General features: G+C 71.6%; 53 protein-coding genes (2 of these 53 only partly in view). 17 read left to right on the top strand and 36 right to left on the bottom strand.

The window, feature by feature from the left end; all coding sequences use genetic code 11:
- Together HHX30_RS42900 and HHX30_RS30800 are read right to left on the bottom strand one after the other, a co-directional pair.
- Positions 1 to 265 carry the 5' end (the start) of a DUF5941 domain-containing protein gene (locus tag HHX30_RS42900; protein ID WP_169986224.1) on the bottom strand. Its footprint begins 401 nt before the window's first position, so only the first 265 of its 666 coding nucleotides appear in the window; the start codon lies at positions 263 to 265; the stop codon falls past the left edge of the window.
- Between the two features lie 37 nt (positions 266 to 302).
- The gene (locus tag HHX30_RS30800; protein ID WP_311922937.1) at positions 303 to 1811 is read right to left on the bottom strand and encodes a CDP-alcohol phosphatidyltransferase family protein; all 1509 of its coding nucleotides are present in this window, start codon (positions 1809 to 1811) and stop codon (positions 303 to 305) included.
- A 169-nt stretch (positions 1812 to 1980) separates the two neighbouring features.
- Between HHX30_RS30800 and HHX30_RS30795 the strand changes: the two genes are divergently transcribed.
- Genes HHX30_RS30795 through HHX30_RS30785 form a run of 3 tightly spaced genes read left to right on the top strand, consistent with a single transcriptional unit; the run spans position 1981 to position 5942 of the window.
- Positions 1981 to 3387, top strand: coding sequence for a bifunctional cytidylyltransferase/SDR family oxidoreductase (locus HHX30_RS30795; RefSeq protein ID WP_169986220.1), 1407 nt, complete (start codon positions 1981 to 1983; stop codon positions 3385 to 3387).
- A 34-nt stretch (positions 3388 to 3421) separates the two neighbouring features.
- Positions 3422 to 5272 (top strand): CDP-glycerol glycerophosphotransferase family protein, encoded by a 1851-nt coding sequence (locus tag HHX30_RS42895; RefSeq protein ID WP_283246930.1) that lies wholly within the window; start codon positions 3422 to 3424, stop codon positions 5270 to 5272.
- A 55-nt stretch (positions 5273 to 5327) separates the two neighbouring features.
- Positions 5328 to 5942, top strand: a complete 615-nt coding sequence (locus HHX30_RS30785; protein WP_169986209.1) for a Uma2 family endonuclease — start codon at positions 5328 to 5330, stop codon at positions 5940 to 5942.
- Here the strand turns inward: HHX30_RS30785 and HHX30_RS30780 are convergent.
- Positions 5919 to 6977 (bottom strand): glycosyltransferase family 2 protein, encoded by a 1059-nt coding sequence (locus HHX30_RS30780; protein ID WP_169986313.1) that lies wholly within the window; start codon positions 6975 to 6977, stop codon positions 5919 to 5921. The genes HHX30_RS30785 and HHX30_RS30780 overlap by 24 nt on opposite strands.
- Before the next feature lie 195 nt (positions 6978 to 7172).
- Here HHX30_RS30780 and HHX30_RS30775 point away from each other — a divergent pair, with 195 nt between their 5' ends.
- Positions 7173 to 8534, top strand: a complete 1362-nt coding sequence (locus HHX30_RS30775) for an LCP family protein (RefSeq protein ID WP_311922936.1) — start codon at positions 7173 to 7175, stop codon at positions 8532 to 8534.
- A 100-nt stretch (positions 8535 to 8634) separates the two neighbouring features.
- Here HHX30_RS30775 and HHX30_RS30770 read toward each other — a convergent pair whose 3' ends face one another.
- From HHX30_RS30770 to HHX30_RS30760, 3 genes are all read right to left on the bottom strand, one after another.
- The gene (locus HHX30_RS30770; RefSeq protein ID WP_311922935.1) at positions 8635 to 10101 is read right to left on the bottom strand and encodes an ATP-binding protein; all 1467 of its coding nucleotides are present in this window, start codon (positions 10099 to 10101) and stop codon (positions 8635 to 8637) included.
- An 88-nt stretch (positions 10102 to 10189) separates the two neighbouring features.
- Positions 10190 to 10567, bottom strand: coding sequence for a hypothetical protein (locus HHX30_RS30765; RefSeq protein WP_169986205.1), 378 nt, complete (start codon positions 10565 to 10567; stop codon positions 10190 to 10192).
- A 91-nt stretch (positions 10568 to 10658) separates the two neighbouring features.
- A complete protein-coding gene (locus HHX30_RS30760; RefSeq protein ID WP_169986203.1) occupies positions 10659 to 11312 on the bottom strand; it encodes a TetR/AcrR family transcriptional regulator in 654 nt (217 codons plus the stop codon).
- 251 nt (positions 11313 to 11563) lie between these two features.
- Between HHX30_RS30760 and HHX30_RS30755 the strand changes: the two genes are divergently transcribed.
- Positions 11564 to 13381, top strand: coding sequence for a BTAD domain-containing putative transcriptional regulator (locus HHX30_RS30755; RefSeq protein WP_169986201.1), 1818 nt, complete (start codon positions 11564 to 11566; stop codon positions 13379 to 13381).
- Positions 13382 to 13467: 86 nt separating this feature from the next.
- Here HHX30_RS30755 and HHX30_RS30750 read toward each other — a convergent pair whose 3' ends face one another.
- The 9 genes from HHX30_RS30750 to HHX30_RS30710 all read right to left on the bottom strand — a co-directional run bounded on the left by HHX30_RS30750 (position 13468) and on the right by HHX30_RS30710 (position 21966).
- Entirely contained in the window at positions 13468 to 13644 is a 177-nt protein-coding gene (locus HHX30_RS30750; protein ID WP_169986199.1) for a hypothetical protein, read from the bottom strand.
- 107 nt (positions 13645 to 13751) lie between these two features.
- A complete protein-coding gene (locus tag HHX30_RS30745) occupies positions 13752 to 14198 on the bottom strand; it encodes a S26 family signal peptidase (RefSeq protein WP_169986197.1) in 447 nt (148 codons plus the stop codon).
- Positions 14195 to 16084, bottom strand: coding sequence for an ABC transporter ATP-binding protein (locus tag HHX30_RS30740; protein WP_311922934.1), 1890 nt, complete (start codon positions 16082 to 16084; stop codon positions 14195 to 14197). The genes HHX30_RS30745 and HHX30_RS30740 overlap by 4 nt, the downstream gene beginning before the upstream one ends.
- On the bottom strand, positions 16081 to 16623 hold the full coding sequence (locus HHX30_RS30735; protein ID WP_169986195.1) for a hypothetical protein: 543 nt from the start codon (positions 16621 to 16623) through the stop codon (positions 16081 to 16083). Before HHX30_RS30735 ends, HHX30_RS30740 begins: the two co-directional genes overlap by 4 nt.
- Before the next feature lie 15 nt (positions 16624 to 16638).
- Entirely contained in the window at positions 16639 to 17202 is a 564-nt protein-coding gene (locus HHX30_RS30730; RefSeq protein ID WP_169986193.1) for a MauE/DoxX family redox-associated membrane protein, read from the bottom strand.
- Positions 17203 to 17361: 159 nt separating this feature from the next.
- Positions 17362 to 17622: a hypothetical protein gene (locus HHX30_RS30725; RefSeq protein WP_169986191.1), complete on the bottom strand. Its 261-nt coding sequence runs from the start codon at positions 17620 to 17622 to the stop codon at positions 17362 to 17364.
- Positions 17623 to 17780: 158 nt separating this feature from the next.
- Positions 17781 to 18854: an FUSC family protein gene (locus HHX30_RS30720; protein ID WP_310741941.1), complete on the bottom strand. Its 1074-nt coding sequence runs from the start codon at positions 18852 to 18854 to the stop codon at positions 17781 to 17783.
- A 308-nt stretch (positions 18855 to 19162) separates the two neighbouring features.
- Positions 19163 to 20560 (bottom strand): alpha/beta hydrolase, encoded by a 1398-nt coding sequence (locus tag HHX30_RS30715; protein WP_169986188.1) that lies wholly within the window; start codon positions 20558 to 20560, stop codon positions 19163 to 19165.
- Positions 20561 to 20802: 242 nt separating this feature from the next.
- Complete coding sequence (locus HHX30_RS30710) at positions 20803 to 21966, bottom strand: acyl-CoA dehydrogenase family protein (RefSeq protein ID WP_169986186.1); 1164 nt, start codon at positions 21964 to 21966, stop codon at positions 20803 to 20805.
- A 225-nt stretch (positions 21967 to 22191) separates the two neighbouring features.
- Between HHX30_RS30710 and HHX30_RS30705 the strand changes: the two genes are divergently transcribed.
- Positions 22192 to 23505: a UDP-glucose/GDP-mannose dehydrogenase family protein gene (locus tag HHX30_RS30705; protein WP_169986184.1), complete on the top strand. Its 1314-nt coding sequence runs from the start codon at positions 22192 to 22194 to the stop codon at positions 23503 to 23505.
- A gap of 73 nt (positions 23506 to 23578) precedes the next feature.
- On the opposite strand, the gene purE is transcribed toward HHX30_RS30705, so the two are convergent.
- From purE to HHX30_RS30690, 3 genes are read right to left on the bottom strand one after another with little or no spacing between them, the layout of a single operon-like run.
- Complete coding sequence (purE, locus tag HHX30_RS30700) at positions 23579 to 24082, bottom strand: 5-(carboxyamino)imidazole ribonucleotide mutase (RefSeq protein ID WP_142616591.1); 504 nt, start codon at positions 24080 to 24082, stop codon at positions 23579 to 23581.
- Positions 24075 to 25241: a 5-(carboxyamino)imidazole ribonucleotide synthase gene (locus HHX30_RS30695; RefSeq protein WP_169986182.1), complete on the bottom strand. Its 1167-nt coding sequence runs from the start codon at positions 25239 to 25241 to the stop codon at positions 24075 to 24077. Before HHX30_RS30695 ends, purE begins: the two co-directional genes overlap by 8 nt.
- Before the next feature lie 35 nt (positions 25242 to 25276).
- On the bottom strand, positions 25277 to 26251 hold the full coding sequence (locus HHX30_RS30690) for a hypothetical protein (protein WP_169986180.1): 975 nt from the start codon (positions 26249 to 26251) through the stop codon (positions 25277 to 25279).
- Between the two features lie 243 nt (positions 26252 to 26494).
- Between HHX30_RS30690 and HHX30_RS30685 the strand changes: the two genes are divergently transcribed.
- Complete coding sequence (locus tag HHX30_RS30685; protein WP_169986178.1) at positions 26495 to 27013, top strand: GtrA family protein; 519 nt, start codon at positions 26495 to 26497, stop codon at positions 27011 to 27013.
- Between the two features lie 7 nt (positions 27014 to 27020).
- Here the strand turns inward: HHX30_RS30685 and HHX30_RS30680 are convergent, their stop codons facing one another.
- The 9 genes from HHX30_RS30680 to HHX30_RS30640 form a co-directional block, all read right to left on the bottom strand.
- On the bottom strand, positions 27021 to 28289 hold the full coding sequence (locus HHX30_RS30680; RefSeq protein WP_169986176.1) for an ATP-binding protein: 1269 nt from the start codon (positions 28287 to 28289) through the stop codon (positions 27021 to 27023).
- A 35-nt stretch (positions 28290 to 28324) separates the two neighbouring features.
- Positions 28325 to 28993 carry a response regulator transcription factor gene (locus HHX30_RS30675; RefSeq protein ID WP_030451323.1) on the bottom strand — a complete coding sequence of 223 codons (669 nt, stop codon included), beginning with the start codon at positions 28991 to 28993 and terminating at the stop codon, positions 28325 to 28327.
- A 261-nt stretch (positions 28994 to 29254) separates the two neighbouring features.
- Positions 29255 to 29737 (bottom strand): bacterioferritin, encoded by a 483-nt coding sequence (gene bfr, locus HHX30_RS30670; protein ID WP_169986174.1) that lies wholly within the window; start codon positions 29735 to 29737, stop codon positions 29255 to 29257.
- A 13-nt stretch (positions 29738 to 29750) separates the two neighbouring features.
- A complete protein-coding gene (locus HHX30_RS30665; RefSeq protein ID WP_142616586.1) occupies positions 29751 to 29930 on the bottom strand; it encodes a bacterioferritin-associated ferredoxin in 180 nt (59 codons plus the stop codon).
- A gap of 163 nt (positions 29931 to 30093) precedes the next feature.
- Positions 30094 to 31179: an S-(hydroxymethyl)mycothiol dehydrogenase gene (locus tag HHX30_RS30660; RefSeq protein ID WP_169986172.1), complete on the bottom strand. Its 1086-nt coding sequence runs from the start codon at positions 31177 to 31179 to the stop codon at positions 30094 to 30096.
- 10 nt (positions 31180 to 31189) lie between these two features.
- Complete coding sequence (locus HHX30_RS30655; protein ID WP_311922933.1) at positions 31190 to 32191, bottom strand: adenylate cyclase regulatory domain-containing protein; 1002 nt, start codon at positions 32189 to 32191, stop codon at positions 31190 to 31192.
- A 67-nt stretch (positions 32192 to 32258) separates the two neighbouring features.
- The gene (locus tag HHX30_RS30650) at positions 32259 to 32771 is read right to left on the bottom strand and encodes a PH domain-containing protein (RefSeq protein ID WP_169986170.1); all 513 of its coding nucleotides are present in this window, start codon (positions 32769 to 32771) and stop codon (positions 32259 to 32261) included.
- A gap of 207 nt (positions 32772 to 32978) precedes the next feature.
- On the bottom strand, positions 32979 to 33824 hold the full coding sequence (locus HHX30_RS30645; protein WP_169986168.1) for a biotin--[acetyl-CoA-carboxylase] ligase: 846 nt from the start codon (positions 33822 to 33824) through the stop codon (positions 32979 to 32981).
- Between the two features lie 107 nt (positions 33825 to 33931).
- Positions 33932 to 35128 carry a glycosyltransferase family 9 protein gene (locus tag HHX30_RS30640; protein WP_169986166.1) on the bottom strand — a complete coding sequence of 399 codons (1197 nt, stop codon included), beginning with the start codon at positions 35126 to 35128 and terminating at the stop codon, positions 33932 to 33934.
- 237 nt (positions 35129 to 35365) lie between these two features.
- Here HHX30_RS30640 and HHX30_RS30635 point away from each other — a divergent pair, with 237 nt between their 5' ends.
- The 3 genes from HHX30_RS30635 to fdhD all read left to right on the top strand — a co-directional run bounded on the left by HHX30_RS30635 (position 35366) and on the right by fdhD (position 38583).
- Complete coding sequence (locus tag HHX30_RS30635) at positions 35366 to 36571, top strand: glycosyltransferase (protein ID WP_169986164.1); 1206 nt, start codon at positions 35366 to 35368, stop codon at positions 36569 to 36571.
- Complete coding sequence (locus HHX30_RS30630) at positions 36564 to 37646, top strand: glycosyltransferase family 9 protein (RefSeq protein ID WP_169986162.1); 1083 nt, start codon at positions 36564 to 36566, stop codon at positions 37644 to 37646. Before HHX30_RS30635 ends, HHX30_RS30630 begins: the two co-directional genes overlap by 8 nt.
- Positions 37647 to 37707: 61 nt before the next feature.
- On the top strand, positions 37708 to 38583 hold the full coding sequence (gene fdhD / locus HHX30_RS30625; RefSeq protein ID WP_169986160.1) for a formate dehydrogenase accessory sulfurtransferase FdhD: 876 nt from the start codon (positions 37708 to 37710) through the stop codon (positions 38581 to 38583).
- Between the two features lie 52 nt (positions 38584 to 38635).
- On the opposite strand, the gene HHX30_RS30620 is transcribed toward fdhD, so the two are convergent.
- The 7 genes from HHX30_RS30620 to HHX30_RS30590 all read right to left on the bottom strand — a co-directional run bounded on the left by HHX30_RS30620 (position 38636) and on the right by HHX30_RS30590 (position 47789).
- Complete coding sequence (locus HHX30_RS30620; protein ID WP_169986158.1) at positions 38636 to 41272, bottom strand: phosphoenolpyruvate carboxylase; 2637 nt, start codon at positions 41270 to 41272, stop codon at positions 38636 to 38638.
- A 78-nt stretch (positions 41273 to 41350) separates the two neighbouring features.
- The gene (locus tag HHX30_RS30615; protein ID WP_169986156.1) at positions 41351 to 41824 is read right to left on the bottom strand and encodes a hypothetical protein; all 474 of its coding nucleotides are present in this window, start codon (positions 41822 to 41824) and stop codon (positions 41351 to 41353) included.
- A 94-nt stretch (positions 41825 to 41918) separates the two neighbouring features.
- Entirely contained in the window at positions 41919 to 43490 is a 1572-nt protein-coding gene (locus tag HHX30_RS30610; protein WP_211592793.1) for a hypothetical protein, read from the bottom strand.
- 2 nt (positions 43491 to 43492) lie between these two features.
- Positions 43493 to 44260: an ABC transporter ATP-binding protein gene (locus HHX30_RS30605; protein WP_169986152.1), complete on the bottom strand. Its 768-nt coding sequence runs from the start codon at positions 44258 to 44260 to the stop codon at positions 43493 to 43495.
- A 66-nt stretch (positions 44261 to 44326) separates the two neighbouring features.
- Entirely contained in the window at positions 44327 to 44902 is a 576-nt protein-coding gene (locus HHX30_RS30600; RefSeq protein ID WP_169986150.1) for a hypothetical protein, read from the bottom strand.
- Positions 44899 to 46920 carry an NACHT domain-containing NTPase gene (locus HHX30_RS30595; RefSeq protein ID WP_169986148.1) on the bottom strand — a complete coding sequence of 674 codons (2022 nt, stop codon included), beginning with the start codon at positions 46918 to 46920 and terminating at the stop codon, positions 44899 to 44901. The genes HHX30_RS30600 and HHX30_RS30595 overlap by 4 nt, the downstream gene beginning before the upstream one ends.
- Positions 46917 to 47789 (bottom strand): CCA tRNA nucleotidyltransferase, encoded by an 873-nt coding sequence (locus HHX30_RS30590; RefSeq protein ID WP_169986146.1) that lies wholly within the window; start codon positions 47787 to 47789, stop codon positions 46917 to 46919. Before HHX30_RS30590 ends, HHX30_RS30595 begins: the two co-directional genes overlap by 4 nt.
- A gap of 556 nt (positions 47790 to 48345) precedes the next feature.
- Here HHX30_RS30590 and HHX30_RS30585 point away from each other — a divergent pair.
- The 7 genes from HHX30_RS30585 to HHX30_RS30555 all read left to right on the top strand — a co-directional run bounded on the left by HHX30_RS30585 (position 48346) and on the right by HHX30_RS30555 (position 55410).
- Entirely contained in the window at positions 48346 to 49935 is a 1590-nt protein-coding gene (locus HHX30_RS30585; protein WP_169986144.1) for an acyl-CoA carboxylase subunit beta, read from the top strand.
- The gene (locus tag HHX30_RS30580; protein ID WP_169986142.1) at positions 49932 to 50153 is read left to right on the top strand and encodes an acyl-CoA carboxylase subunit epsilon; all 222 of its coding nucleotides are present in this window, start codon (positions 49932 to 49934) and stop codon (positions 50151 to 50153) included. Before HHX30_RS30585 ends, HHX30_RS30580 begins: the two co-directional genes overlap by 4 nt.
- Positions 50154 to 50296: 143 nt before the next feature.
- Positions 50297 to 51235: an NYN domain-containing protein gene (locus HHX30_RS30575; RefSeq protein ID WP_169986141.1), complete on the top strand. Its 939-nt coding sequence runs from the start codon at positions 50297 to 50299 to the stop codon at positions 51233 to 51235.
- A 201-nt stretch (positions 51236 to 51436) separates the two neighbouring features.
- Positions 51437 to 52939 carry an Ada metal-binding domain-containing protein gene (locus HHX30_RS30570; protein WP_169986140.1) on the top strand — a complete coding sequence of 501 codons (1503 nt, stop codon included), beginning with the start codon at positions 51437 to 51439 and terminating at the stop codon, positions 52937 to 52939.
- Positions 52936 to 53430 (top strand): methylated-DNA--[protein]-cysteine S-methyltransferase, encoded by a 495-nt coding sequence (locus tag HHX30_RS30565; protein WP_169986139.1) that lies wholly within the window; start codon positions 52936 to 52938, stop codon positions 53428 to 53430. The genes HHX30_RS30570 and HHX30_RS30565 overlap by 4 nt, the downstream gene beginning before the upstream one ends.
- 157 nt (positions 53431 to 53587) lie before the next feature.
- Entirely contained in the window at positions 53588 to 54256 is a 669-nt protein-coding gene (locus HHX30_RS30560) for a response regulator transcription factor (RefSeq protein WP_169986138.1), read from the top strand.
- Positions 54250 to 55410, top strand: a complete 1161-nt coding sequence (locus HHX30_RS30555; protein WP_169986137.1) for a sensor histidine kinase — start codon at positions 54250 to 54252, stop codon at positions 55408 to 55410. The genes HHX30_RS30560 and HHX30_RS30555 overlap by 7 nt, the downstream gene beginning before the upstream one ends.
- 5 nt (positions 55411 to 55415) lie before the next feature.
- Here the strand turns inward: HHX30_RS30555 and HHX30_RS30550 are convergent, their stop codons facing one another.
- Together HHX30_RS30550 and HHX30_RS30545 are read right to left on the bottom strand one after the other, a co-directional pair.
- Complete coding sequence (locus tag HHX30_RS30550) at positions 55416 to 56087, bottom strand: hypothetical protein (RefSeq protein WP_169986136.1); 672 nt, start codon at positions 56085 to 56087, stop codon at positions 55416 to 55418.
- A 204-nt stretch (positions 56088 to 56291) separates the two neighbouring features.
- On the bottom strand, positions 56292 to 56533 hold the final stretch of the coding sequence (locus tag HHX30_RS30545) for a hypothetical protein (RefSeq protein ID WP_169986135.1). 733 nt of this gene lie beyond the right edge of the window; the window shows 242 of its 975 coding nt (coding positions 734-975); its start codon lies beyond the right edge, outside the window; its stop codon occupies positions 56292 to 56294.

Raw genomic sequence — 56533 nt, 5'->3', positions numbered from 1 at the left:
CGGCCAGCAGCAGGGCCACCGCCGGGGCGAAGACCGCGAAGTCGTCGGCACCGGCGATGCCCAGCACCAGCAGCACGGCGGTCACGAAGGCCCCCGCGATCGCGGGCGGCAGCGGCGGGAGCTGCCCGGCGACGAGCAACCCCATCGCCTTCGACAGCGGGCCATCGTCCCGGTAGGCCACCACGACGCTGCGCGGCACCGGGATCATGTGCACGGCGATCGCGCCGCGGCTCTTCCGGTCGGTCTCGTGCGGGCGACGGCTCATGCCACCTCCTCGCCTTCGGCCCGGAGCCTGCGCTCGCTCATGCGAAGGACCTCGCCATCCGCCCGGCGGCCGTGTAGGCCAGCGCCACCGTGCCCCAGCCCAGCAGCGCGAGGAACGTCACCCGCGCGTCGAACAGCGCGGCCGTGACCGAGATCAGCGCCATCCGCTCTCCGATCGGCAGCACGATCATCTTCTTGGCCCAGTAGGCCACGCGCTTCGCGCCGCTCAGCGCGTCGAGCCGCCGCGACAGCGCCAGCACCGATCCGGTGCCCTTGGCGGCCGCCGCCGCGGGCGCCTCGTCCCACGGCACGGCCATCGACCGCGGAGCGGCCGCCCGCCGGCCCGCCGCCCTGGCCCGGTCGGCCACCGCTCCCGCATAGGAGAAGTCGACCATGTGGCGGATCGTCTGCAGAACCATCGCGGCCACGGCCAGGGCCCAGATCTCCCACGCCTTGTCCGGCAGGGTGACGTATCCGGCCGCCAGCCCCACGTACACCAGGTATTCCTTGAGCCGGTCGCAGATCGCGTCGAGCCAGCCCCCGAGGGGGGAGAACCGGCGCGTGTACCGGGCGAGCTGGCCGTCCAGGCAGTCGAGCACGAACGACAGGTAGAGCGCGACGGCGCCGACCACGAGCCCCGTCCGGTTGCCGTCGGAGAACCAGATCGCGGCGATGGCGGCGAACCCGACCGAGATGCCGGTGACCGTGTTCGGGGTCAGGCCGAGACGGGCGGCCGGGCGGATGAGGTGCCGCGACCACGAGCTGACGCAGTGGGTGGTGAAGAAGCCGTCGCCGCTCTTCACGGCGGCGCCGAGCCTGGCCTGCGCCTCGTCGACGTCGGCGAGTTCGCGCACCGCGCGCTCGGCGGCCGGGCGGGTGCCGGCTCTCCCGCAGTGCAGGGTGCCCAGGGCGACCGCGTGCACCTGGACGCCGGCCCGTACCAGACCGGTGAGCAGCAGCTCGGCCACCTCGCCGTCGCCGACCCGCCCGAGATGGCGGCGCTGGGCCAGGTCGGCCAGGTCCTCGGCGATGTCGGCCAGCCCGGCGAGGTGGGACTCCCCCACCTGCAGGACGCCGCGGAAGGTGCCGTTGGCCCACTCGACCTCGTGGAAGGACGTGCCCGCCGACACGACGCGGCCCCACTCGGTCCGTACGGGCGGACGCAGCGGGGCCGGGTCGCCGCTGGCGACGATCGCGCCGGTCGGGCGCGCGGGATGGCCGAGCAGCAGCGACAGCGCCTCGGTGTGCGCGACCACGTCGGCCGCCAGCACGGCGACCGGGGAGGTCGAGGCGCGGGCCGTCTTGGCCACGATCCGCAGGTCCTCGGCGAGCCCGTCGCTGACGCAGATCTGGTGCCGCGGGCCGCTCTCCGCGCCCTTCTCCCAGCCTCCTGCCTGGGCGTCCTGGCTCCGCACCACGACCAGCACCTCGCGGACCGGGAGCGTGAGGAGCTGGGCGGTGAGCCGCTCCAGGAGGCTGCCCTCGGACCGGGCGCCGTCGGACCAGGGCAGCCCGGCGGCCGGCGAGGTCGCGAGGACGACCGCCACCGTCTCTGTGTCCCGTGACGTACCGGGCTTGCTCGGATCCGCCCCCATATGGAAACCCGTTTCACGTTGACCGCACGTGCTCACCTCGCAAAGTAACCGAGTGATCACTAGGTGGCAATCACCTTCTCCGGCTTCCGGCACGGGTATGGTCTCCTCCGGGGAGGACATCATGATCGCCGAATCGCGTCTGCGCAGGGTGGGGGTGGTGCTGGCCGGCGGCGTCGGCCAGCGCGTGGGCCTCAACACCCCGAAACAGCTTCTGAAGATCGCCGGGAAGACGATCCTGGAGCACACCCTCGACGTGTTCGACGGCCATCCGGAGATCGACGAGGTCGTCGTCCTGATGGCGCCCGGCTTCGTCGCCGAGGCCGAGGAGCTCGTCAGGAGGAACGGCTACACCAAGGTCGGCAGGGTGCTCGAAGGAGGCGCGAGCCGCACCGAGACGACCTGGCGGGCGCTGCGCGCGCTGGGCGAGCAGGAGTGCGACGTGCTGCTGCACGACGCGGTGCGGCCGCTGATCGAGCCGCGCATCATCAGCGAGTGCGTGGCCGCCCTCGAACGCTACGAGGCGGTCGAGGTGGCGATCCCGTCCTCCGACACGATCGTGGTGGCCGCGCCCGGCCCGCGCGGCGACATCATCCGCGACATCCCCGACCGCTCGCGCCTGCGCCGCGGGCAGACCCCGCAGTGCTTCCGGCTGTCGGTGATCCGGGCGGCGTACGAGCGCGCCCTGGCCGACCCCGAGTTCCCCTCGTCGCCCACGACGGACGACTGCGGCGTCGTGCTGCGGTACCTGCCCGACGTGCCGATCTACATCGTGCCCGGCAGCGAGCACAACATGAAGGTCACCCATCCGGTCGACGTCTTCATCGCCGACAAGCTCTTCCAGCTCGCCGAGAACACGGCGCCCGCGCTGGACGAGGAGGCCTACCGGGCCGGGCTCGCGGGCCGCACGCTCGTGGTCTTCGGCGGCAGCTACGGCATCGGGGCGGACATCGTCGCGCTGGCCAGGGACTACGGCGCGAGTGTCCACTCGTTCTCCCGCAGCCAGAACGGCGTGCGCGTCGAGGACGTCGCCGCCGTGGAGGACGCGCTCGCCCGGGTCTACGCCCAGACCGGCCGGATCGACTACGTCGTCAACACGGCGGGCGTGCTGCACATGGGCAAGCTCGGCGAGTCCGGGCAGCACACGATCGAGGAGACCATCGGGGTGAACTACCTCGGACCGGTCAACATCGCCCGCGCGTCCGTGAAATACCTGATGGAGACCCGCGGCCACCTGCTGCTCTACACCTCCTCGTCCTACACCCGGGGCCGGGCCGACTACAGCCTCTACTCCTCCACGAAGGCCGCCGTCGTCAACCTCACCCAGGCGCTCGCCGACGAGTGGGCCTGCCAGGGTGTCCGCGTCAACTGCGTCAACCCCGAGCGCACCGCCACCCCCATGCGGCTGCGCGCGTTCGGCGACGAACCCGCCGGAACGCTTCTCTCCCCCGCCGCCGTCGCCCGCACCAGCCTCGACGTGCTGCTGTCCCGCCTCACGGGACAGGTCGTGGACGTACGGCTCAGCCGATGACCGCAACCATCTACGGAGGGACGAGCGCTCGCCCATGGGGGGAATCATCAGGGGGCGCAGGGCCCCGAACGCACTGGTCAGGCTGGTCCGGCGGCCGGCGCTGAGAGGCATGGCCGGTGGGCGCAGGGGCGCGTTCACCGCGATCACGCTCGCGTCGTACCCGGCCATGCTCGCGGCCGCCGTGTGGCCGCTGCCCGCGACCTTCGCGGTGCTCGTGCCGCTGTCGTACGCCGCGGAGATCGCGCTGCCCGGCCGGGCGGCGGGGACGCTGAGCCGGGCCCATCTCGGGGCCACGGTCCGCTTCCTGTCGCGTGAGACGGCCGTCGTCGTGCTGCTGGCGCGGCTGGCCCCGGGGCGGCCGTGGTGGTTCGCGGCGTTCGCGGCCGGGCTGTTCCTGTTCCACGGTCTGCGGGCGGTGCAGACGTGGCTCGCCGAGCACGTCGACCGCCGGCACAACCAGATGCCGGTCGTGACCCGCAACATCGACCTGCCCGCGCTGCGGGTTTCGCCCGCGCCGTCCCGCGCGCTGCTCACCTGGCGGGGCGCCAGGCTGCTCTACCTGGACGCGCTCGCGGTCGTGCCGGCCGCGGCCGGGGCGTCGGCGGGCCTGGGCTGGACGGGCGCCGCGGGCGCCGCCGCGGCCCTGGCGCTGGAGGTCGTCGCGGTGGCCGCGCTGCTGACGCACGCGCGGCGGGCCAGGCACCTGGGCGACCGGCGCCGGGTCCTCGCGGTCGTGGACGACTGGGTCGCCGCCTACCGGCCCGAGGTCGTCATGTACTTCTCCGGGCCGGTCACGGCGGCCTACCAGGCCACGATGTGGCTCGGGACGCTGGAGCGCATCACGCCGAGGACGCTGGTGGTGCTGCGCGAGCGGGCGCTGGTCACGGCCCTCGGGCCGACGACGCTGCCGGTGGTGTGCGTCCCCGCCTCCGTCGACCTCATGAACTTCCGCGCGCTCGACGGCGTGCGGGTCGCGCTGTTCCCCGCCAACGTCGGCAACAACATCCACATGCTCAGGGTGGCAGGCGTGCGGAGCGTGTTCATCGGCCACGGCGACAGCGACAAGGAGGCGTCCTTCAACCCGTACACGAAGGTGTACGACGAGGTCTGGGTGGCCGGGCCCGCCGGGCGGGACCGCTACCTGCGTGCCCAGGTGGGCGTGCGGGACGAGGCCGTCGAGGAGGTCGGCCGCCCCCAGCTCGCCGGGGTGCGGCGGACCAGCCCGTACGCCGAGGGGGCGGCGCCGTACCGGACCGTCTTGTACGCGCCCACCTGGGAGGGGTGGAGCGACGACCTGTTCCACAGCTCGCTGGTCGCCATGGGCCCCGCGATCGTGCGCGCCCTGCTGGACCGGCCGGTGCGGGTGATCTACAAGCCGCACCCGCTGACCGGCCACCGCTCGCCGGCCGCCCGCGCGGCGCACCGGAAGATCATGACTCTGCTGCACGAGAGCACCGGCATGCCGCACCTCGTCGTGACCGGCCGCGAGCTGTCGCTGTACGAGTGCTTCAACGAGGCGGACGTGCTGATCTCGGACATCTCCAGCGTGGTGTCGGACTTCGTGGCCAGCGGCAAGCCGTACGTCGTGGCCAACGTGGCGGGCCTGCCGGAGGACCGGTTCCGCGAGCGCTACCCGGCCGCGGGGGCGGCGTACCTGCTCGGGGCCGACCTGGCCGAGCTGCCGGACATCCTGCGCCGTCTCGACGCCCCGGGAGGCGACGACATGGCCGCCGCCCGGCGGGCCCTGCGCGCCTACCTGCTCGGCGCCGACCATCCGGACCCGCTGGCCCGCTTCGAGGAGGCCGTACGGCGTGCCACCGCCCGGGCCGAGGCGCGCGCCCGCTCCCTCGGCCTCGAAGCCCTCGCCCCTGCCGCCCGCGACTGAAATACTGGCCGCGTCAACTCAGCGTATCGACGCGGACACGAAGGGATGCACACCCATGGTCGCGACCTCACGCAGGCCACACGGCCCCGCTCTGGCACCCGTACCCGAGCGCCCCCTGCCCGGCACTCCCCGTGAGCTGTTCGATTCGCTGCCCCCACTTCCGGGTCTGCGGACCGAGATCATCGACGGGAGACTGATAGTGAGCCCCGTGGGCACCCCCGAACACGGCCAAGCCGCCATGCGCCTGTTCCGCGCGTTCATTCCCCTCATGGACGAGCGCGACTGGCGCGCCTGGGCGGGCAACGTGGACGTGTGCATCGACGGCAGCCGGGAACCGGTCGAGCCGGACTTCGTCCTCGCCCCCAGGGACTGCCCGCGCTGGGGGGAACGTGAACTGCTGTCCTCGGGGCTGATGCTGGTCGCCGAGGTGGTGTCGAAGGGCAGCCGGGAGGACGACCGCGTCAAGAAGCCGGCGATCTACGCCGGAGGCGGGGTCCCGGTGTTTCTCCTCGTGGACCCGCTGACGAAGCCGGCCTCGGTCACGGTCTACAGCGACCCCAAGGAGGGTCAGTACCAGGTGACCTCGACGGTGCCGTTCGGGCGGGAGATCCACGTCCCCCACCCGATCGGCTTCACGCTGGACACCTCAGTCTTCGAAGAGGTCCTCTAGACTCGCCCGTTCGGGCTTGGGACGTGGCTTGCTGAGCTTCGGGGGGCTGGTCAGGAAGCCCGTCCCCCACGAGACGTGCATGGTGGCGTACACCAGCGGCAGGCGTAAGAGCGCGGCGCCGGACAGTCCGCGGCCGGTGAGGACCGAGCCCGCGAGGATCGCCGCGAGGTAGCCGCCGGGGATCAGCAGGCCGGGCCAGAAGAACGGCGAGACCACCAGTCCCAGCGCCATCGCCGCCACCGCGGCGGGCGGGGCGAGGTAGCGCAGGTTGATCGTGCCCTGGTGGGTGCGGGAGACGACCCGCCGCCAGCGGCCGTAGTGGAAGTACTGCTTGGCCAGGGCGCGCACGTTGGGCCGGGGACGGTAGGTGACGCGCATCCTCGGCTGGAACCACACCAGCCCGCCGGTCTCCCGGATGCGGTGGTTCATCTCCCAGTCCTGCGCGCGCAGGAAGTGCTCGTCGTAGCCGCCCACCCGGTCGAGGGCGCTGCGGCGGAAGACGCCCAGGTAGACGGTGTCGGCCGGGCCGGCCTCCCCGCCCGTGTGGAACCGCGCGTTGCCCACGCCGATCTTCGAGGTCATGGCGCAGGCCACCGCGTGCTCGAACGGCGTGATCCCCTCGGCGGCCATGATGCCGCCGACGTTGTCGGCCCCGGTCTGCTCCAGCGTCTCCACGGCCGTACGGAGGTAGTCGCGGGGCAGGATGGCGTGCCCGTCGACCCGCGCGACGACGGGGTTGCGGGACGCGGCGATGGCGGCGTTCAACGCGTTGGGGGTGCGGCCGGTGGGGTTCGGCACGACGACGACGCGGGGGTCCGCGGCCGCGATCGCGTCGGCCACCTCCTGCGTGCGGTCGTGGGAGGGACCCACGCTGATGACGACCTCGAGCGGGCCCTCGTAGTCCTGTTCGAGAACCTGCCGCACGGCGTCGCGCAGGTGCCGCTCCTCGTTCAGCACCGGCATGATCACCGAGATCGGTGGCCAGTTCCGCGCGGGATTCTGGCTCGACTGTCGCGAGTCGGGAAAGGGCTTCATGGCGGCGCTCACGCTACTGTACGGAGGGGTGGAGAAGGCAACCGGAGGACGGGAATGCCCGGCGACGATGGGGAGGACTCCGGCGTCCGCGTAGGGGGCGACGGGTACGGCGGGGTGAGGCTGACGGCGCAACGCGCCCGCCAGCGGAGGTCAAACCTCCGATCCCTGGTCATTTCGGGCTCGCTGTCCGGAGTAGTGCTGATCGGTTCCGGCGTCACGTGGCTGGCGCAGAACTACGCGTTCAACCAGATCGAGTCGGTGGAAGCGGGCACGAGCGACGCCGGGTCCCGGGGCGCGATGAACATCCTGCTCGTGGGCGTGGACCGGCGCGACGACCTGAGCAGGCGCCAGCAGAACCAGCTCCATCTCGGCCGCGACGTCGGCGAGCGCACCGACACGATGATGGTGATCCACCTGTCGGAGGACCACAGCAAGGTCACCGTCGTCAGCCTGCCGCGGGACACCTGGACGACGGTTCCCGGCAAGGGCGAGCACAAGATCAACGCGGCGTACCAGTTCGGCGGCGCCAAGCTGGCGGTCAAGACGGTGGAGCAGGCGACGGGGCTGCGCATCAACCACTACATCGAGGTCAACGTGCTCGGGTTCATCGGCGTGGTGGAGTCGCTGGGCGGGGTGACCGTCTGCACGCCGGTGACCATCGACGACCCGAAGACCAAGCTGAACCTACAGCCGGGGACGTACACGCTGGACGGCGTCAACGCGCTCGCCTACGCCCGCACGAGGGCCACCGCGCGCTCCGACCTCGACCGCATCGACCGGCAGCAGCAGGTCATCTCCGCGCTGCTCAACAAGGCGCTCAGCGGCGGCACGCTGGCCAATCCGATCAGGCTCAAGGGGTTCCTCGACTCCACCTTCAGGACGATCAAGGTGGACCCGGACCTGCAGAAGAACCTGCTCGGCATGGTCGACCAGTTCAAGGCCGTCTCGACCGACGACGTGTCGTTCGCGACCGTGCCGCTGGCCGACGTGAACTACCAGGCGCCGACGGGCGAGTCGGCGGTGCTGTGGGACAAGGCCGCCGCCCGCGAACTGTTCCGGCGGATCGACGCCGACCAGGCCCTCGTCAAGCCGTCGGCGAAGGCCTCGGTGTCTCCTTCGGGCAGCCCCGCGGCCTCGGCGACCCCCACGACCTCGCCGACGGCGCTCACGATCGCGCCCGCCCGGATCTCGGTCAAGGTGCTCAACGGGACGTCCGTCACCGGCCTCGGCGCGACCACGAAGGCCCGCCTCGTCGAAGCGGGCTTCATGGTGCCCTCGACGCCCGGCAACACGGCCCGGCGCGACTTCGCCACCACCGTCATCCGCTACCCGCCCGGCCGCGAGGACTCGGCGCGTACGGTGGCCGCCGCCATCCCGGGCGCGGAGTTGCGCGAGCAACCGGACGTGACCGGCATCGAGGTCGTCGTGGGCCAGCAGAACCACGACGTGAAGAAGGTGACCGTGGCCGCGCCGGAGGGCTCCGCGACGCCTGCGGCGCCCACGCCGCAGGCGACCCCCACGGCCCGCACCGCCACGCAGAACATCTGCAAGAAGTGACCGCCCGGGGCGACCGGACGTCCCGCCTGGCGTGGGGCGTGCGGAACCGCCGTACGGCGGGGATGCGGCCGAAGCCGAGGCCGGCCTGAGCGACCGGGCTTCAGCTGCCGTAGATCTCGTCGAGGCCGATGAGACGGAGGCGGTCGTCCGAGGCGGCCGAGGCCCGCAACTCGGCGGTGAAGCCGGCACCGCTGTAGCAGGCCAGGACCGTGTCGCGGGTGTCGTAGCCCTTGGCGGCGAGGAGGTCGCGGGCCCGGGTGAGCCGCCCCACGTGGTGGTGGCTCATCGTCTCCCCCCACTTCGCCTCCCCCAGGGACAACAGCCTGCCCGCCCGGCCTCCATCAGGGGGAGAGAAGACCGCCACATCGATCTCTATCTGGGTGCGGTTCTCCGGGTCGTTCACCGTGCCCGCGCCCACTGTGGCGGGGAAACCCCCGAACACTTCTTCGCCGACGCCCATGGCGTAGTCGCGGCACAGAGCCTCGAAATGCGGGCCCACGATTTGGGCCAGGAAGGTCTCACGTACAGACCCCCACACCGTCTCGCCGCGGTACGCCTCCAGCTCCGGCCAGCGCCGCCGCATCACACCCTCGTAGAAGGTGATCAGGGGCTCGACGATGCGGTAGCGGGAACGGCCCTGGCGGAAGACGTCCGGCTCACGGGCGATCAGCGCGCAGTCCTCGAGGACGTTGAGCGGATGGGTGATCTGATCCGACCTGCGGCCTACGTAACTCGCGATGCCACCGTTCGTGGTGTTTCCACTGGCGATGGCGGCCAGCACCGAGTGGTACAGCGCCGGATCGCGAATGTCCGATTCCTCCGCGAGGAGATATCGGGCCTCACGGAAGAGAGGCTTCTGCGGGTTGAGAACGCTCCTGACCACCCAGGAATCGAAATCCGCCAGGCCGGCGGGCGCGTCACCTTGTGTGAACTCGTACCGGTACGCGGGAGTGCCCCCGACGATCGAGTGCACGAGCACGGCCAGGCGCGGGTCCGTCAGCCCCCAGAACCGCGCGGCGTCGCGGTAGCCGAAGGGTTGGACGACCAGTTCGAGCCCGGCCCGCCCCCGCAGCGGTGCCTGCCCCGCGAGCAGCCCGCCCATGACCGCCATTGCGGAGCCACAGAGGATCAGTCGGGCGGAGCTGTCCCGCCCGCTGCCGCCCGGGCCGAGTTCACGCTGGATGATGGAGGGGAGGCTCGGCGTGACTCTGGACAGGAAGGGAAACTCGTCCACGACCACCAGGGTCGGCCGGCTTCGGAACGTGTGGAACAGTTCCGCGATCGCGTCGTTCCAATCGCGGAATGGACGCTCCGGCACCTCCCGCGTATGCCGTACGAGCGCGTCCGCGAAGAGCCGGAGCGACTCCGCCTCCGTGGCCTCCGTGGCGGCGAAGTACATGCCACCGGTCTCCTCCGCCAGAGCCTGCAGGAGGAAGCTTTTTCCCTGCCTACGGCGTCCGCTGACGATTCCGAGCGTGGCCCCGGTCATCGCACCCGCCGACGCGAAGGAGGCGAGCCCCTGCCACTCCCGCACTCGGTCGAACATCCGCTCGGGCTTGGGAACCACGGGCACCTCCTTCACAGAAGTGTAGTTCACGGAACCGTACTTCTGTGGGAAGCCCGACGCCCCGGCCGACCTGGTGCGCGGGGACGCGTCAGCGCCGCCAGTGCCCGATGAGCCAGGCGCAGATCTCCGGCTCGGTCATCTCGGGAAACTCTTCGGCGAGCGTGGCGAGCGCGCGCAGCGCCTCGTCCCGGTCCATGCCTCGCGCCGCCGCTTCCCTGAGATATTCCTGGCGCGCGGCGGTGGGGCGCCCGCCGCCGGTACCGCGGCCCGGCAGGCCGTTGCGCCACTCCGTGATCTCCGTCAGCCGGTCGGGGCGCCAGCCGGGGGTCCCGTCGACCTCGACATCGGGCTCGGGGAACGGGTGCGCCGAGTCGGCGGGGTAGCGCGAGCGCCACTTGTGCACCGCGTGCCGGCTCACGCCCAGCGCCTCGCCGATGCCGAGAACGCCGAGGTACCGCTCGGTCATGGTTGCACCAACTCTGTCTGTACGGCCTCCTCCGCGGGTCTCATTACTACCACGCCCGTCCCGGGTCGATGTCCGGCGCGCGGGCGGGGCTTCACCCGTGAGACGGACGCTCGACCGGCGGGGGCTCTCCCGGCAGGCGGAGGGTGCGATGGACCATCTGGTGCAGGTGCCTGCGGAAGTGCCACAGCGCTCCGGGATGGTCGTGGCCGTAACGCCGGCCCGACCGGTCGTACACGCCGCTCTGCACGAAGCTGTGGACGCACCAGATGACCGAGCTGATCATGTAGTCCACGTCCACGTCCGGGGCGGTCACCAGGGGAGCGACGCTGTCGCTCACGAACTGCGCCGCCGGCGCGGCGTACATCGACTCCAACTCGGGGACGTCGCTGGCGTCGGAGAGCCATCTGAAGGTGTAGAGCGCCGGATACTCCGGCTGCCGGCAGCAGAAGTCGATGTATCGGTCGAGGAGCGCGTGCAGGGCGGCGATCCTGCGTTCGGGCGGTGCGCTGACGAGGTCCTTGACGCCCTTCTCCAGGACGGCGTTGTGGTAGCGGTTCATGCGATCCATGACCGCGAGGTAGAGCGTCCGCTTGTCACCGAACTGCCGCCTGATCATGGTCACGTCGACGCCCGAGGCATCGGCGATCTGCCGCATGTCCGTACCGTCGTAGCCCAGCCCGGCGAACAGGCGGGTCGCCACCCGGATGATGAGGTCGGACAGGCCCCCGTCGCCCGTACCCGTCATGCGGTAGTCGGTTCCCGCACGGCCCTCCGCTAATCACGCGCAGGCCTTCGTGAGAACGGGAACCCGCCTTACTTCCTGCGGCGTCCGGGACTGTTCCGGACGCTCACGCACCTTGTGGGAGCCCACGCGGACGGCGATCTTCGTTGTGCTTCGCTCAGACGCTCCTCCCGAGACGCCTACGGAGGTCCTTTCGTGCATCGATCACCCGGCTGGGAACCGCCGTCCGCCCTCTCAGGCCTGGGGAGGACGGGATGAGCCTCCGGTTCCGGTTGCTGGGCCCGATCGAGGTCAGGAGAGACGACAGGCCGGTCCCGCTCGGGTCGCCCAAGCAGCGTGCCCTGCTGACCGCGCTGCTGCTCGAACCCAACCGGGTCGTGTCGATCGACCGGCTGGTCATGGCCATGTGGGACGAGGAGCCGCCCCGCTCCGCCGTCGCCAACGTCCGCACCTACGTCAACCGGCTGCGATCCGCGCTGGGAGACGGCGACCGGCTGACGGCCCGGCCGCCGGGCTACGTCCTCGCCGTGCGGGCCGGCGAGCTCGACGTGACCGAGTTCGCCGACGCCCTGCGCCAGGGCAGGCAGGCGCTGTCCGCCGGGCGGCCGGAGGCGGCGCTGCGGCACCTGTCGGCGGCCCTCACGTGCTGGCGGGGCGCACCGGCCGAGGACGTGCCCAGGACGGCGGCGCTCGGCCCGCGCCTGGACGCGCTCGCCGAGCAGCGCTGCCTGGCCCTGGAGGCGCGGGCCGAGGCCCGCCTCAGGCTGGGCGAGCACGCCGACGCGGTGCCGGAGCTCCGTGAGATGGTGGCCGCCCACCCCACCAGGGAGCGGCTGTGGGGCATCCTCATGCTCGCGTTGTACCGCAGCGGAGACTCGGCGGCGGCGTTGTCCGCCTATGGGCGGGCGCGCACGTTCCTGGCGGAGGAGCTGGGCGTCGAGCCCGGGCCGGAGCTGGCCGGGCTGCACCGGAGCATACTCAACCGGGACGCCGCGCTCTTGGCGGTCCCCGTGACTCCCGCCCGCGATCGGTCCCACCCGTCGCCCGCGCCCAAGGCGGCGCCGGCCGCGGGTCCGGGATGTCTCGTGGGCCGGGACCCGGAGCTGAAGGAGCTCGTGGCCGCGATCGCCGCCTCTCCCCCACGGCCCGTCGGCGTACACGGTCCTGCGGGAGTGGGGAAGTCGGCCCTGGCCCTGCGTGCCGTCCGGGCGGCGGCGCCGGATTTTCCCGGCGGTGTGCTCCATGTCGACCTGCGGTCCCTTCCCAGGCCCGGCGCGTACGAGACGCTGGCGCGGCTGCTGAGCCTGCTGGGGCTGCCGGGCGACCGGATCGCCCCGGACCTCGACGACGCGGTGCTGCAGTTCAGGACCGCCACGGAGGCCAAGCGTGTGCTGGTCCTCGTCGACAACGCGACCGGCGAAGGGCAACTGCGCCCACTGATCGGTGCCGGTCCCGGCTGCCAGTTCGTGGTCACCAGCAGGGCGGTGCTCGCGGCGCTCGACGATGTCGTCCACCTGCCGCTCGCTCCCCTCACCGATGACGCGGCGTACGAGCTGCTGTCCGGGCTCTGCGGGCGGAAGCGGGTCGACCCCGAGCAGGTGCGGAGAGTGGCCCGGCTCTGCGACAACCTGCCGCTCGCGCTGCGGATCGCGGGCAAGCGACTGGCCGTGCGGCGGGAGTGGACGCTGGCGGCGTTCGCCGACATGCTGGCCGACGAGGAGCACCGGCTCGACCTGCTGACCTGCGGTGACCTTTCCGTGCGGGGCGCCCTCGACCTCGACTACCAGGCCCTGCGGCAGCGTGAGGGGACGGCGGACGGCTGCGCGCTCGCCCTGTTCCACCGGCTCGGCGAGAGAGGCGTGGCCGACTGCCGGTCGGCGATCGCGGCGGAGCTCCTCGGGTGCGACCGGCGTACGGCGTGGGCGGCGCTCGGCAGGCTGGCCGATCTCCGCCTGATGAAGCCGATAGCCCCCGACCACTACCGGATGAACGATCTCACCCGCCTGTACGCCAGGGAAATCGCCTCTGCCTCGGAAAAACCCTCGGTCTCGGAAAAACGAGGAATCCGGTGAAAGAGAAAATGCGAGGGCGGAGCGCCCCCAGTGCGATGGGCGCTGTGCGATGGGCGCTGTGCGATGGGGCGCTCCGCCGTGCTCGTCTAGCAGAGGTACTCATACCCGGTGCAGTAGCGGCCGCCGGGAATCTCCGACCCGGTGCAGCAGTAGCGGCGGACGCAGGTTGAGCCCTCGTACCAGCAGTTGATCGCCTGCGCGCGGGTGGCCGGGACCAGCCGGGCGACCATCCGGTCCGCCAGCCGCTGAATCGTCCGCGTCATTTGGTTCCTCCTATGCGGGACTCCTTTACATTCGTCGACATTAGGAGCGGATTCGATGACGGACATACCATTCCGATACACGAGCTCCTGTATCGCGTTCACCTGGTTCACGCGTTCAGCCGCCGGAGAACGACGCCCGTGATCCTGCTTTCGGGAAGCAGGCCCCACTGACGGGAGTCGGTGCTCCGCGACGGGTTGTCCCCGAGGACGAGCAGCCGCCCCGGCGGCACGCGGGCCTCCCCCAGCGCCTCGAAATCCGGAGGCATCGGGTCCCCGGCAACGGCCGCGGCCCGCTTGATCACCAGGTTCGTGCCGCCGTCGAGCGTGAAACCCTCCCCGGGGCCCACGCGGGCGATGACGACGATGTCCCCGCGCCGGACGCGCCGGCCGGGGCCGCCGGGGCGCAGCCTCCGTACGAGGACCCGGTCGCCGGGGCACAGGCCGGGCTTCATGCTCTCCCCGTGCACCTCCACGACACGGAGGGTCCGCCGGACCGCCGTCACGGCGGCGGCCGGGAGCGCCGTCGCGAGCAGGACGAGCAGGACCGGCGTCATCGTGCCCCCGAGAGCCGGTCGTGCGCGGTGCCCGCGTCCCGGTCCTCCCGCTGCCGGTATCCCTCCGCCTGCAGGGTGAACAGGTGGGCGTAGATCCCGCCACGCGTCAGCAGCCCGGCGTGCGTGCCCTGCTCGGCGACCTGTCCGCCGTCGAGGACCACGATGTGGTCCGCGTCGCGCACGGCGCCGAGCCGATGGCTGACCAGCACGCTCGTGCGCCCGCGGCGGTGCTCCCGCAGGCCCTGGTGGATCTCGTGCTCCGCCTCGGCGTCGAGTCCCGAGCTGGGCTCGTCCAGGATCAGCAGGTCCCGCTCACCCCGGAGGTAGGCGCGGGCGAGGGCGAGCCGCTGCCACTGCCCGCCCGACAGGTGGACGCCCGTCACGCCGCCGTCGTCTTCCGCGCCGCCGTCTTCGGGGGGATCGGCGAAGACCCGCGACAGCATGGTGTCGTACCCCCGGGGCAGGCCGCTCACGGCGCCGTGCGCGCCCGCCCGCCGCGCGGCCGCCTCGATCCTCCCCCGGTCGTCCAGCGCGGCGAGATCGCCGAGGCCGATGTTCTCGGCCGCGGTCATGTCGTACTCCATGTAGTCCTGGAACACCGCCCCGATCCGGGCGCGAAGCTCTACCGGGTCCATCTCCCGGAGATCGACCCCGTCCCAGAGGATCGAGCCGCGTCCGGGATCGTACATCCGGCACAGGAGCTTGACCACGGTGCTCTTGCCCGCGCCGTTCCTCCCGACGAGCGCCACCGCCGTGCCGTACGGGATGGTCAGGCTCACGCCGCGCAGGGCCCAGGGGTGGCCGGGCGAGTAGCGGAACCACACGTCCTGCAGCTCGATCCCCCGGCGCAGCGGGCCGGCCCGCCGGGGCCGGGCCGGGACCGGAAGGTCCGGCTCGGCGTCCAGGACGGCGAGGTAGTGGCCGAACAGCAGCACCTGCTGGTGCGCGGTGACGAGTTCGACGACGAGCCCGCTCACCGCCGCCTGGACTCCGGCGACGGCCGCGACGAACAGCGCCACGTCGCCGACCCCGCCCGTGCCGTTCGCGGCGGAGACGATAACCCACAGCAGGCCGCCCCCGGCCGCCAGCGCCGCCGTGGTCCCGGTCACTGCCTGGACGCCGAGCTCGCGCCGGTCGGTACGGCTCCGCTCGGCGTTCGCGGCCCGCCGCTGGGCGTTCATCAGCCCGCGCAGGTGCGCCCCGATGCCGAAGAGCCTCAGCTCCTTGGCCGCCCGGACGTTGACGAGCAGCTCACCGAAGAAGAACTCGCGGCGCTCGACCGGGCCGATGCCCCACAGCATCGCGGCACGCCGCCGGGACAGCCAGAGCTCCGCGGCCAGAGACGGCGCCGCCGCGCCGACCACGAGGACGGCCATCCACGGATTTATCGTCACAAGGGAGACGAGGAACCCGGCACCGGTCATCACCGTCCTGGCGCCGCCCAGCGCGGCGGAGACCACCATGCCCGGGGTCGCCCCGCCGTACTGTTGCGCCATCCGGATCCGGTCGAGGAACGCGGGGTCCTCGAACCTGGCGAGGCCGACGAACCGCTCGGTGGCCTGGAAGAGGCGGTCCTGGGCGACGAGACCGACCCTGCGCCCGCTCTCGTCCCTGACGTACTGGACGACCTGCGGTCCGAGCGCCGTCAGCACCCCGCACCCGGCGATCGCGGCGCCCAGAGCCGTGGTCACGCCGACCTCGGGCCGGCCGCCGGCGATCTCGTCGAGCACCAGCTTGGTGCACCAGGCCATCGTCACCGGCAGGGCGGCCATGAGCATGCTGAGGGCGGCGAAGGCGGTGGTCAGCCCCCTGCTCGCCCGCCAGGCCATGCCGAGGGCGGTGACCACCGCCCGCGCTCCGGCATGACCCCGCACCTGTGCCGTCACGCGTGCGCGGGAATCTTGCCGAGGTCCTCGAGAGTGGTCCCGCTGGCGACGACCCTCCCGTGCTCGTCGACCAGGGCGAGGGACGGGAAGCCCTTCACCTGCAACGCCCCCGTCAGGCCGGTGCCGTACTCCTCGATCAGCACCAGGGCGACCGGCTCCAGCGTCCGCCGCTGGTCCGCCACCTCCTCCTCCGTACCGACGAGCACGGCGAGCACGTTGCCGCGTCCTCCGGGGTAGGTCCGCGCGCGCTCGGCGAACTGCGGCAGGCGGTCGTGGCAGGCGGAGCAGTCGGGCGAGAAGACGCCGACGAGGACCGGCTCGGTCAGCGTTCCGTCGGAGACGTGGACGCCGTCGGTGCTCACAGCGGAGAAGCCGCCGATCGTCGCACCGGGCGGGAGCACGATCGGCGGGGACGCCACCGGTCGCGCCGACAGCATCGCCTGGTGCTCCCGCAACCGCCGGATCACCCCGACCGTCAGCACCAGGTCGATCAGGCACAGGACGCCGACGCCCAGCACGAGCGCTGTCAGGAACGGCATGAGGGACTACCTCCGTCAGGGTGTACTGGTGAACAGATCGGCGATCTCGCCGGTCGCCGACAGCAGGGCTGCCATGGCTCCGGCCGCGAGCGCGACCGCGGCGAGCCCGGCCGGATCGAGGTCCGCGAGGACGGCTCCGCTCCCGGCCACGACCGCCTCGGTCGCGGCCAGGACCGCTCCGGCCGCGGCCGCGACGACGAGCACGGCGTTGCGCGCGAGATGACCGGGGCCGACCGGAACGGCGGAGGCGCCGAAGCAGCGGCAGGGAACCCGCCGGCCGCGCCGCAGCGCGGCGACGATGGCCACGGTGAAGGCCGCGAGCAGCCCCAGTGCGACGCAGAAGCCGGCGAGCACGGTGGGCCCCCAGGCCAGCAGCGGCGCGACGGCGGCCTCGGCGGCGACGACGAGCGCCGCGACAGGCCTGACCCGCCGGGCCGGCAGGCGTGTGAGGGCGCGAGTGGCCGCCGTGAACTCCTCGTACGCCGTCCGCCCACGCAACTTGCTCACGGCGGACATGAGGAAGACGATCCCCGTGAGCAGCCGGCAGAAGGCGAAGAGATAGGCCACGGGCGTCCTCATCCCCGGTCGGTCGGGCGGGTCGCCCTCCACGCTAGGAACGGCCGCAGGACGTGGGGTACACGACGGCTACACACCGCGATGTATCGGCCGCGGGGACTGCCGTACGTGTTTCCTGCCTGCTTGTTCCCGGGCCTCGGGGCTGGGCGGAGGAGACGGTGGTCAGGCCGTCCAGCCCAGGAACGCCTCACCGGCCGAGACGCCGCCCAGCCACACGCCGACGCCGAGGAACGGCACCGCCAGGCCCCAGGCGGAGCGCCGGCGTACGGCCCACACGGCCACGCCGACCAGCCCCGCCCACACCACGAGAAGGACGATGATCGCCCAGAGCGGGGCGACCAGGCCGCTCGCCAGATAGAACGGCAACGTGCACAGCTGACCGGCGAGTCCCAGCCAGCTGATCACCCGGGATACCACCGCCACCTCCGGCAGCCGAATGCCGTCACTACTCGCTCACCGTACCGGTGATGCGCGCGACGATCGACGCCGCCAGTGGGACCGGGCCGGACAATGCCCCGGCCCTGACCCGGCCGGCGGACCGGTCACCGCCCGGCCGAAGCCGATGAGCAGGGCGTAAGGCCTCAGCCCCGCGTGCTCTCGTCGCTCAGCTCGTTCAGCGGGAGCAGCGCGGCCGAGGCCTCGTCGTGATCCATCCCGGTCGCCTCAAGCAGGTCGACGGCGATGGAGCGCAGCTGCGCGATGATGACGTTCGCCGAGAAGCCCAGGTTCTTGGGCCGCTCCCGTGCGGCGACGGCGAGCAGCGCCTGCCTGGCCAGCATCGGTTCGCGCCCGGCCCCCAGTTCGAGCTGGAGCAGCAGCGCCGCCTCCGAGACTTCGCGCAGCACCTCGGCCAGCGCGACCGGCGGCGGGCTGGGCTCCCCCATCGCCGCGAGCGTGCGGCGGACCAGCACCCGCGCGTTGCGCAGCGCCAGGTCCACCGGCACGGCGGCGGTCTGATATCCGGCCAGCCTGGCCCGGTGATGCCAGCGCAGCGGCGAGATCCTGATGATCTCCTTGCTGTTCTCCAGCGCCGCCGCGAACTCCTCGACCGCGGTCTGGGTCCTGCGTCCGCACTCCAGTGCCTCTGCGGCCAGGTCCGCATCGCCCTTCTCGATCGCCTCCGCCGCCTGTTCCAGCACTGTGGAGAAGGCGTCCAGCACGCCGGACAGATGTTTGCCCGCGATGGTGAGGGGGCTGGCGGGCAGCAGGGCGACCGCGACGATGCCGACGATGCCGCCGGTGAGCGCGTCGGCCATCCGGTCCAGCCCGCCGACGTCCGCGCCCGGCACCAGCATGGCGACCAGCACCGCTGACGATCCGACCTGCGACACGAACAGCTCGCTGCTGTTCAACAGCCACGCGACGGTCATCGCCAGCGCGATCACGAGCGCCAGCTGCCAGGGGCCCGAGCCGATCCAGGACACCAGCAGGTCGCCGACGCCCACACCCAGGCTGACGCCGACCACCAGCTCGGCCAGCCTGCGCAGCCGCTGGCCGAGCCCTATGCCCACGCAGATCATCACAGAGATGGGCGCGAAGAGAGGGTGCGCGTGGCCGAGCAGATGCACGGCGACGAGCCAGGCCAGCGCGGCGCCCACGGCGCACTGCGCGATGGAGGGCCCGATCAGATTGAACGTGCCCAGCCGTTTCCTCACCTGATCACCGAGCCACGTTCGCACTCCTCCCACGATGGCGGATCTTTATGACATTGGGATCACATTTGCCCCAGATTCTTCTGATTCGGCCCGTTCGGCGGAGATCAAAATGCCCCCGGCCTCCTGCCCGCCGAGCACCGGCGCAACAGTGATCACCACCGAGAAGCAGAGAACCCCGCCTGCCCATCATGGGAGGCGGGGTTCTCGCTGCTCAGCGGTTAGTCGCGGAGTCGGCGGGCCGGAGACCCGCTCGGGTACGGGATGGGATCACCCGGTTTTCGCCGGGCTTGCCGGCATCTGCGAGCCGATCAGGAGGAGTGCCGGCCGACGACAAGGCGGCCGGGCCGATAGCGGACGAAGGCGGCCCCGCCGAGGTTCAGCGACAGAGCGGAGCGCTGCAGGGCGGCGGGTTCGGCGACGTCGCCCCAGCGGCCGGTCGTGACCCGCCTGTCGATCGCCCGCACACCCGCGACGATCTCCGCGGTGGTGAAGGCGCAGTGGCCCTGGCGCGCGACGTACGCCTGCCGGAGCAGCCGGTCGTCGCCGGCCGCCCGGACCCGTTCGGCGAACGCCGCCTCCTGCTGCACCGGGACGAGTTCGTCGGCGATGGTGTGCAGGTTGAGCAGCGGCACCGCGAGGCTCTGACCGGCGGTGGAGGACGCCTGCAGCCTGCGCCGCGCCCCCGGGTCGGCGCGCAGGTTGGCACCACGGGTCAGGGTGGTCAGGTCGGCGCGCAGGTCGAGGCCGGCCTTGCGATACAGCGCCCGCACCTGGCCGGCGTGCTCGGAGTCGCGCAGCAGTGCCGCGTAGTCGAGCCCGGCGTTCCAGGACGTGTTGCCCCCAGCGGACTGCTCGATGGACCAGCGGCCGTGCTCGATGAACCCCAGCACCCCTTGGGAGAGCCAGGCGAACTGCTGGGCCTCCTGCCCCTCGGGATCGTTGGCCGCCGGCGGGTCCTGGCCGGGTGCCCAGTCGCTCTGGTTGAGATAGGCGGCGGCGAGCGCGATCCTGGCCCGTCCCTGCGGGGTGGCCTGCGCGGCGATCACGGCGTCGGTCAGCCGCTGCGCCGTCGCGGCGGCGTCCGCGGCGTCGGCGAACCCGGTGAGCCGCACGTCCTGGCCGGGCATCAGCAGCGAGGCGATCGTGTACTCGGCGTCGTACTGGTAGTCGTCCAGGTCGACGCCCCCCGCGACGAGGCTGCACAGCCCGAGGGCCCCGTCGACGCGGCCGGCTCCGTCGCGGGCGATCTGGGCGTTGACCAGGCCGCCCATGGACAGCCCGACCGACAGGGTGCGGGACGGCCGGCCGACCGTACGGGCGAAGGCGTCGAGGGTGGCGAACTGGTCGCGTTCGGCGCTGTTCAGCGCCCACCACGAGCCCTGCGGGTCGAACGAGGAACCGGCGAGCGCGTAACCCTCCGAGAGAAGGGCCGTACGGGCCTCGTCGGAAGGTGCGTTCTGCGCGACGGCCGGACCATAGCCGTGGCTGAACAGCAGGAGCGTGCCGTTCCAGTCGGCGGGCACGTCGGCGATCCAGGTGGCGCCGTCGGCGAGGGTGCCGGACAGGTGCGAGGGGATGGTGGCGGCCGCAGCGGTGGTGCCGGTCCGAGTGTCCGTCGCGGCCCCGGCGGTTCCGGTCAGGGTGGCCGCAGCGAGGGCGAGAGAGCCGACCACGGCGACGGGGATGCGAAGGAGGCGTCGAGGCACGAAAGAGCTCCGTTCCCGGGAAGGAGAGTGTCCTGTGAACGCGGAACCCCCCGAAACTAGGGCAGTATTTTGACTACCGTCAAGAGCATGCCGAATGTCCGTTGCCCCGAGGAGAACGGCCGGCGACCCCGCATCAGGCCCCTCACGTACAGCGACGGAACAAGATCGCACACAGGTCCGAAAGCAGACATGACAAACCCCGCCTGCCCAGTACGGCAGACGGGGTTTTCGCATGTCAGGGGTTACTTGAGGAGCTGGCGGGCCATGACCATGCGCTGGATCTGGTTGGTGCCCTCGTAGATCTGGGTGATCTTGGCGTCGCGCATCATGCGCTCGACCGGGAACTCGCGCGTGTAGCCGTACCCGCCGAGGAGCTGGACGGCGTCGACGGTGATCTCCATGGCGGCGTCGGAGGCGGCGCACTTGGCGGCGCTGGAGAAGAACGTCAGGTCCTTGACCGGGGTGCCGTTCATGGCCAGCTCCGACTTGGCCGCGGCGGCGTAGGTGAGCTGCCGGGCCGCCTCCAGCTTCATGGCCATGTCGGCGAGCATGAACTGCAGGCCCTGGAAGTCGGCGATCGGCTTGCCGAACTGCTTGCGCTCCTTGACATATCCGATCGCGTAGTCGAGCGCGCCCTGGGCGATGCCGAGCGCCTGCGCGGCGATCGTGACGCGGGTGTGGTCGAGCGTGGCCAGCGCGGTCTTGAACCCCGTCCCCGGCTCGCCGACCATCCGCGAGGCCGGGATGCGGACGTCCTCCAGGATGACCTGGCGGGTGGGCGAGCCCTTGATGCCCAGCTTCTTCTCCTTGGCACCGAACGACACGCCCTCGTCGTCCTTCTCCACCACGAACGCCGAGATGCCCCGGGCGCCGGCCGAGGGGTCGGTCACGGCCATGACCGTGTAGTACTCCGACACGCCCGCGTTGGTGATCCACATCTTGGTGCCGTTGAGCACGTAGTGGTCGCCGTCACGCTCGGCCCTGGTCTTCATCGAGGCGGCGTCCGAGCCCGCCTCCGGCTCGCTCAGGGCGTAGGAGAACATGGCCTCCCCGCGCGCGACCGGCGTCAGGTAGCGCTGCTTGAGCTCCTCGGACGCCGACAGCAGCAGGGGGACGGTGCCCAGCTTGTTGACGGCGGGTATGAGAGAGGACGAGGCGCACGCGCGGGCGACCTCCTCGATCACGATCACGGTCGCGAGCGCGTCCGCACCCGCCCCGCCGTACGCCTCGGGGATGTGGACGGCCTGCAGGTCGGCCGCGACGAGGTCCTTGTAGACCTCCCAGGGGAACTCCTCGTTCTCGTCGGCCGCCGCGGCACGCGGGGCGATCTTCTCGTCGGCGAGGGCCCGGACCGTCTCGCGGAGCATGTCGTGCTCCTCAGCGGGCGCGTAGAGAGGGAAGCTCATAGCGCGATACTAGGACGTCCGACTAGAAAGTTACCAGTCAGTACGGCAGCGTCCTTGACAGAACTCCCTGACTGGGAGGGAGAACCGGGCCGCCTGGCGTCGACCGGGCGGGCCGAGAGCCGTACCGTGGGGCCAAGGCGCCGGTTTGCCCAGGTGGCTCACAGGGCAGTTGAGTGGGCCGGTACCATGCCAGATCACAAAGAGTCGGTAAGAGGGGAGCATGCCGTGCCGTACCGCCTCACTGTGCTGGGGACCGGATACCTGGGTGCTACGCACGCGGCGTGCATGGCCGAACTGGGCTTCGAAGTGCTCGGTCTGGATGTGGACCAGAGCAAGGTCGAACGGCTGCAGCGCGGTGAGCTGCCGATCCACGAACCCGGCCTTGAGGAGCTCCTCCGCCGCAACCTCGACTCGGGCAGGCTGCGCTTCACCACCTCGTACGAGGAGGCGGCGCGGTTCGGCGACGTCCACTTCATCTGCGTGGGCACTCCCCAGAAGAAGGGCGGGTACGCCGCCGACGTCTCCTACCTCGACGCGGTCGTCGAGTCGCTGGCCCCCTACCTCGACCGCGAGTGCCTGGTCGTGGGCAAGTCCACGGTGCCGGTCGGCACCGCCGAGCGCCTCGCGGACAAGCTCGTACGGCTCTCGCCCGCCGGCATGCAGGTCGAGCTGGCCTGGAACCCCGAGTTCCTGCGTGAGGGCTTCGCGGTGCAGGACACGCTCCGCCCCGACCGGATCGTCCTCGGGGTCGCCTCCGAGCGGGCTGAGAAAGTGCTGCGGGACGTCTACGCGCCCCTGGGCGAGGTCCCGATCGTGGTGACCGACTTCCCCACGGCCGAGCTGGTGAAGTCGGCCGCCAACGCGTTCCTGGCCACGAAGATCTCGTTCATCAACGCCATGGCCGAGGTCTGCGAGGCCGCCGGCGGCGACGTCACGCAGCTGGCGCAGGCGCTGTCGTACGACGAGCGGATCGGTGGCAGATACCTCAACCCCGGCCTCGGCTTCGGCGGCGGCTGCCTGCCGAAGGACATCAGGGCGTTCACGGCCAGGGCCGACGAGCTGGGCGCCGCGCAGGCGCTCGCCTTCCTCCGCGAGGTCGACGAGATCAACATGCGGCGCCGCAGCCGGACGGTCGACCTCACCCGCGACGTCCTGGGCGGGGCGTTCGACGGCCGCAGGGTCGCGGTGCTGGGAGCGGCGTTCAAACCCAACTCCGACGACATCCGCGACTCCCCGGCGCTCGACGTGGCCGTGAAGATCGCCGAGCAGGGCGGGCAGGTCACGGTCTACGACCCGGTCGCCCTGCCGAACGCGCGGGCGGCCCATCCCCACCTCGGGTACACCGAATCGGCCATGGAGGCCGCCCGGGGGGCCGAGGTCGTGCTGCTGCTCACCGAGTGGCCGGAGTTCGTCGCCCTCGACCCCGAGGAGCTGGGAGCGGCCGTCGCGGCGCGCGTCGTCATCGACGGCCGCAACGCGCTCGACTCGGAGACCTGGCGGGACGCCGGCTGGGACTACCACGCCCTCGGCCGCCCCTGATCCCCCCGCGTTCCGTCAGGAGCCGTTCCCGCAGGTCACCTCGCGACGGGTCGCTGACCGCGCCTGGCCCGGTCTACTGGCCGAGCTGGGCCGCCTCGGCGCGCAGCCGCTCGCCCTTGGCGTGCGCCTGGTCCCGGAGGGCGGCCTGGAACTCCTCCATCCGCCGCCGCAGCCCCTCGTCCGACGCCGCCAGGATCCGTACGGCGAGCAGTCCCGCGTTGCGGGCTCCGCCTACGGCGACGGTCGCCACGGGCACCCCGGCCGGCATCTGGACGATCGACAGCAGCGAGTCCATGCCGTCCAGATATTTGAGCGGCACCGGGACTCCGATCACGGGCAGCGGGGTGACCGAGGCCAGCATGCCCGGCAGGTGCGCGGCGCCGCCCGCACCCGCGATGATCACCTTCAGCCCGCGACCGGCGGCGCGGGAGCCGTACTCGATCATCTCCGCGGGCATGCGGTGCGCCGACACCACGTCGGCCTCGAAGGACACGCCGAACTCCGCGACCGCCTCGGCGGCCTGACGCATCACCGGCCAGTCCGAGTCGCTCCCCATGACGATCCCGACGTCAGGCATCGGCGGGTCCTTTCAGGCAGGTGACGGCGTGGCGAGCGCGGGCCCGCACCTCGTCCAGGTCGGTCCCGAGGGCGGTGACGTGCCCGATCTTGCGGCCGGGCCGGACGTCCTTGCCGTAGAAGTGGATCTTGATGCCCGGGTCGTTGGCCATCACGTGCTCGTACCGGGAGTACACGTCGGGGTCGGCTCCGCCGAGCAGGTTGGCCATGACGACGACCGGCGCGGTCATCGACGGCGACCCGAGCGGCAGGTCGAGCACGGCCCGCAGGTGCTGCTCGAACTGCGAGGTGCGGGCGCCCTCGATCGTCCAGTGGCCGCTGTTGTGCGGGCGCATGGCCAGCTCGTTTACGATGAGCCCGGTTTTCGTGACGAACATCTCGACCGCGAGCAGCCCGGTCACGCCGAGGTCGCGGGCGATCGTGAGCGCGACGCGCTGGGCGTCGGCCGCCTCCTCCTCGCTCATGTCCGGCGCGGGCGCGATGACCTCGACGCAGATGCCGTCCTCTTGGACCGTCTCGACCACGGGATAGCTGACGCCCTGACCGTGCGGGGACCGGGCGACCAGCACGGCGACCTCCCGCTCGAACGGGACGAACGCCTCGGCCAGCATCTCGACACCGGTGGCGAGCGCCTCGCGCGCCTCCTCGGGCGAGGCGCAGACCCACACGCCTCGGCCGTCGTAGCCGCCGCGTACGGCCTTCAGCACCACCGGCCAGCCGTGCTCCCCGGCGAACGCCTCGACGCCGGCCACGTCGCTCACCCGGGCCCAGGCCGGGCAGGGCGCGCCGATCGCGGTGAGCCGCTCCCGCATGACCGCCTTGTCCTGCGCGTGGACCAGGGCGTCGGCCCCGGGGTGCACGGCGAGCCCGTCGGCGGCCAGAGCCCGGATGTGCTCGGTCGGCACGTGCTCGTGGTCGAAGGTGACGGCGTCGCACCCCTTGGCGAACTCCCGGAGGTCGGCCAGGTCGCGGTAGTCGCCGAGCCGGGTGTCCACGATCACCTTGGCGGCGCTCTCGTCACGGGTGTTCGCGAGCACGCGCAGGTCGACGCCGAGCGCGATGGCCGCCTGCTGCGTCATCCTCGCGAGCTGGCCCGCGCCGACCATGCCCACCACGGGCGCGGTCACGGGCTTCGAAGGGGGAACGTTCGGGCTGTTCACGACACGTCAGCCTACCTATTGCGCGCGAAGAACCGTCAGCCGGAGCCCTCGGCGAGATCGGCGAGGACCCGCCGCATGCCGACCGTCGTCATCGTGTTGTCCTTCGCCACCTTGGTGGCCAGCACGAGGATCTCACTGCCGGTGACGGACTTGGGCGTGCCGCCCGTGAAGGCGCGTACGTCCGCGGCGCGATAGCGGGGGTGCGCCAGGGAGGAACGGCCGGAGCCGGGCTTCTGGGCGAAGACGACGCGCAGCGCGTGGAACACCAGCGACCCGCCGCCGGGCAGCGCGAGCGCGCGGGCCGGTCCCTCGATGCGCACGTCCGTGGACAGGTGATCGGGGCGAACCCTGCCGGGGGCGCCGACCAGTTCCGTGAGAAGGCCGCGCATGGGGTCGCCGGAGGCGAAGCGCACCCCGCTGACCCCCTTTCCGTTCACCCCCGCGGGATCGGTCAGGAAGGCCACGTGCCGGGTGGGCGCGAGCCGCGCGCCGACGGCCGCGTCCGGGTCGGCCGAGGCGTCGGTCACCTCGCCCTCCACGCCGCCCTCCACTTCGGGCGCCTTCCCCACGACCGGGATCGGTCCGGCGTCGAGCCGCCATCGGCCGTCCGCCCGGACGAAGATCAGGTAGACAGGTTTGGGCTTTTTGGCGAGTACGGCGAACCAGGCGCCGCCCTCGCCGTCCTGCCGGGCGGGCAGCAGGAACTCCGGATCCCGGTAGGCGGGCAGACCGGGCACGGCGAGGCCCTCGCGCGCGGCCGCGCAGACGCGGCCGCCGATGGTGCTCTCCACGCCGGTCGTCAGGTGCTCGATCTTGGCGCAGTCCTGGTCCCGCAAGGCGCCGGCGAGATCGCCGAGGCCGTCGAAGGCCGCCTGCGCCTCGGCCATGGTGATCTCGACGGTCGCCGGGGACGTGTCACCGGGGCCGGCCGGGGTCTCGCGCACGCCCTCGGTCCCACACCCCGCGAGCAGGACGAGGCCGAGACCGAGGGTCGTGATTTTCCGCAACACGATGAAAGGCCACCCCTCCAGACCGCGCGCGCCCCCGAGCGAAGTGATCCTGATTGGGCGAGAGCGTAGTGCGAAGACCGCCCGGTCATCCCAGATAGCAGGATTTTTCTTGAAATGTTCTTTGGTGACCTGGGGCGAAGCGGGCCAAGGTTGCGGCAAGACCCCGATTTGTGCCTCCTACCGGTAGCCTGAGAAGACCTCGCCGCCGACCGTGGCCGCCGAACAGGAAGGACCGTGCGGGACGTGCAGTTTCTTCGAAGCGCCTACGAGCGGTTCGCCGCGCTCATCCACGAGTTGATCAAGTTCGGCCTGGTGGGCGCGATCGCGTTCGTCATCGACTTCGGCGGCACCAACCTGCTGCGGTTCGGCGTCGGCCTGGGTCCGCTGTCTTCGAAGGTCTTCGCCACGATCGTCGCCGCCTCGTTCGCGTACATGGGCAACCGCTTCTGGACCTACCGCCATCGGGAGCAGAGCGGCCTGGCGCGCGAGTACGTGCTGTTCTTCGTGCTGAACGGCATCGGACTGCTGCCCCCGCTGCTCACCATCGGCTTCGTGACGTACTCGCTGGGCCTGCACGACGCGCTGAGCTACAACATCGCCCAGTTCGTCGGCATCGGGTTGGGCACGTTGTTCCGCTTCTGGTCCTACAAGAAGTGGGTGTTCCTGGCGGCCCCTCAACTGGCCGAGGAAAGCGTGGAGGGGGCCGGCGTACGGCCCCACCCCGAGGTGAAGGCCCAGGTCGACCCCCTCGCCACCCGCTGAAATCCCGTCACGCGGGACCGCTCACCACTCGGTGACGGTCGTTGTCGCGGGTGTGCCGTAAGAAGATGGCGAAGGTCGCCGGGCGGCGCTTGACGAGCTCCAGCCGCCCGCCGTCGGCCGCGACCAGCGCGCGGGCGAGGGTGAGCCCCAGGCCCGTGCCGCCTCCTCCGCTCACGCTCCGCTCGAACACCCGGTGGCCGAGGGCCTCCGGGATGCCCGGGCCCTCGTCGGCCACCTCGATCACCACAGACCTGCCCGTACTCGATGTGTTGATCGTCAGCACGCCGTCGCCGTGCTTGAGGGAGTTCTCCAGCAGGGTGGACAGCACCTGGCTGAGCCCGCCGGTCGTGCCGAGGGCGCGCAGGCCGCGGTCGCCCGCGAGCACCAGCGACCTGTGGGCCCGGCGGAACGCGGGCTCCCACTCGACGATCTGCTGCCCCACCACGTCGTCCACGTCGATCGGCTCCGCCTGGGCGTGCCGCTGCCTGCGGGCGGCGGCCAGCAGCTCGTCGATCACCGCGGTCAGCCGCTCGACCTGCACCACCGCCGCCTCGCCCTCCTCGCGGACCACCTCGGGCTGGTCGGCCGCCGCGACGATCTCCTCCAGGCGCATGCTCAGCCCGGTCAGCGGCGTACGCAGCTGATGGGAGGCGTCGGTCGCGAACTCGCGCTCCCGCGCGAGCAGGTCGGAGATCCGCAGCGCGCTCCGGTCCAGCACCTCGGCCACGAGATCCAGCTCCGGGATGCCGTAGCGGTGCCTGCTCGGCCTGGCGTCGCCCGAGCCCAGCCGCTCCGCGATCCTGGTGAGATCTTGGAGCGGCAGGCTCAGGCGACGCGAGGTGACGGTGGCCAGCCCGATCGCGGCCCCGAGGGCCACGACGGCGAGCGCCATGATGAGCACCAGCCGCGCCTGGGTGTCCTGTTGGATCTGGGCCGCGTCACGGCTGACGCGTACGTATCCGTTCTCGGAACGCGCCTCCTCGGTCAGGTCGCGGCCCGCCAGAGGAGGCGCACCCACGACGATCGGCGGGTTCCCGCGGACGAACACCTGGAGGTACCGGTCCGGGTAGTTCCGCGCGAGCTGGTCGGGACTGATCTCCTGCCGCTGGCTGACGGAGTACTCCACTCCGAGCAGCAGCCGGTTCGCGTCCGTCCTGAGCTCCTGGGCGACCTCGTCGTTGATCAAGCGCACGACGACCACGCCCAGGGGCACGCCTAACAGCAGTACCGCGATGACCGCGACGAGCAGCATGGAGGAAAGCAGGCGCCGGCGCACGTGCTAGCCCCTCCCCCGCAACCGCCCCACGGCGGCTACTCGCGCTCGAAACGGAAGCCGACCCCTCGGACTGTCGTTATGTATCGCGGCTTGGCCGCGTCGTCGCCGAGCTTGCGGCGCAGCCACGAGATGTGCATGTCGAGTGTCTTCGTCGACCCCCACCAGTTCGTGTCCCACACCTCGCGCATGATCTGCTCGCGGGTGACGACCTTGCCGGCGTCCCGTACGAGCACGCGCAGCAAATCGAACTCCTTGGTGGTCAGGTGCAGTTCCTTGTCTCCCATCCAGGCCCGGCGCGAGTCGGCGTCGATGCGGACGCCTTGCACCACCGGGGTCTCCGATGTTCCGCGCCGGAGCAGGGCCCGCACGCGGGCGAGCAACTCCGCCAGGCGGAACGGCTTGGTCACGTAGTCGTCGGCCCCGGCATCGAGACCGACGACGGTGTCGACTTCGTCGACGCGCGCGGTGAGGATCAGGACCGGAGTCCCGTGCCCCTCCGCGCGAATGCGGCGCGCGACCTCCAGCCCATCCATCTCTGGAAGGCCGAGGTCGAGAACAATCAGGTCGACGCCCCCCGACAAGGCCCTCTCCAGGGCCTGCGGGCCATCCGGGCTCACCTCCACCTGATAGCCCTCCCGGCGCAGGGCACGCGCCAGCGGCTCGGATATCGAGGTGTCATCCTCGGCGAGAAGTACGCAGGTCATGGTGCGATCGTAGGACCTTGTGCGATCGTTTCCCGGCTACAGCGCGCCTTTTGACTTGTCGTTGACCCATCAATTGACCTGGGCAAACACTGATAAATCCGGGATAGTCAGCACGCAAGCGACGCGATCTTCTACCCTATTCTCAACCATTTAGAACATCGTCGCAGGAAACCGGATGAGGGTACGAAAAACGCCCGCCGAAACGATGACGACGGGCGTTGTCCATCTGAATTCCCGTGAAGCCCCGGGAACGACGGTGGTTCAGGAGGACGACGGCGGCTCCGCGTACCGCTGCAGGTACAGCTGTTCGCCCAGGCTCTCCAGAAGGCCGAGCTCGGTCTCCAGATAGTCGATGTGGTGCTCCTCGTCGGCCAGGATGTGCTCGAAGAGCGTCGCCGAGGTGACGTCTCCCCGCTCCCGCATGAGGGCGATCCCCGGCCGCAGCCGCTTGACCACGCCCAGCTCCAGCTCAAGGTCCGCTTCCAGCTGCTCCCTGACGGTCTGGCCGATGTGCAGGGTGTTGAGCTTCTGGTAGTTCGGCAGACCCTCCAGGAACAGAATCCGGTCGGTGAGTTCCTCCGCGTGCCGCATCTCGTCGATGGACTCCGCCCGCGTGAGGGCGGCGAGCTTCGTATATCCCCAGTTCTCCTGCAGCTTCGCGTGCAGGAAGTACTGGTTGATGGCGGTCAGCTCGGAGGTGAGCTGCTCGTTGAGCAGCGCGATGATCTCTTTGTCGCCCTGCATAAGCTTCCTCGATCTATGCGCTGGTTACCAGGTCCTCTGACCGTTTCAGGATCGCACAGATCTTCCGGACACAAGACGCGCAGTCCCCCCCTGCCCCCGTGGCATCCCGCACCTGGCGAGCCGTCCTCGCCCCGTCGGCGATGCAGTCGTGCACCTCGCTCTCGGTGACGGCGCGGCAGATGCAGACGTACATGGGTCGCCTCTCAGGGATCTTCAGGAAGGTTAGGCATACCTAAGATAACTCACTTTGGTAAGGCTTGCCTATGTGACCCGGAGCACAAAAAGGGCGGCGCCGCTCCACGCGGCACCGCCCCCTTCGAACCGGCCCCTTCGGGACCGGCTCCCTCGGAAACCGATCAGAGCACCACGACGGACCGCAGTACCTCCCCGCGGTGCATCTTGCCGAAGGCCTCCTCGACCTGGTCGAGGCCGATGGTCTCGGTGACGAACCCGTCGAGGTCGAGCCGACCCTGCAGGTAGAGGTCGATCAGCATGGGGAAGTCCCGGCTGGGCAGGCAGTCGCCGTACCAGGAGGACTTGAGCGCTCCGCCGCGGCCGAAGACGTCGAGCAGCGGCAGTTCGAGCTGCATCTCCGGGGTCGGCACGCCGACCAGCACGACCGTCCCGGCGAGGTCGCGGGCGTAGAAGGCCTGCTTGTACGTCTCGGGGCGGCCCACCGCCTCGATCACGACGTCCGCGCCGAACCCGCCGGTCAGGTCGCGGATCGCCTCCACCGCGTCGGTGTCCCGCGAGTTGACGGTGTGCGTGGCGCCGAAGCCGCGGGCCCAGTCGAGCTTGCGGTCGTCCACGTCGACCGCGACGATCGTCCGGGCTCCGGCGAGACGCGCACCCGCGATGGCCGCGTTGCCGACGCCGCCGCAGCCGATCACCGCGACCGTGTCGCCCCGTGTGACGCCGCCGGTGTTGATCGCGGCCCCGAGTCCGGCCATCACGCCGCAGCCGAGCAGGCCGGCGACGGCCGGCTTGGCCGCCGGGTTGACCTTCGTGCACTGCCCGGCCGCCACGAGGGTCTTCTCCAGGAAGGCCCCGATGCCGAGCGCCGGGCTGAGCGCGGTGCCGTCGGCCAGGGTCATCTTCTGCGCGGCGTTGTGGGTGCTGAAGCAGTACCACGGCCGGCCACGCAGGCAGGCGCGGCACTGCCCGCACACCGCCCGCCAGTTCAGGATCACGTAGTCGCCGGGCTCGACCTCGGTCACGCCCTCGCCGACCGCCTCGACGACACCCGCGGCCTCGTGGCCGAGCAGGAACGGGAAGTCGTCGTTGATGCCGCCCTCCCGGTAGTGGAGGTCGGTGTGGCAGACGCCGCAGGCCTGCACGTTGACGACCGCCTCGCCGGGCCCCGGGTCCGGCACGACGACCGTCTCCAGCGTCACCGCCTCTCCCTTGCCGCGCGCCACCACGCCCTGGACTTCGTACGGCATGTCCTGCACCTCAACTCTCTCGGCTGGATCTCCTCAGAACATACGGCTCCACCACGCCGAGCCCGCGCGCGGGACGGCGGCGGAGTTTGACCAGGTCGACGCCGGACGCCCCGGCGAGGCCCGCGGCCAGCTCGCTGTCGGCCAGGATCGTTCCCGGCCGCGCGATGGCCGTCAGCCGCGCCGCCAGGTTGACCGTCGTGCCGAACACGTCACCCATGGCCGGCAGCACCGGCCCGTACGCCAGCCCGACCCGCACGTCCGGCCCCTCGGCGTCCCGCTTGAGCTCGTCGAGCAGGTCGAGCGCGATGAGGGCCGCGGTCCGCGGGTCGGCGGCGGTGAAGAGCACCTCGTCGCCGAGCGTCTTGACCAGCCGCCCGTCGTGCGCCGCGATCACGTCGGAGGCCCGCGACTCGAACCCCTCGACCAGGTCGGCCAGCGCCAGCTCGTCCAGCTCGCGCGACACGCGGGTGAAGGCGACGAGGTCGGCGAACCCGACGGCGAGCCTCGGACGGGTCGGCGAGACGTCCTCGCCGGGCTCGGCCAGGGAGACCAGCCGGCTCGCGGTCGCGGCGAGCTGGGAGCGCCAGACGTGCACCAGCGTCTGCTCGAAGTCCGGCAGCAGGCGGCTGACCGTGTCCATCACCTGCCGCAGCGCGTCCTCCCCCGCCCTCGCGCCGGGCTCGATCAGCGCGTCGACCATGATCTCGGCCTGCCACTGGGCGAGGCGCGCGGTCGTACGGCCGAGGGCCCGGGCCATGCGGATCACGGTCCGCTCGTCGAGCATCTCCGCGTCGAGCAGGTCGCGGATGCGGTGCAGGGCCGCCAGGTCGGCCTCGGTGAACGCGACGGCCTCGTCGGCGAACGTGGCGAAGCCGAGGGCCCGCCAGATCCGCGCCGCCAGGTCCTGCGGGATGCCGGCCGCCTCGGCCACCTGCCGTCGCGTGTAGGCCGGCGGCGGCCCCAGGAACAACCGCCGCATGTCATCGGCGCCGGGGCGCCCCCCTGTGTCCACGTCCCCCTCCCCCGTGTCCGTCTCGTCCGGGCTCGCTTCGCCGGGCGGCCCGTGGGCCGCGCCGCGCTCAGTCCCCGTCGATGTTCCCGTCCGCGGCGTCCTCCACCAGCCGGAACAGCTCGTGCCGTACGCGCTGGATCTGGGGGATGTCCCGGTAGTCGATGTCGCCCTTCTCCGACGCCGACTCGACCCGGAGCGTGCCGCAGCCGAGAATGCGCTCAATGAGCCGCTGGTCGGAGCTCACGCTGCTGACCTTGGCCAGCGGGATGTCGTCCTCCGACTTGTTCAGCACCCCCGTGCTGATCGCGAAGCGGTGGGAGGTCAGCGTGTAGGAGGTCGTCACCCAGCGCAGGTAGGGAATGAGCGTCCACAGGACCAGCGCCACGAAGGCGACCACGGCCACCGTGCCGCGGGCGTACCCCGCGTACTCGTAGTCGCCGGGGATGAAGACGAAGGCCGCGACGGCGGCGGCGAGCACGACGAGGAGGGCGAGGAACGGCAGGATCAGCCGCTTCCAGTGCGGATGGAACGATAGAACGATCCGCTCGCCGTCGGCCAGGTATTGATCAGGGAGACCCATGGCGCAAATCGTGACACGATCGCCGGTGGATTGCATGCGTTGGGAGTGTCTGACAAATGCTGCCCGTCGCGAGCGTGGATCCAGGTGGATGCATCGCAAGGCGGAGGAGGAGGCCGGAGCGGAGCCTCCGGCCGACGACGACAACGCGGCGAGGCGCCGCCTGGGCCACGCGCAGCAGGGCCATGATTTGTCAGGCACGACCTTAGGTCAGCCCGCGGCGCCGTTCTCCCCGGACGTGTCACGGCGGACGTGGACGACGTCGCCCGCACTGAGCGCGTGGTCTCCGTCCTGACCGCGTACGAGCAGATGACCGGACGCGTCGACGCCGGTCGCGAGGCCGGTCAGCACCCGTTCGCCGGGCAGCTCGACCCTGACCTCCTGCCCCACGGTGGACGACCAGGCGAGGTAGGCGGCACGCAGGCCCGAGGCGTCCGGGTCGCCGTCGGCGGCCACCCAGTCGCGGTAGTGCGACTCGACCTCCCGCAGGATCGCGCGCAGCAGCGGGTCGCGGTCGGTGCAGGCGGCGTCCTCGATCGCGAGGGACGTGGCCCGGTCCACGGGCAGTTCCTCCCGCCGCAGCGAGACGTTGAGCCCCATGCCGACGACCACCGCGCGGTCGACCCGCTCGGCCAGGATGCCGGCGAGCTTGCGCTCCCCCACCATCAGGTCGTTGGGCCACTTGAGCCGCACGTCGACCTCCGCGATCCGCCGTACGGCCGAGGCGGCGGCGAGGCCGACCAGCAGCGCCAGCCAGCCCTGCCGGGCGAGCGGCACCTCCGGCCGCAGCAGCATCGAGAATGTCAGCCCCGAGCGCGTCGGCGCGGTCCACGGCCGCCCGAGCCTGCCCCGGCCGGCCTCCTGCGCCTCCGCGACCAGCACGGCGCCCTCGGCCGGGCTCTCGCGCACGGTCCTGGCCAGGTCGGCGTTGGTGGAGCCGGTCCGCTCGACGACGCGTACGGACGACCACAGCGAGCCGGGGCGCACCAGCGCCCTGGTCAGCGCGGTCTCCGACAGCGGAGGACGGTCGAGATCGGCGTACGGCGAGTTGGGCACCCGATCAGGCTATCGGCCCCCGGGCCTGCTCCGCCGCGCGCCGTCCGTCCACCGCGCGCACGCGCCGGAGCCGGGCGGCGAGCCGGGGTCCGTTTCCGCGCGCCGGCTCATTGGGCGTCCCGCATGCCCGCCGGGGCCCGCCACCAGGGGCCGCCGCGCTCGTCGGCCAGGCGCAGCGCCTCGGCGGCGACCTGCTCGGGAGGGATGTCGAGGCAGTCGAGGGCGAAGGGACAGGCGAACTGGCGGCAGGGCGAGCACGCCGTGGGCACCGTGAGGATCGAGGCCGGGCCGAACCGCGGCCGGTACTGCTCCACCTGCTCGGTGCCGGCGAACAGCACGACCACGGGCGTGCCGAGCGCGCTGGCCAGATGCGCCCCGCCGCTGTTGTTGCACACGACCACGTCGACGGCGTCGATGAGCGCCGCCAGGACCGGCACGTCGAGCCGGCCCGGCAGCAGGAGCGCGCCGGGCACGCCGGCGCCGGTGAGCTCGACGAGCGGCCTCTCCCTGGCCGTGCCCGCCACGACGACCCGCAGCCCCGCGGCGGTGAGCAGCCCGGCCACCCGGGCGAACCGGTCGGCCGGGTACCGCCGCGCGGAGCAGGAGGCCCCGGGGAGGATCAGCGCGCACGGCCGCCTCCCCCGGCCGTCCCCATGACCGCGGCCGTCCCCATGACCGCGGCCGTCCCCGTGACCGTCCCCGGCCGACCGGCCGCCCGCGGCGGCGCCGAGCAGGCGGCGGGCCGTACGGGCCGCCTCCGCGGGCACGCGCACGCGCAGCCTGCCCTCGACCGGGGGGACACCCGCCCGTTCGAGCAGGTGCAGCGCGCGATCCACCTGGTGGATCTCGTCCGGCGGTGACGGCACCCAGTGGGTCAGCCCCGCCCCGCCGAACTCCTTGGACATGCCGACCCGTACGGGCACCCCGGCGAGCCGGCAGAGATACGCGGCCGGCCAGGGAGCCTGGGAGAACGAGGTCAGGATCACCGCCGCCTCGTAGCCGCCCCACCCGATCCGCTCGACGAGGTCCAGGTCGTCGGTGACCGGAACGTCCTGCCCGCCGGTCTTCTGCCAGGAGACCGAGGCCGTGAGCACGCCGTCGACCTCGGGGAGCAGCGCGGCCGCGGCGGCGCCGGCGGGGGCGGCCAGCAGGTCCAGCCGAGCCCGGGGAGCGGCCCGCCGAAGCGCCCGCAGCGCCGGGCCCGCCATCACGACGTCGCCGAGGTTGTCGGGGCGGATCACGAGCACGCGAGCGAGCTCCCGCCACGGGACCGGCGGGCCTGCGAGCGCCGCGGGATGCTCCATTTCCTGCGCGTACCCCCCCAAAAAGGCGCATAAAGCCCCACAAATGCATGGTTTGCCACGAAAGTCCCTCGGGCACCTTCCCAGGCGCCGCGGCCGGCCGCGAAGGCGCACTCATGCGGGGTGGGAGGGCGCCTTCTTCAGTGGAACCGGACGGAACGGCGGGGTCGTGGACGCACGGACACGACATCGCCGCGACAGGCGCGGGCCGGTCGCCGCGAGCCGAGGAAGGGGGCGGCCATGACGGAGAGGGGCCGGATCCGCGTCGCCATGGTCCACGGCCCCGGGCCCGCCGACCGCGACGGCGTCGGCGACTACGTCGAACGGCTCGTCGGCGCGCTCGGCGAGGCCGGGGTCGAGGCGGTGGGGGTGCCCGTGGGGTCGCCGGGGTCCCGCTCCCCCTGGCACTGGCTGCCCGCCACGCTCGACGCCGCCCGGAGGGTGCGGCGGCTGCGCCCCGACGTGGTCCATGTGCAGTTCGCCCCGTCCGCCTACCGGTTCTCGGGGCTGCCCGGACTGCTGCCGCCCCTGCTGCCGCCCGGCGCGCCGCTGGTGACCACCCTGCACGAGTACGGCTGGTGGGCGGCCCCCGGCTGGGTGCCCGGCCCCGTCTGGCGGTCGCTGGAACGCGCCCGGCTGTGGGACCGGGAGACCGGGCGTCTGGTGCCCGCGAGCGCCCTCGTGGTCGTGACCAACGCCTCCCACGCCCTGCAGGTCCGAAGGCGCGCCGGGACGGCCGCCGTGGAGGTGCCCCTGGCACCGAACGTCGTGGATCACGGCGGCGGACGGCAGGCGCGCGTGCGCGTGCGAGGCACGCTCGGCATGGGCCGCGACGACCCGCTGCTCGCCTTCTTCGGGTTCGTGCACCCCGTGAAGGGCGTGCGGCAGCTCGTCGAGGCGCTGCCCGCGCTGCGCGCGGCCAGCCCCCGCCTGCGCCTGCTGGTCGTGGGCGGCTTCACCTCCCAGGCGCTGCCGGAGGCCGAGGCCCGGGCCTTCCGCGTGGAGCTCGAGGCGCTGGCCGCGCGTCACGGCGTCGCGGACGCGGTGACGTTCACCGGGCACCTGCCCGCCGCCCGGGTGTCGGAGCTCCTGCACGCGTCGGACGTGGGCGTCCTGCCCTTCACCGCCGGGGTGACGACCAAGAGCGGCGCGCTGCTCACCATGCTGGCCCACGGGCTGCCGACCGCGGTCACCGTGCCGGACGAGCCCGACCCCGTCCTCCCGCTCGGGGAGGCCGTCGCCGTGATCGGGGCCCGCCGCGACCCCGCCGCCATCGCGTACGCCGTCGGGCCGCTGCTCGGCGACCCGCAGGCGCGGCGGCGCCTGGGCGCGGCCGCCCGGCGGCTCGCCGCCCGCCACTCCTGGTCGCGGGTCGCCTCCGCCCACCGGGCGCTGTACGAGACCCTGGCCGGCCCCGGCCGGCCGCTCGGCCGCCGGGATGCGTGAGCCGTACCGGGAGATCCTGGTCGTCGACCTGCTCGGCGGGATCGGCGACCTGGTCATGCTCCTGCCCGCCGTGCACGGCCTGGCCCTGCGCAACCCGGGCGCGTCGCTGCGCGTGCTCACCCATGAGCCCGGCGCCGCCCTCCTGCGCGGCGACCCCGCCGTCACGCGGGTGCTCACCCCCCGACACGGCGGCGCGGGCGCCGAGCGGGAGGCCGTGGCCGAAGCCCTGGCCGCCCGCCGCCCGGATCTCGTGGTCACCACCACCCGTTACGACGGCATCCCCGAGCTCCTCGCCGCATCGGGCGCGCGATGCGTCACCGACCTGTGGCGCCGCCCGCCCCCGGACGAGCCTGTCGGCGAGCGCTACCTGCGCATACTGCTCGCCGAGGGACTGCTCCGGCCCGAGGACGTCCTCGCCCGTCCGGTCGTTCGCCTGACGCCGGCCGAGATCGCGTACGGCGAGAGCGTGCTCGCCCGCCGCATTCCGCCCCCGGCAGGTACGGCGCGGCCCCCGGTCGTGCTGGTCACGGACGCGGGCATGGCCGTGAAGCGGTGGCCCGCCGGGCGCTGGCGCGAACTCGCCGCGCTGCTGGCCCGGCGCGGCCATCCCCTGCTCACGCCCGACGCGCCGCCCAAGCGCGCCGACGCCACGCACGCGGCGTTCGGCCCGCAGGTGGCCGTGCTGCCGCGGTGCGGCCTGCGCGGGCTCGCGGCGTGCTTCGCCGCCGTGGCGCGGCGCGGCGGTGTGGTCGTGGGCGGCGACACCGGGCCGCTGCGGGTGGCCGCCGCCGCCGGAGCGGCCACCGTCGGGCTCTTCGGCCCCACCTGGGCCCGTAGGTACGGCATCGGCGCGTCCACGGGCCCGGAGCACGCCGTGGACCTGCAGGGACAGCCCGGCTGCCCGCACCGCCGGCCCACCGCCATCACCGAGCAGCCGTGCTGGTGGACGGCCGAATGCCCGCTGTCTCCGGCGGGGGCCGCCTGCATGACCGACATCGGCGTGTCCTCCGTCGCCCGCGCCGTGACGCGCCTGTGCGCCGATTCCCCCGTGCGCCACCCGGCGGACGACGCCTGAGACGCGGCGTGGCAGGCTGCGTACCGGAAAGAACGGCAGCCACGCCCGGAGGAGGCGGCACATGGAACGGGACGGCGCGGCGCGGCCCTCGGCTCGACCGGGGCCCGTCACGCGCTCACGCGTCCGCAGGGTGTCCGGATCGTCCGTACGCGACCGGCGGGACGACCTCGCCACCGAGGAGCCGCTGGAGATCCGGCTCCTCGCCGGCGGCGAGAGCCGTACGGTGGCGATCACGATGCGGACACCGGGCGCGGACTTCGAGCTCGCGGCGGGCTTCCTGCACGGCGAGGGGATCGCCGGTCCCGGCGACATCGCCGCCATCGGCTACTGCACGGACGAGGACCTGGACCCCGAGGCGCGCTACAACACCGTGACCGTGCGGCTCACCGCCCCGCACCTGCCCGACCTCGGCGCCCGGGCGCGCAACTTCCTGACGTCGAGCGCGTGCGGCGTGTGCGGCACGGCGAGCCTCGACGCGTTACGCGACCGCTGCGCCGTGCCGGCCGTGCGCCCGCCGGTCGGCGTGTCCGCCACGACCCTGTACGGCCTGCCGGACCGGCTGCGGGCGGCCCAGGGGGTGTTCGGCAGGACGGGCGGGCTGCACGCCGCCGGGCTGTTCACCCCCGACGGCACGCCCGTGGCCGTACGTGAGGACGTGGGGCGGCACAACGCCGTCGACAAGCTGGTCGGCTGGGCGCTGCTCGGCGGCCGGACCCCCCTCGACCGGCACGTCCTGCTGGTCAGCGGCCGGGTCAGCTACGAGATCATGCAGAAGGCGGCGAGCGCCGGCATCCAGGTCGTGTGCGCCGTGTCCGCGCCCTCCTCGCTCGCCGTCGACCTGGCGCGGGAGTTCGGCGTCACGCTGGTGGGGTTCCTGCGCGAGGAGCGCTTCAACATCTACGCCTGCCCGGAACGCGTCGACGTCGGACAGCCCTGAAAGGCCGGCCGGGCGCCCGGAATCCGGGCGCCCGATCGGTCGGCTCGCCGCGTCAGCCGGTGTTCTGCAGGCCGGCCGCCACGCCGTTCACGCTGAGCAGCAGCAGGGTGGACAGGCGCTCGCGCTCCTTCTCCGAAAGGTCGCCCGGCGCCCGCAGCGCCGACAGCGCCCGCAGCTGCAGGTGGCTGAGCGCGTCCACGTACGGGTCGCGCAGCTGCACGGCCCGCGACAGGACCCGCCGGTTCTCCAGCAGCCGGGTGTGCCCGGTCACCTCCAGCACCAGCCGCCTCGTCAGGTCGTACTCCTCCAGGACCTGCTCGGCGAAGTCGGCCCGGCCGCCCAGGGCCAGGTAGCGGGACGCGATGGACCGGTCGGTCTTGGCCAGCGACATCTCGGCGTTGTCCAGCATCGCGGCGAACAACGCCCACTCCTGGTAGGCCGAGCGCAGTTCGGCCATGCCGCCGTCGGTGACCACGGCGGCCAGGCCGCTGCCCAGGCCGTACCAGCCGGGGAGGTTGACCCGCGTCTGCGCCCACGAGAACACCCAGGGGATGGCCCGCAGGTCGTCCAGCGAGCGGGGCGCGCCGAGGCCGCGCCGCGCCGGCCGGGAGCCGAGCCGCAGCGAGCCGAGCTCCTCCAGCGGGCTGACCAGCGCGAACCACTCGGGGAAGCCCGGGGCCTCGGTCAGCGCCCGGTAGGCGTGCTCGGAGGCCGCCGCCACGGTGTCGGCCAGCCGGCGGAACTTCGCCGCCGCGGCGGCGGTGCCCGACTCCACAGCGGAGGTGGACGCGAGCAGCACGGCGTTGGTGACCTGCTCGATGTGCCGCTTGGCGATCGCCGAGTGGCCGTACCGCGCGAAGATGACCTCACCCTGCTCGGTGACCTTGAACCGGCCGGCGACCGAGCCGGGGGCCTGGGCGAGCACGGCGCGGTTGGCCGGGCCGCCGCCCCGGCCGAGCGCGCCGCCGCGGCCGTGGAAGAGCGTGAGCGTGATGTCGTTGGCCGCGGCCCAGGCGGTCAGCGCGGCCTGCGCGTCGTACAGGCGCAGGGTGGCCGCCGCCGGGCCGAGTTCCTTGGCCGAGTCGGAGTAGCCGAGCATGACCTCCATGCGCCGCCCGTTCCCGGCGAGCCGCCGGCGCACGGGCTCCAGCTTGATCATGCCCTCCAGCACGGCGGAGGAGTTGTCCAGGTCCTCGCCCGACTCGAACAGGGGGACCACGTCGAGCACCGGGGCGCGGTCGCCCAGGGCGTGCCTGGCCAGCTCGTACACCGCCGCGATGTCGTCGGCGGAGCGGGTGAACGAGACGACGTACCGGGAGCAGGCGGTCACGCCGAAGCGCTCCTGGATCCAGGCGATCACCCGGATCGTGGCCAGGACCTCCTCGGTGCGCTCCGACAGCGTGCCGGAGGCGATCTCCTCGAGCGCCGCCGCGTGGACCGCGGAATGCTGGCGCACCTCCAGCTCGGCCAGGTGGAAGCCGAACGTCTCGACCTGCCAGATCAGGTGCTGCAGCTCGCCGTAGGCCTGCCGTACGGCGCCGGCGCCGCGCAGGGAGTCCTGCGCGAGCCGCAGGTCGGTCAGCAGCTCCGACGGCGCGCGGTAGGCGAGGTCGAGGTCGCGGCGGCGGGTCGCGGCGATCCTGGCCGCCACGAACATCAGCCACTGGCGGTGCGGCTCCCGCGGCGACCGGGTGGCCATCTCCGACACCAGGTCGGGGTGGTCGTGCTCGGCCTGCGCGAGCGCGGCGCGCAGCTTGGCGGACGGCGGCGTGAAGACCTCGGCCAGGGTGAGCGACCTGCCGATGCGGGTGGTCGCGTTCTCCAGCGCGATCAGCACGTGCTCGGCCTGGATCTGCATGGCCTCCCTGGTCACCCTGGCGGTGACGTTGGGGTTGCCGTCGCGGTCGCCGCCGATCCAGCTGCCGTAGCGGATGTACGCCTTGGCCTGCGGCTCCCGCGTGCCGGTGCCGGGACCGAGCGCCGCGTCGAGCGACCGGTAGATCTGCGGCACCGTGCGGAACAGCGTCTCGTCGAAGGCCGCCATCGCCGTACGGACCTCGTCCAGCGGGTCGAGCTTCGTGTGACGGAGCTGGTTGGCCCGCCAGAGGATGTCGATCTCCTCCAGCAGCCGCCGGTGGGCCTCCTCCCGCTCGGCCGCGCCCCGCCCGGGGGTGTTGTAGGCGTCGAGCTGGGCGCTGATCCGCTGGATGGCGGTGACGATCGCCCGCCGCCGCGCCTCTGTGGGGTGGGCGGTCAGCACGGGCCGGAACTCCAGCCCGTCGATCAGGGCCTGGAGCCGGTCGTCCCCGCGCAGCCCCTGCACGGCCTCGGCGAGGGACTCGCGCAGCGGCACGTCGTCCTTGTCCCGCTGCCGCAGGGTGCGGATCCGGTAGTGCTCCTCGGCGAGGTTGGCGAGGTGGAAGTAGCAGGTGAAGGCCCGGGCGATCTGCACTGCGCGGTCGACGGGCCACTCGGCCACCATGGCCGCGACCTCGTCGGCCGTCGTCTCCTGACGCCGGGCCGCGATCACCGCCTTGCGGAGCCGTTCCACGTCGGCGAGGAGGTCGGGACCGCCGTGTTCGGCGATCACCTGACCCAGGAGTCCACCCAATAGGCGCACGTCAGCGCGGAGTTCGTCCGGCATCTCCGCTACGGCGTTGTGTCGTTCGGCAGGAGCGATGGCGGCCATGCTTCGAAGGCTAGCGAATCGCGCTCGGTGACCCGAGGGCGGTCTCACCAATTGGACTAGACCACTGGACCACGCAGGTCAGGCCGGTCGCGCGTCCGGGGCCCCGAGCGCCTCCGCCCGGGCCGCGGGGAGCGCTCTGAAACGGCGGGTGAGGTACTGGGCGACCCGGCCGTGCGCCACCACGATCGCGGCGAACGCGACGATCAGCATTGAGATCGTCGCCAACTGGCCGTCGTCGGCCAGCAGGATGGTCTTCGCGTCGCCGAGCCCCGTCCTGGCGGTCTGCAGCCCCGTAACCAGGGCGGTCACCCAGCGGCCGACATGCATGATCACCGGACGTGCGGTCGCGGTCACCGCCGCCGGCAGGGCCAGCACGCCGAAGGCGACGATGATGATCGCGGTGCCCGCCGGGGAGATGTCGGTCGTCCCTCCGATGGCCAGTTTGATCCCGCGCATCAGGAGACGCGCCAGCGCCCCGATGACCAGGCCGCTCAGCACCGCCGCGGCCAGCGGCGCCCAGATCGCACGGCCCGTCAGGCCACGTTCGCGCATATCGCCTCTCCCTTTGAGAACGGTCCAAACGGTTATAAGGCCGGGCCTAATCGCCCGCAATGCCGCAAGGACTTCGGGACCGCTCTGTTACCTCTCAGGAGGGGCGGGAGACGGCGGCGAGGAGTTCGGGGAGGCGGGCGAATCCGATGCCGGCGGCGATCCGGCGTCCCGCCCAGGCGACCGCCACGCCGTACGGCACGGCGAGCACGGCCCACCAGGTCAGGCCGAGCAGGACCGGCAGCACGATCGGCAGCGCGAGCACGCCGGTGACGAGCATCGTGGCGAAGGAGGCGGCGAACGCCTGCCCGCCCTGCCCCGGGGCGGCGCCGGTGAAGGCGTTCAGCCGGTCGGGATAGGTGTACGGCGCGGTCACGCTGGTGATCGAGCCGATTCCCATGGCGGTGCCGAGCACGCCCCAGGCGGTGAGCGCGGCGACGAGGGCCCACGCGGCGTTCCCCGCCACGAGCGCGGCGGCCAGCGACGCCAGCGCCAGCAGCGGCACCGCGACGACCGCCATGGCCAGGTGCCGCCCGGCCAGGTCGGTACGCAGGTCGCGCGGGGTCGCGACGGCCACCGCGTTCATCCACAGCGACCTGCCGTCGATGCCGAAGGAGTTGGCCGCCTGCAGCCCGATCACCACGGCCGCCAGGCAGGCGGGGCCGATCGCGGTCCACGGCCCTGTCGAGCCGCCGGGACCCCGGAGGGAGAACATGACGACCGCGCTCACGAACACCGCGCTGATCCAGTTCACCCGTGCCCGCGGTTCCCTCCTCGCGTACTTCAACTCCTTGGCGACGACGGCGCCGAGCATGCCGCCGGGCAGGAACCGGCCTGTCCGCGAGCGGCCCGTCCGGGAACGGCGGACGGAGCCGCCACCCCGGTTGGAGGAGTCGGGCCGCACCAGCGCGTACCGCAGCGCCGCGATCCACAGCCATCCCAGAACGACCACCGACATCGCGACGACGATCAGTTCGGCGACGCCGACGAGCCCGCCGTCGGCGATCGCGTGCGCGGCCAGGCCCGGCGGCGTCCACCGCAGGACGTCCCCGGCGGACGCCAGGATCCGCGTGGGGTCGCCCGAGAACCCCCGGTTCAGCAGCAGGTTCGGCACCTGGACGAGCAGCACGCCGAAGATCGCGACCACCGCGAGCAGGTCACGTCCCCTGCGGGTGCGCAGCACACCGGACAACGCGGTGGTCACCAGGCGGGAGGCCGTGAGACAGAAGGCGAACTGGAGGACCACTGCGGGCACCCCGATCAGCACCCCGCCAGGTCCGTGGGCGAGCGCGACCACCCCTCCGCACAGCGCGGCCAGCGAGGCGATCGGCCACGGCCCGGCGGCCGACGCCGCGAACATGCCGGTCGCGAGCTGCCGGGTGGTGAGCGGAAACAGGGCGAGCCGGGCCGGGTCGAGCGTCTCGTCCAGCCCGAAGGCCATGAGCGGCACGACGACCCACCCGACGGCGAACATCGCGAACGCCGCCGACACGAGGTCGAGGCCGACGTCGGACGGCGCGAGCCGGATGAGGGACAGCAGCCCGAACCCCGCGACGGCGCTGAGGAGCGCGGCGGCCAGCGAGAAGGCGAAGCCGGCCTGCTTGCCCACGTCGCCGCGCAGGCCGCCGCGGACCAGGCTGAGCTTGAGCCGGACGAACAGCCACGTCATCGTCACGGGGTGCTCCGGGAGCCGAGCCAAGACAGCCCGTCGTCCCCGTTGCCGCGCACGCCGACCAGGTCGAGGAACGCCTCGTTGAGCGTGCGGCCCCGCCGTACGTCGTCGAGCGGGCCCTGCGCGACGACGAGCCCGCGGTTCATCACCGACACCCAGTCGCACAGCCGCTCGACCAGGTCCATCACGTGACTGGAGAACACGACGGTGGAGCCGGAGGCGGTGAATCTGCGCAGCACCTCGGTCAGCGTGTTGGCGGAGACGGGGTCGACGCCCTCGAACGGCTCGTCGAGGAACAGCACGCGCGGGTTGTGCAGCAGCGCCGCCGCGAGGCCGATCTTCTTGCGCATGCCGGTGGAGTAGTCGACCACCAGCTTGTCCTGCGCCTCGACCAGGTCCATGACCTTGAGCAGCTCGTCGGCGCGCCTGCCGACCTCGTCCAGGGGGATGCCGCGCAACTGGCCGCCGTACATGAGCAGCTCACGGCCGGACAGCCGTTCGAACAGCCGCAGGCCCTCGGGCAGCACCCCGATGTGCGCCTTCACGCTGACCGGGTCGGCCCAGACGTCGTGGCCGTCGATCTCGATCCGCCCGCCGTCCGGGCGCAGCAGCCCGGTGACCATGCTCAGGGTCGTCGTCTTGCCGGCGCCGTTGGGACCGACCAGGCCGGCGAAGCTGCCTCTCGGCACGACCAGGTCGACCCCGCCGACCGCCACCTGCTGCCCGAAGCGCTTGTGCAACCCCTGCGTGCGTACGGCGTCCGCCATGGAGCCCCCACTTGTCTCTAGCCGTCGTAAAGCCGAACGAACGGCGCGCGGCCCCCGTTCCGGGAGTTACTTCCGCCGGCGGCGTCTCCAGAGGTAGTAGCGCAGCGAGAGCATGGAGGCCCCGGGATAGTCGGCGACCAGGCGGCTCAGCTCGACCTTGCGAACGTGCGCGGCTTTCAGCCGGACGAACTGCCGATCTTTGATCGCGGGTGAGTCGGCCATGACGCTGCGATATCTGGCGCACAGCTCGTCGGTCTTCGCCTGGCTTATACGACTCAAATCCAATCCGCGGTACTCGTGCTTGAGCACTCCCAGCTTCCGCGTCATATCGTCGCAGCGTTCAGCCTTCTTCCGCCAGTCCATGGTCATCTCCATGAGTGAGGAGAAGAACAGCAACAGCGACAGCCAGCCCATCCAGGTGGTGCGGGAAGCGGAGACCCCTAGAACGATGATCTCAGGGCTGTCGGTGGCGAACGCGAATCCAGCGGTCAGAACCGAGCCACCCAGCATGAGGAGCGTGAGCGTGGTGGAGTAGCGCCGGTAGCGGTCCCTGAGGAGTGAATAGATCGTGAGTTGCTGATCGACCACCCGCCTCTGCCGCTGAACCTCCCGGATTGATGCCTCCTCGGCGAGCTCGGTCATCGAGCTCCTCCGAACCCTTCCGCCAGCGGCTCGCGCACAGTGATATCGGCTTGCAGATACTCCTCATCGTTCGACGCGCTCATTTGGCCTTCGTACTGGATACGCCGCGCGAGGACCGTGGCCAGTGCCGCCGTATCTTGGGACCCCTCCTGCCGCAGCTTCGCCGCAATGAGCGGAACAAGCCGATCTGACCAGTTCTGCGACAGGTCCTCCAGCAAGAGGTGGAGTCGCGATAGACCGAGGCGCGGTGTCTGTCGTGCGGCTTTCAGTCGAAGGCGCAGCCGCCTCGTCGCAGGGTCGTAAGTGCACCAGTCGGGAGAGGTGATGCTCTGCCTCAGCACATCGAGCATGAATCGCGCGGCTACCTCCGCGACCGCGCCCGCCACCCCCGGATTCACGCTCGCGTCACGGAGAAGGGCAGCGACGAGCATCACGGGCACGTCTGCGGGGACGCCATCTTTCTCGATCAGCATCCTGCCGAACAGGTCGGAAGCGTCAACGGTCCTCTCGGAGACGAATTGCCACACCTCGCGCCAGCTTGGCTCCGAGGCCCGGCGCGCAAGGAGGTCGGACACGTCGCCCGTGCTCCGGACCAGACACTCGGCGGCCAGATACTCCTGGAATGTGCGATGGACAAATGTCCATTCATCCGCACCCACGCGCGAAATCAGTCCCGTGGACTCCTGAATAAACTTCAGATATTCACCTTCGGAGATATGCAGGTCCTCGACATTCCATCGGGAGAAATCACCCAGAGTGAATTGGCTCCGGTTGTCTGACATCATTCGATAGGAGGTCAGGCAGAGCGTTCGCATGACCTTTTCCGGATCAGGTGGCGTGAAGTCCGAGCGGCGGATACCACGAGTACGGTCCCAGCCGTCCGACAAAGCATCCAAATAGGTCTGATAGAGAAAGCCCCGCCCACGGGACAGGGTCCCATAGCTCTTGAAGAGATCCACGGCGATAGCTAGGAGAAGCGGTGTCCGGACCAGTGAGTTCACCTTTGGCTCCGCGCTGAGATTCTGCATGAAGTCGCGACTTCCCGCCTCGCCTATCTCATGCCAGACCCACTGATGGACCTCCGACTGACGGAGGGGCTGTATGGACAGATGCTGAAAATTCCGGAACTCTCCCGCATATGATTGAGACCTGCAGGACACGAAGACTGCCAGGCGAGGATACTCGGCGCACAAACCATGCAGATCACGGACGACAGTACGCCGCAGGCGCGGAGTGATCTCGTCCAGTCCGTCGAGAAGTAGTAAGGCTTGGCCGCTTCTCGCCATCTCGTCCAGTCCGGGCACGGCGGCTGCTTCGAGGGTTTGTGACGCGGCTACGGGGAGATGAGCCTCTTCCACCGGCACCGAGGTCAAGTTCCTGAGCTGGATGTAGATCGGCAGATACTTATCACCACGTCGACCCGAAACATGTTCCAGAGCCAGTCTGCGCAAAGCCGAGGTCTTCCCCGCGCCTGGCGCTCCCAAGATGACGGCTCGGGAAACTCTGTGCAGGTCCTCCCAACTCCAGTCCGGCCCTGGTTCCGCCTGCCCTCCTGGAAAGCCCGGAAACCGCGATGCCGCCACCGTGAACGTCGGTGGAATGAATCTGGACTGCAGCGGCAGGTCGCCCGTGGCTCCAAGGGACTCGCCTCGCGAGACAGTTCGGTAGAGAAGGTGACGGTAGGAGTCGAAGCACTCTTCCGGCGTCTCCGCGAGAGCATCTCGAGCCTGCGCCGACTCCTCCCCCGCCATGTCGACCGGTACATGATTCACGTCCGTAATGACGTACCGGCACCCCTCCCCAGTGCTGGGCTCGTACACACTGGCGTTGAAGGACTTGCCGTCCAATTGGACGTGGCGCGTACGCTTCACGTAGCCGTCCGTCAGGAGTTGCTCGAACTCCGGTGTGAGCGCGATCTCCTCGTCGGACTCGTACGCGTCCTCGTCCTCTACCAGCGCGTAGCCGAACTCCGTCAGCGGCAGCGCCAGACGCGACCCAGAGGCAGAGGAGTCCGTCACAGAATCACCTCCCGGATCGGCTCGATGTACAGCTTCCAGTGCTCCTCACCACCGATTTCGATGAAAACGGCATGAAACCTTTCAAATTCTTCCTTACGGCCATTCCCGTCACCCTTGCTCAGGATTTGAGTTCTGATGTAGTTCGCCCTTATCGGAGCGTCCAGCGATGCGAGGTGCTGGATCAGATCTCCCAATTGCCGCTCCAGCTCCTCTGCTGGAGAGAATCCCTTGCACATAAATTTGACGCACCGGATGAATATCCGGCCCAGCTGGCCAGGAGCACGAAGTCTGGCGTCGTTTACGAGCCGCAGGACCCTGCTCGTAACGTCGGCGATTCCGAGCCCAGTGGGATCGATCAAGGCTCTGTTGAGCGGGTCGTAGTAGATTGCGTTGCAAGCAAAATCTCGGTTTCGAACGTCGAATCCGAAGTCGTCACTGAAGATGGCGTTCTGAGTTCCGATGAAAGAATGCTTGAAGACACTGAGGTCGATGTAGGGATCCCCCGCTCGCGGGTCACCGCCGGGACGTAAATGGCCGTTCTTTTTCGCCGAGTCCCTGAGAGTCTGGGGACCTCCGTACATGCTGCGCACGAGCGGGAGTGCCTTCTCCAGCGGCATGGAGGTGACCAGGTCGACGTCATTTGACGAAGTACCGTTGATAACGTCTCTGACCGTCCCCCCGACCACATAGGTCTCGTAACCTCGGAACGTGATTTCACTGACAAGGTCCTCGTACCGGGGACCAGGCGGCGTCCGTTGGCTGAGGAGGCGTTCGAAAGCCTTGCGCTCCTCCTCGGTGGGCTGTACTACGAGCGCATGCTCAGACAGACGGGTCCAGTTGGGACCAGCCGGTTCTGCGTCGTCCGCCAAACGAAGGCAATCGAAGGACTCCGCGCTCGCGTCGGTATCGAATTGGGTCCGGATCCGTGGGCGTCCGTGCATGTCGTGGCCAATGAGCGTGCCGACGTAACGGTTTCGATCCTGGAACCAGGTGACCCGGTCCGAGGGACGTGGCGTCGGGCAATGTCCCAAGCGCAGGTCCGAAGCGGGAAGTAGAGCCCGGCTCACATAGCCTCCGAGGTGCAGCAGACTAATCGCATCGCCTCCCCGACGAGGTCAGCATAACGCCGATCAGGCCTTTCGATTCGCGAAGTCGTTTATGCCCGCCGAAACGGCAATTTCGGATGACAGCAGGGGAAGGCGACGTGCCGGTTGATCCTTGTCCCGGCAGGGAGCAATCTTGTGATCCGCTCCCGTGATCAAAGCCCTTGGCACCACAACCTCGCGTCACGTCGCAACGTGGGTGAGCCCCGGCGCGACCGAGGGGCCCCGGCCTGGTTAACCTGTCGCCCATGGATTCGACGCGACCCGGAGCGGCGTTCGGGACCCGAGGGCCGCTGAGCATACGAGGAACGGTGAGCGGGCGATGAGCGCCGAACGCGTCCCCGAGATCGACATCCACACCACCGCCGGCAAGATCGCCGACCTGGAGCGCCGCCGGAAGGAGGCGGCCCACGCCGGGTCCCAGCGGGCGGTGGAGAAGCAGCACGCCAAGGGCAAGATGACGGCCCGCGAGCGGCTGGCGGCCTTCCTCGACGAGGGCTCCTTCGTCGAGTTCGACGAGCTGGCCAGGCACCGGGCGACCGCCTTCGGCCTCGACCGCGAGCGCCCGTACGGGGACGGGGTCGTGACCGGGTACGGCACGGTCGACGGCCGGCCGGTCGCGGTGTTCGCGCAGGACTTCACCGTGTTCGGCGGCTCGCTGGGCGAGGTCTTCGGCGAGAAGATCGTGAAGGTCATGGACCACGCGCTCAAGACCGGCTGCCCGGTGATCGGCATCAACGACTCGGGCGGGGCGCGCATCCAGGAGGGCGTGGTCTCCCTCGGCCTGTACGCCGAGATCTTCAAGCGCAACGTGCACGCCTCCGGCGTGGTGCCGCAGATCTCGCTGATCATGGGCCCGTGCGCGGGCGGCGCCGTGTACTCCCCCGCGCTGACCGACTTCGTCCTGATGGTGCAGGAGAAGTCGCACATGTTCATCACCGGGCCCGACGTCATCAAGACCGTGACCGGCGAGGAGGTGACGTTCGAGGAGCTGGGCGGCGCGCACACGCACAACTCGAAGAGCGGCGTCGCCCACTACGAGGCGTCCGACGAGCAGGACTGCCTCGACTTCGCCAGGGCGCTGCTGTCGTACCTGCCGTCCAACAACATGGACGACCCGCCGGCCTTCGACCTCGAGGCGGACCTGGAGACGACCGACGAGGACCGCGAGCTCGACACGCTGATCCCCGACTCGGCCAACCAGCCGTACGACATGCACACGGTCATCGAGCACGTCCTCGACGACGGCGAGTTCCTGGAGATCCACGCGGGCTTCGCGCCGAACATCCTCGTGGGCTTCGGCCGGGTCGAGGGGCGTTCCGTGGGCGTCGTCGCCAACCAGCCGATGAGCTTCGCCGGCACGCTCGACATCGCCGCCTCCGAGAAGGCCGCCCGGTTCGTGCGCACCTGCGACGCCTTCAACATCCCGGTGCTGACCTTCGTCGACGTGCCGGGCTTCCTCCCCGGCACCGACCAGGAGTGGAACGGCATCATCCGGCGCGGCGCCAAGCTGCTGTACGCCTACGCCGAGGCGACCGTGCCGCTGGTCACCGTCATCACGCGCAAGGCGTACGGCGGCGCGTACGACGTCATGGGGTCCAAGCACCTCGGCGCGGACGTCAACCTGGCCTGGCCCACCGCCCAGATCGCCGTCATGGGGGCGCAGGGCGCGGTCAACATCCTCTACCGGCGCGAGCTGACCGCCGCCGACGACCCGGACGCCGCGCGGGCCCGTTTCGTCAGCGAGTACGAGGACACGCTGGCCAATCCGTATCTCGCGGCCGAGCGCGGCTACGTCGACGCGGTCATCCGGCCCTCGGACACCCGGGTCCAGATCGTCCGCGCGCTGCGCGCCCTCCGCTCCAAGCGGGCCGCGCTGCCCCCGAAGAAGCATGGGAACATCCCGCTGTGAGCAGCAGCGAGCCGTATCTCAGCATCGTGCGGGGGGACGCCACCCCCGAGGAGACCGCCGCCCTCGTCGCCGCGCTGGCGGCCCGGGCGGCGGCACGCGGCGCCCGGCCCACGCCGCCGCCGGCCACGGGAAACTGGAGCAACCCGGCACATCGGCTGCGCCCGGGGCTCCCGCACGGACCGGGAGCCTGGCGCCGGGCCTTCTTCCCCGGCGGCTGACGCCGCCTACCCTGCCATCCGCGACGACCACGGTCCGATTACATCGACGGAACAGGGTGTCAACTGGCTCAAGAGTTGGGACTATCTAGAAAGCGGGGGAATATAGTCAGCCGATCATCTAGTGACGAGTCCAGGAGGACACCATGGCCATCCCGGACTTCAGCGCACATGGCATTTCCGCCAAGTATGCCGTCCTCGTGGACGTCGGTTACCTTTACGCGGCCGCCGGTGAAGTTCTCTTAGGCGCCAAGGAGCGTAAGGAGTACCGCGTCGCCGCGGACGAGCTGATCCAGGCGCTGCAGAAGCACGCGGTCGACCGCATCCAGGGCGAGTTGCTGCGCGTCTACTGGTACGACGCCGCCCGTGACCGTGTGCCCACCGTGGACCAGCGTGTGATCGCCCAGCTGCCCTGGGTCAAGGTCAGGCTGGGTAACCTGAACGCCCGTGGCCAGCAGAAAGGCGTGGACGCGCAGATCCGCAGCGACCTCGAGGCCCTGGCCCGGCACCACGCCGTGAGCGACACCGTGCTGATCGCCGGGGACGAGGACATGGTGCCCGCCGTGGAGGCCGCGCAGGCGTACGGCGTGCGCGTCCACCTGTGGGGAGTCGAGCCGCCGTTCGGGACCAACCAGGCCGAACGGCTCGTCTGGGAGTCGGACACTGTCGAGATCCTGAGCGCCGACTTCCTGCGTCCGTTCTTCACCCGCGCCCCGGTGCCCGTCCCCGTGCCGCCCACGCCGTCGCCCGCCCAGGTCTTCGCGGGCCGTACGGTCAAGCCGATGCCGCCGAAGGCGCCCGCCGGTCAGGTCGCCAAGCTCGGCCCGGGCCGGCCCCGGGTGGAGGAGGTCGGCGAGCACGTGGCGCAGAAGTGGATACTGACCCGCGGCCGGGACAACATCCGCGACCTGCTGCCGGGCCCGCTGCTGCCCACGGTGATCGACACCGAGTTGCTCATCGAGGCCGAGAAGGAGCTCGGCCATTCTCTGCGGCCCTACCCTGAGGCACGCGTGTGGCTGCGCGACGGCTTCTGGGCCCGGGTCTACCGCGAGTTCGACCTCGGGGTCGGCATCTCCAGCAAGTGACGCCGGCGTCCGAGCCCGCGCGGAAGCACTCCCGGCTCAGTGCCCGGTCCCGTTCGAGGCACTCCCGGCTCAACCGCCCGGTCTCGCGCGAGGCGCTCCGGCTCGGTGCCCGGTCTCGCGCGAGGCTCCGCGCGACCGCCGCGACGGCCGAGTCCGATTTCCGCCAGCCCGCCCCGGTGGCCAGCGCATAACGTCGTGTGCGTGACCAGACGACAGCTCGACTTCGACGCGTGCTACCTCGCCGTGTCCGCACGGGACTCCCGCTTCGACGGGCGTTTCTACACGGCTGTCACCACCACCGGCATCTACTGCCGCCCGATCTGCCCCGCCCGCACTCCCGCGCGGTCCAACGTGCGCTTCTACCGCCACGCCGCCGCGGCCGAGGCGGCCGGGTTCCGTCCCTGCCGCCGCTGCCGTCCGGAGCTCAGCCCCGGCGACCCCGGCTGGGACGTCCGGGCCGACCTGGTCGGACGCGCGCTGCGGCTGATCGACGACGGGGTGGCCGACGAGTCCGGCGTCGCCGGACTGGCCCGCCGGCTGCACGTGACCGAGCGGCACCTGCACCGCCTGTTCGCCGCCGAACTCGGCACCGGCCCGCTCGCCGTCGCCCGCACCAGACGGCTGCTGCTCGCCAAGCAGCTGCTCACCGAGACCACCCTGCCGATCACCGACGTCGCGTTCGCCGCCGGGTTCGGCAGTGTGCGGCAGTTCAACGCGGCCATGAAGGAGTCGTACGGCTTCGCCCCGGGTGAGCTGCGCAGGGCCGGCGGGCCGGTGCGGGGCGCGCACGGTCCGGTCGCCCTCACGACCGGCCTCACCCTGCGGCTCGGCCACCGGGAGCCGTACGACGCGCAGGCGGTGCTGCGTTTCCTCGCCGCCCGGGCGATCCCCTCGGTGGAGGCCGTCTGCCGGTCGGGGCCCGACGTGACGGCCTACACGCGCGCCGTCCCCGGCGGCTCGATCACGCTGCGGCCCGCCGCCGGCCACATCCGGCTCACCGTGCGGACCACCGAGACGCACCGGCTCTCCCGGCTGGTGGCGCGCTGCCGCCGCCTGCTCGACCTCGACGCCGACCCGGGGGCGGTGCGGGAGATCCTCGGCGGGACGTCGCTCGCGCCGCTGGTCGCCGCCCGTCCCGGGCTGCGGGTGCCGGGAGCGTACGACGGGTTCGAACTGGCGGTCCGGGCGGTCGTCGGGCAGCAGATCTCGGTCGCCGGGGCCCGCACCCTGCTCGGCCGCATCGCCGCCCGGGCCGGCCTGCCCGCCGTCCCGGACGGGACGGGAGCCGGCCACGCCCCCGAGGCGGACCAGGTCCCGTCGCTGTTCCCCACGGCCGACCGGCTCGCCGCCGCCGATCTCGACGGGCTCGGGCTCACCACCCGCAGGGTCGCCACGATCAGGGCGCTGGCCGAGGCCGTCGCCTCCGGCGCGATCGACCTCGACGGCGCCGGCGACCCCGCCGACACCATCGCCGGGCTGCTGGAGATCCCCGGCATCGGCCCCTGGACGGCCGGTTACATCGCGCTGCGCGCGCTGCGCGACCCGGACGCGTGGCCCGAGGGCGACCTCGTGCTGCGCAAAACCATGGAACGGCTCGGCATCGCCCCGGACGAGACCGAGCGGTGGCGGCCCTGGCGCGCGTACGCCGCGCTTCATTTGTGGAGCCACGCATCCGACACCGCGGAAGGACGCGACAAATCATGATTGTCACGCAGACCCTGCCCACTCCCGTGGGTCCCCTCGCCATCCTCGCCCGTGACGGCGTGCTCGTCGCCGCCGGCTTCACCGCCGACCCCCGCGAGATGTTCGCCCGGCTCTCGCCGTCCCTGCGGGCGCTTCCCCTACGGGAGGGCGACCTCGGCGACGCGGCCGAGGCCGTACGGGACTACCTCGACGGAAAGGTCGACGCGCTCGACCGGATCCCGGCCGAGCAACCGGGCACCCCGACGAGACAACGCCTGTACGAGGCGCTGCGCGCCGTGCCCGCCGGGACCACCGTGTCGTACGCCCAGCTCGCGGAGAGGGCGGGGCTGCCCAGGACGGCCGCGCGGGCCGCGGGGTCGGCCTGCGCGCAGAACCTCATCGCGCCGTTCGTGCCGTGCCACCGCGTGCTGCCCTCGACCGGCGGCTACGGCGGCTACTACTACGGCACGCCCGTCAAGGAATGGCTCCTCGCCCATGAGTCCCGCGCCTGACCCACACGTGGGAGCGGGGCGAGTCGCCCGGCGGGAGGACGGCCGATCCGTCACCCGGGGGACCCCGCCGCATGCGAGGTCACGTCTCCGAGGGACGCCCGCCCGCGAGCGGTCCGGCTACGCTGCCGCCGGTGCCATCGACGGACGGGAGCCTCCGGTGACCATCAAACTGGTGATCGCCGACGACCAGGCGATGATCAGGGCCGGGCTGCGGCTCGTCGCGGAGTCCGAGCCGGGGATCGAGGTCGCCGGGGAGGCGGCCGACGGCTTCGAGGCGGTGGAGGTGACCCGGCGGCTCCGGCCCGACGTGCTGCTGCTGGACATCGCGATGCCGCGGCTGGACGGAATCGGCGCGGCCAGGCTGCTTCTCGGCGATGCCCTGCCACCGAAGATCATCATGCTGACCACCTTCAACACCGGCGACAACCTGAAGGCCTCGCTGCGGGCCCGGGTGAACGGCTTCCTGCTCAAGACCTCGCCCCCGGAGCACCTGGTGGAGGCGGTGCGCGCCGCGGCGGCGGGCGCCGCGCTGATCGACCCCACGGTGGCCCCCCAGGTGATCGACGAGATCGCGGGCCTGCCCGACCTCGCCGCGCCAGCCGAGCTCGGCTCGCTCAGCGAGCGCGAGCTCCAGGTCCTGCGGATGGTCGCGCAGGGCCTGTCCAATCCCGAGATCGCCCGTGGTCTCGGCATCGGCGAGGCGACCGTCAAGACGCACGTCGCCCGTGTCCTGCACAAACTCCGCCTGCGCGACCGCATCCAGGCGGTGGTCTTCGCCTACGAGGCCGGGGTCGTACGGCCGGGAGAGCGGCCCGGACCGTGCTGAGGCGACTTGCCGTCGGCTGGCGGCCCTCCCGCCTCGACGTCCTGCTCTCCCTCGCGGTGGCGGTCGCCGGGCTGGTGGAGTCGTTCGGCCGGCAGGGCCCCGAGCCGTGGCAGATCGCCGACCCGTTCGCGTACGCGGCGGGCGCGGTCGCCGCCGGGCTGGTGGTGCTGCTGCGGTCGATGTTCCCCGCGACCGGGCTCCTCGTGCTCACGGCCATCGGGTGGGCCGTGCAGGCGGTCGCCGGTCCCGGGTACTACGCGGCCTGGCACTTCTACTCGACGCTGATCCTCGTCCACACCGTGGCCGGCGCGGCCGAACCTCGCAGCCGGCGTGGGCTCGCGGGGCTCGGGTGCGTGCTGCTCGCCTACGCGCACCTGCAGACGCTGCAGAGCAACGACGCCGCCGAGATCCTCATCGGCGCGATCTTCGTCGGCGTCGCGTACGGCAGCGGCATCCTGCTGCGGCGGCAGATGGACCAGACCAGACGGCTGGCCGAGCAGGCGGCCCGGCTCGAGGCCGAGCGGGAGGAGCGGGCGCGGTGGGCGGTCGCGCAGGAGCGATCCCGCATCGCCCGGGAGCTTCACGACGTCGTCTCCCACAACGTGAGCCTCATGACATTGCACGCGGGCGGGGTGCGCAGGCTGCTCGGGGACGACCGCGCCCGCGAGCGCGACCTGCTGCTCGCGGTGGAACAGGCCGGCCGCGAGGCGGTCGAGGAGCTCGGGCTGATGCTCGGCATGCTGCGCGACACCGGGGCCGCGCCGCCCTCGCCGCAGGCCGGGCTCGACCGGCTCGACGAGCTGGTCTCCCAGGTGGCGGAGGCCGGTCCTGAGGTGCGCCTGCGTGTCGCGGGCGAACCCCGGCCCCTGCCGGCGGGGCTCGGCCTGTCCGCCTACCGGGTGATCCAGGAGGCCCTGACGAATGTGCTGAAGCACGCCCACGCCACGAGGGTCGACGTCGTCCTCCGGTACGCGCCCGGCGAGTTGCGCGTGACCGTCGTCAACGACGGGGTGGGCGTTCACTCGGCGGGCACGGGAGGGCACGGGCTCATCGGCATGCGGGAGCGGACCGCGCTGCACGGCGGCGAGCTGTCCGCCGGGCCCACGCCGTCAGGGGGATACCGCGTGCTGGCCGTCTTCCCGCTCCCCGGCTGAGCGCCTCATGCCCCCACGGCGGTCCTCGCCGGGGCGTCGCCCGCCCACTCGTCGTCCGTCATGCGCAGCATCCTGAGCCCGATCACCCCGGCGCCGGCCAGGTAGAGCAGCCCGCCGACGATCGTGCCCACCGGGTAGATCGGCGCCGTCAGGATGCCGGCGAGCATCGCGAACGGCGCCCACCACGGCGTACGCCGGGAGTAGGCCAGCGCGAGCCCCAGCAGGAACAGTCCGAGCAGCCCGGCGAAACCGGGCACCTGGAACCCGAACGTCGCCCCCGGATCGGCGAACGCCTCGTCCCCGATCCGGGCTCCCTGCTCGGGCGGCAGGGCCCGCTCCAACCGGGCGTAGAAGAAGTCGCCGAGCATCAGCGCGGAGAAGTTGACGACGCCGAGCAGCGCCAGGCCGCCCGCGACGTGCCCGAAGAGCACGCCCTTGTGCCGGATCAGGTGGATCATGCCGATGATCCCCGGCACCAGCAGGACCCAGCTCCAGTGCAGGAGCGAGGCGCTGACCGACACCTGCTCGGGATGGCGGCCGTAGACGCCGACGGTGTCCCCGCCCTGCCGCAGCGCCGGGTCCGCGACCACCCCCGCGACGTAGACGAGCGGGGCGGCGACCAGGCAGAGCCCGGCCGCTGTCCGGCGGAAGGCGCGTGCGTCCGAAAGCACCGACATGGCAACTCCTCGTGTCCGGCCCGCCGCCTGTCGGGCGGGACCGGCACGGAGAGTAGGCAGGGACGTCCCGGCGGGTCGTCCCCCGTGGGGACGACCGGCGTTCCGCCGATCTCCCTACACCCGGCTCCCCACACCCAGCCGCGGCGCGTACGCCCGCGATGCGGACGCCACCGTGGCGGGGAGTCCCGGGGAGTCCCGGGGGAGTCAGTTCTTGACGATGCTCTGGACCTCGCCGACGGGCACGTCCCTGGTGGCCGAGACCTGGATCGGGTCGTAGGCGAACGGGACGGCCTGGCCGCCCTGGTTCCCGTTGCCGACGACGTTCCAGACGCTCGTCACGGTCAGCGTGTAGACCTTGCCCGGCTGGTCGACGGAGGAGTGCAGGTAGACGACGCCGCACTCGGGTTTGCCCTCGCCCTCCTTGTCGGCGCCCTTCACGTACGGCT

It is taken from the genome of Microbispora sp. H10836, assembly GCF_012999525.1.
GTDB lineage: Bacteria > Actinomycetota > Actinomycetes > Streptosporangiales > Streptosporangiaceae > Microbispora.
The sequence above is the reverse complement of the archived record's forward strand: the minus strand, read 5'-3'. Positions and strand labels throughout refer to the sequence as shown.

What these genes read in the sequence shown, in the direction of transcription:
- HHX30_RS30795 (WP_169986220.1), top strand. Translation starts at nt 1,981, where the DNA reads ATGATCGCCGAATCGCGTCTGCGCAGGGTGGGGGTGGTGCTGGCCGGC.
- HHX30_RS42895 (WP_283246930.1), top strand. Translation starts at nt 3,422, where the DNA reads ATGGGGGGAATCATCAGGGGGCGCAGGGCCCCGAACGCACTGGTCAGG.
- HHX30_RS30785 (WP_169986209.1), top strand. Translation starts at nt 5,328, where the DNA reads ATGGTCGCGACCTCACGCAGGCCACACGGCCCCGCTCTGGCACCCGTA.
- HHX30_RS30780 (WP_169986313.1), bottom strand. Translation starts at nt 6,977, where the DNA reads ATGAAGCCCTTTCCCGACTCGCGACAGTCGAGCCAGAATCCCGCGCGG.
- HHX30_RS30765 (WP_169986205.1), bottom strand. Translation starts at nt 10,567, where the DNA reads ATGACCGAGCGGTACCTCGGCGTTCTCGGCATCGGCGAGGCGCTGGGC.
- HHX30_RS30760 (WP_169986203.1), bottom strand. Translation starts at nt 11,312, where the DNA reads ATGACGGGTACGGGCGACGGGGGCCTGTCCGACCTCATCATCCGGGTG.
- HHX30_RS30755 (WP_169986201.1), top strand. Translation starts at nt 11,564, where the DNA reads ATGAGCCTCCGGTTCCGGTTGCTGGGCCCGATCGAGGTCAGGAGAGAC.
- HHX30_RS30750 (WP_169986199.1), bottom strand. Translation starts at nt 13,644, where the DNA reads ATGACGCGGACGATTCAGCGGCTGGCGGACCGGATGGTCGCCCGGCTG.
- HHX30_RS30745 (WP_169986197.1), bottom strand. Translation starts at nt 14,198, where the DNA reads ATGACGCCGGTCCTGCTCGTCCTGCTCGCGACGGCGCTCCCGGCCGCC.
- HHX30_RS30735 (WP_169986195.1), bottom strand. Translation starts at nt 16,623, where the DNA reads ATGCCGTTCCTGACAGCGCTCGTGCTGGGCGTCGGCGTCCTGTGCCTG.
- HHX30_RS30730 (WP_169986193.1), bottom strand. Translation starts at nt 17,202, where the DNA reads ATGAGGACGCCCGTGGCCTATCTCTTCGCCTTCTGCCGGCTGCTCACG.
- HHX30_RS30710 (WP_169986186.1), bottom strand. Translation starts at nt 21,966, where the DNA reads ATGAGCTTCCCTCTCTACGCGCCCGCTGAGGAGCACGACATGCTCCGC.
- purE (WP_142616591.1), bottom strand. Translation starts at nt 24,082, where the DNA reads ATGCCTGACGTCGGGATCGTCATGGGGAGCGACTCGGACTGGCCGGTG.
- HHX30_RS30675 (WP_030451323.1), bottom strand. Translation starts at nt 28,993, where the DNA reads ATGACCTGCGTACTTCTCGCCGAGGATGACACCTCGATATCCGAGCCG.
- bfr (WP_169986174.1), bottom strand. Translation starts at nt 29,737, where the DNA reads ATGCAGGGCGACAAAGAGATCATCGCGCTGCTCAACGAGCAGCTCACC.
- HHX30_RS30665 (WP_142616586.1), bottom strand. Translation starts at nt 29,930, where the DNA reads ATGTACGTCTGCATCTGCCGCGCCGTCACCGAGAGCGAGGTGCACGAC.
- HHX30_RS30660 (WP_169986172.1), bottom strand. Translation starts at nt 31,179, where the DNA reads ATGCCGTACGAAGTCCAGGGCGTGGTGGCGCGCGGCAAGGGAGAGGCG.
- HHX30_RS30650 (WP_169986170.1), bottom strand. Translation starts at nt 32,771, where the DNA reads ATGGGTCTCCCTGATCAATACCTGGCCGACGGCGAGCGGATCGTTCTA.
- HHX30_RS30640 (WP_169986166.1), bottom strand. Translation starts at nt 35,128, where the DNA reads ATGGAGCATCCCGCGGCGCTCGCAGGCCCGCCGGTCCCGTGGCGGGAG.
- HHX30_RS30635 (WP_169986164.1), top strand. Translation starts at nt 35,366, where the DNA reads ATGACGGAGAGGGGCCGGATCCGCGTCGCCATGGTCCACGGCCCCGGG.
- HHX30_RS30630 (WP_169986162.1), top strand. Translation starts at nt 36,564, where the DNA reads ATGCGTGAGCCGTACCGGGAGATCCTGGTCGTCGACCTGCTCGGCGGG.
- fdhD (WP_169986160.1), top strand. Translation starts at nt 37,708, where the DNA reads ATGGAACGGGACGGCGCGGCGCGGCCCTCGGCTCGACCGGGGCCCGTC.
- HHX30_RS30620 (WP_169986158.1), bottom strand. Translation starts at nt 41,272, where the DNA reads ATGGCCGCCATCGCTCCTGCCGAACGACACAACGCCGTAGCGGAGATG.
- HHX30_RS30615 (WP_169986156.1), bottom strand. Translation starts at nt 41,824, where the DNA reads ATGCGCGAACGTGGCCTGACGGGCCGTGCGATCTGGGCGCCGCTGGCC.
- HHX30_RS30610 (WP_211592793.1), bottom strand. Translation starts at nt 43,490, where the DNA reads ATGACGTGGCTGTTCGTCCGGCTCAAGCTCAGCCTGGTCCGCGGCGGC.
- HHX30_RS30605 (WP_169986152.1), bottom strand. Translation starts at nt 44,260, where the DNA reads ATGGCGGACGCCGTACGCACGCAGGGGTTGCACAAGCGCTTCGGGCAG.
- HHX30_RS30600 (WP_169986150.1), bottom strand. Translation starts at nt 44,902, where the DNA reads ATGACCGAGCTCGCCGAGGAGGCATCAATCCGGGAGGTTCAGCGGCAG.
- HHX30_RS30585 (WP_169986144.1), top strand. Translation starts at nt 48,346, where the DNA reads ATGAGCGCCGAACGCGTCCCCGAGATCGACATCCACACCACCGCCGGC.
- HHX30_RS30575 (WP_169986141.1), top strand. Translation starts at nt 50,297, where the DNA reads ATGGCCATCCCGGACTTCAGCGCACATGGCATTTCCGCCAAGTATGCC.
- HHX30_RS30565 (WP_169986139.1), top strand. Translation starts at nt 52,936, where the DNA reads ATGATTGTCACGCAGACCCTGCCCACTCCCGTGGGTCCCCTCGCCATC.
- HHX30_RS30550 (WP_169986136.1), bottom strand. Translation starts at nt 56,087, where the DNA reads ATGTCGGTGCTTTCGGACGCACGCGCCTTCCGCCGGACAGCGGCCGGG.